At 59.4% G+C, this 55,641-nt stretch carries 56 protein-coding genes and 1 tRNA gene (1 of these 57 running past the window's edge); 26 read left to right on the top strand and 31 right to left on the bottom strand.

Translation table 11 applies throughout. The annotated features are described in order from the left end of the window. Positions 1 to 9: 9 nt before the first annotated feature. The 4 genes from AABB31_RS06715 to AABB31_RS06730 all read right to left on the bottom strand — a co-directional run bounded on the left by AABB31_RS06715 (position 10) and on the right by AABB31_RS06730 (position 2,202). On the bottom strand, positions 10 to 465 hold the full coding sequence (locus AABB31_RS06715; RefSeq protein ID WP_342075242.1) for a lysozyme inhibitor LprI family protein: 456 nt from the start codon (positions 463 to 465) through the stop codon (positions 10 to 12). Next, entirely contained in the window at positions 462 to 761 is a 300-nt protein-coding gene (locus AABB31_RS06720; protein WP_342075241.1) for a hypothetical protein, read from the bottom strand. Before AABB31_RS06720 ends, AABB31_RS06715 begins: the two co-directional genes overlap by 4 nt. After that, complete coding sequence (locus tag AABB31_RS06725; protein ID WP_342075240.1) at positions 758 to 1,921, bottom strand: isovaleryl-CoA dehydrogenase; 1,164 nt, start codon at positions 1,919 to 1,921, stop codon at positions 758 to 760. Before AABB31_RS06725 ends, AABB31_RS06720 begins: the two co-directional genes overlap by 4 nt. Positions 1,922 to 1,998: 77 nt before the next feature. After that, positions 1,999 to 2,202, bottom strand: coding sequence for a hypothetical protein (locus AABB31_RS06730; protein WP_342075239.1), 204 nt, complete (start codon positions 2,200 to 2,202; stop codon positions 1,999 to 2,001). Positions 2,203 to 2,441: 239 nt separating this feature from the next. On the opposite strand from AABB31_RS06730, the gene AABB31_RS06735 reads away from it, so the two are divergent. Next, positions 2,442 to 3,524, top strand: a complete 1,083-nt coding sequence (locus tag AABB31_RS06735; protein ID WP_342074941.1) for an IS481 family transposase — start codon at positions 2,442 to 2,444, stop codon at positions 3,522 to 3,524. A 521-nt stretch (positions 3,525 to 4,045) separates the two neighbouring features. Continuing rightward, positions 4,046 to 4,381, top strand: a complete 336-nt coding sequence (locus tag AABB31_RS06740) for a hypothetical protein (RefSeq protein WP_342075238.1) — start codon at positions 4,046 to 4,048, stop codon at positions 4,379 to 4,381. Between the two features lie 44 nt (positions 4,382 to 4,425). Here AABB31_RS06740 and moaA read toward each other — a convergent pair whose 3' ends face one another. Then, positions 4,426 to 5,430 (bottom strand): GTP 3',8-cyclase MoaA, encoded by a 1,005-nt coding sequence (gene moaA / locus AABB31_RS06745; RefSeq protein ID WP_342075237.1) that lies wholly within the window; start codon positions 5,428 to 5,430, stop codon positions 4,426 to 4,428. An 85-nt stretch (positions 5,431 to 5,515) separates the two neighbouring features. Here moaA and AABB31_RS06750 point away from each other — a divergent pair, with 85 nt between their 5' ends. Next, positions 5,516 to 5,998, top strand: a complete 483-nt coding sequence (locus AABB31_RS06750) for a D-galactarate dehydratase (RefSeq protein WP_342075236.1) — start codon at positions 5,516 to 5,518, stop codon at positions 5,996 to 5,998. Positions 5,999 to 6,016: 18 nt separating this feature from the next. Here the strand turns inward: AABB31_RS06750 and AABB31_RS06755 are convergent, their stop codons facing one another. Genes AABB31_RS06755 through glmU form a run of 4 tightly spaced genes read right to left on the bottom strand, consistent with a single transcriptional unit; the run spans position 6,017 to position 10,445 of the window. Then, complete coding sequence (locus AABB31_RS06755; RefSeq protein WP_342075235.1) at positions 6,017 to 6,700, bottom strand: DNA alkylation repair protein; 684 nt, start codon at positions 6,698 to 6,700, stop codon at positions 6,017 to 6,019. Next, positions 6,697 to 7,278, bottom strand: coding sequence for a GNAT family protein (locus AABB31_RS06760; RefSeq protein ID WP_342075234.1), 582 nt, complete (start codon positions 7,276 to 7,278; stop codon positions 6,697 to 6,699). The genes AABB31_RS06755 and AABB31_RS06760 overlap by 4 nt, the downstream gene beginning before the upstream one ends. After that, on the bottom strand, positions 7,275 to 9,098 hold the full coding sequence (gene glmS, locus AABB31_RS06765; protein WP_373635559.1) for a glutamine--fructose-6-phosphate transaminase (isomerizing): 1,824 nt from the start codon (positions 9,096 to 9,098) through the stop codon (positions 7,275 to 7,277). Before glmS ends, AABB31_RS06760 begins: the two co-directional genes overlap by 4 nt. After that, a complete protein-coding gene (gene glmU, locus AABB31_RS06770) occupies positions 9,099 to 10,445 on the bottom strand; it encodes a bifunctional UDP-N-acetylglucosamine diphosphorylase/glucosamine-1-phosphate N-acetyltransferase GlmU (protein ID WP_342075233.1) in 1,347 nt (448 codons plus the stop codon). It lies immediately after the preceding gene. A gap of 119 nt (positions 10,446 to 10,564) precedes the next feature. On the opposite strand from glmU, the gene AABB31_RS06775 reads away from it, so the two are divergent. Together AABB31_RS06775 and AABB31_RS06780 are read left to right on the top strand one after the other, a co-directional pair. Then, complete coding sequence (locus AABB31_RS06775; protein ID WP_342075232.1) at positions 10,565 to 11,227, top strand: HAD-IA family hydrolase; 663 nt, start codon at positions 10,565 to 10,567, stop codon at positions 11,225 to 11,227. Positions 11,228 to 11,302: 75 nt separating this feature from the next. Continuing rightward, positions 11,303 to 12,520 (top strand): aminotransferase class I/II-fold pyridoxal phosphate-dependent enzyme, encoded by a 1,218-nt coding sequence (locus AABB31_RS06780; RefSeq protein WP_342075231.1) that lies wholly within the window; start codon positions 11,303 to 11,305, stop codon positions 12,518 to 12,520. A gap of 350 nt (positions 12,521 to 12,870) precedes the next feature. On the opposite strand, the gene AABB31_RS06785 is transcribed toward AABB31_RS06780, so the two are convergent. The 3 genes from AABB31_RS06785 to argE form a co-directional block, all read right to left on the bottom strand. Further along, positions 12,871 to 14,034 carry a M20 aminoacylase family protein gene (locus AABB31_RS06785; protein WP_342075230.1) on the bottom strand — a complete coding sequence of 388 codons (1,164 nt, stop codon included), beginning with the start codon at positions 14,032 to 14,034 and terminating at the stop codon, positions 12,871 to 12,873. A gap of 208 nt (positions 14,035 to 14,242) precedes the next feature. After that, positions 14,243 to 14,731 (bottom strand): GNAT family N-acetyltransferase, encoded by a 489-nt coding sequence (locus AABB31_RS06790; protein WP_342075229.1) that lies wholly within the window; start codon positions 14,729 to 14,731, stop codon positions 14,243 to 14,245. 196 nt (positions 14,732 to 14,927) lie between these two features. Then, the gene (gene argE / locus AABB31_RS06795; protein ID WP_373635789.1) at positions 14,928 to 16,064 is read right to left on the bottom strand and encodes an acetylornithine deacetylase; all 1,137 of its coding nucleotides are present in this window, start codon (positions 16,062 to 16,064) and stop codon (positions 14,928 to 14,930) included. A gap of 256 nt (positions 16,065 to 16,320) precedes the next feature. Between argE and AABB31_RS06800 the strand changes: the two genes are divergently transcribed. The 5 genes from AABB31_RS06800 to AABB31_RS06820 all read left to right on the top strand — a co-directional run bounded on the left by AABB31_RS06800 (position 16,321) and on the right by AABB31_RS06820 (position 22,138). Beyond that, positions 16,321 to 17,328, top strand: a complete 1,008-nt coding sequence (locus AABB31_RS06800) for an ABC transporter ATP-binding protein (protein ID WP_342075228.1) — start codon at positions 16,321 to 16,323, stop codon at positions 17,326 to 17,328. Then, positions 17,318 to 18,316 carry a dipeptide ABC transporter ATP-binding protein gene (locus tag AABB31_RS06805; RefSeq protein WP_342075227.1) on the top strand — a complete coding sequence of 333 codons (999 nt, stop codon included), beginning with the start codon at positions 17,318 to 17,320 and terminating at the stop codon, positions 18,314 to 18,316. The genes AABB31_RS06800 and AABB31_RS06805 overlap by 11 nt, the downstream gene beginning before the upstream one ends. A gap of 48 nt (positions 18,317 to 18,364) precedes the next feature. Next, complete coding sequence (locus AABB31_RS06810) at positions 18,365 to 20,086, top strand: peptide ABC transporter substrate-binding protein (protein WP_342075226.1); 1,722 nt, start codon at positions 18,365 to 18,367, stop codon at positions 20,084 to 20,086. A gap of 101 nt (positions 20,087 to 20,187) precedes the next feature. Further along, on the top strand, positions 20,188 to 21,195 hold the full coding sequence (locus AABB31_RS06815) for an ABC transporter permease (protein ID WP_342075225.1): 1,008 nt from the start codon (positions 20,188 to 20,190) through the stop codon (positions 21,193 to 21,195). Further along, positions 21,188 to 22,138: an ABC transporter permease gene (locus AABB31_RS06820; protein WP_342075224.1), complete on the top strand. Its 951-nt coding sequence runs from the start codon at positions 21,188 to 21,190 to the stop codon at positions 22,136 to 22,138. Before AABB31_RS06815 ends, AABB31_RS06820 begins: the two co-directional genes overlap by 8 nt. A gap of 11 nt (positions 22,139 to 22,149) precedes the next feature. Here the strand turns inward: AABB31_RS06820 and AABB31_RS06825 are convergent, their stop codons facing one another. Next, complete coding sequence (locus tag AABB31_RS06825) at positions 22,150 to 23,427, bottom strand: DUF3422 domain-containing protein (RefSeq protein WP_342075223.1); 1,278 nt, start codon at positions 23,425 to 23,427, stop codon at positions 22,150 to 22,152. A 125-nt stretch (positions 23,428 to 23,552) separates the two neighbouring features. Then, positions 23,553 to 24,725: a type III PLP-dependent enzyme gene (locus tag AABB31_RS06830; RefSeq protein ID WP_342075222.1), complete on the bottom strand. Its 1,173-nt coding sequence runs from the start codon at positions 24,723 to 24,725 to the stop codon at positions 23,553 to 23,555. A gap of 308 nt (positions 24,726 to 25,033) precedes the next feature. Between AABB31_RS06830 and AABB31_RS06835 the strand changes: the two genes are divergently transcribed. Continuing rightward, positions 25,034 to 25,588: a pseudouridine synthase gene (locus tag AABB31_RS06835; protein WP_373635560.1), complete on the top strand. Its 555-nt coding sequence runs from the start codon at positions 25,034 to 25,036 to the stop codon at positions 25,586 to 25,588. Here the strand turns inward: AABB31_RS06835 and AABB31_RS06840 are convergent. From AABB31_RS06840 to AABB31_RS06860, 5 genes are all read right to left on the bottom strand, one after another. Further along, positions 25,583 to 26,083 (bottom strand): aggregation factor core, encoded by a 501-nt coding sequence (locus tag AABB31_RS06840; RefSeq protein ID WP_342075221.1) that lies wholly within the window; start codon positions 26,081 to 26,083, stop codon positions 25,583 to 25,585. The two genes, AABB31_RS06835 and AABB31_RS06840, sit on opposite strands and share 6 nt — an antisense overlap. A 137-nt stretch (positions 26,084 to 26,220) precedes the next feature. Further along, on the bottom strand, positions 26,221 to 26,685 hold the full coding sequence (locus tag AABB31_RS06845; RefSeq protein ID WP_342075220.1) for a GNAT family N-acetyltransferase: 465 nt from the start codon (positions 26,683 to 26,685) through the stop codon (positions 26,221 to 26,223). Positions 26,686 to 26,822: 137 nt separating this feature from the next. Then, positions 26,823 to 28,340, bottom strand: coding sequence for an NAD(P)(+) transhydrogenase (Re/Si-specific) subunit beta (locus tag AABB31_RS06850; RefSeq protein ID WP_373635561.1), 1,518 nt, complete (start codon positions 28,338 to 28,340; stop codon positions 26,823 to 26,825). 12 nt (positions 28,341 to 28,352) lie between these two features. Continuing rightward, positions 28,353 to 29,933 carry a Re/Si-specific NAD(P)(+) transhydrogenase subunit alpha gene (locus AABB31_RS06855; RefSeq protein WP_342075219.1) on the bottom strand — a complete coding sequence of 527 codons (1,581 nt, stop codon included), beginning with the start codon at positions 29,931 to 29,933 and terminating at the stop codon, positions 28,353 to 28,355. Between the two features lie 105 nt (positions 29,934 to 30,038). Continuing rightward, positions 30,039 to 30,488 carry an isoprenylcysteine carboxylmethyltransferase family protein gene (locus AABB31_RS06860; RefSeq protein ID WP_342075218.1) on the bottom strand — a complete coding sequence of 150 codons (450 nt, stop codon included), beginning with the start codon at positions 30,486 to 30,488 and terminating at the stop codon, positions 30,039 to 30,041. Positions 30,489 to 30,575: 87 nt separating this feature from the next. Between AABB31_RS06860 and AABB31_RS06865 the strand changes: the two genes are divergently transcribed. Next, positions 30,576 to 31,334, top strand: a complete 759-nt coding sequence (locus tag AABB31_RS06865; protein ID WP_373635790.1) for an SDR family NAD(P)-dependent oxidoreductase — start codon at positions 30,576 to 30,578, stop codon at positions 31,332 to 31,334. Here AABB31_RS06865 and AABB31_RS06870 read toward each other — a convergent pair. Continuing rightward, entirely contained in the window at positions 31,325 to 32,224 is a 900-nt protein-coding gene (locus tag AABB31_RS06870; RefSeq protein WP_342075217.1) for a YihY/virulence factor BrkB family protein, read from the bottom strand. The two genes, AABB31_RS06865 and AABB31_RS06870, sit on opposite strands and share 10 nt — an antisense overlap. Positions 32,225 to 32,394: 170 nt before the next feature. Between AABB31_RS06870 and AABB31_RS06875 the strand changes: the two genes are divergently transcribed. Next, positions 32,395 to 33,063, top strand: a complete 669-nt coding sequence (locus AABB31_RS06875) for a nucleoside/nucleotide kinase family protein (protein WP_342075216.1) — start codon at positions 32,395 to 32,397, stop codon at positions 33,061 to 33,063. A gap of 19 nt (positions 33,064 to 33,082) precedes the next feature. Beyond that, positions 33,083 to 34,708: an alpha-D-glucose phosphate-specific phosphoglucomutase gene (locus AABB31_RS06880; RefSeq protein WP_373635562.1), complete on the top strand. Its 1,626-nt coding sequence runs from the start codon at positions 33,083 to 33,085 to the stop codon at positions 34,706 to 34,708. Between the two features lie 10 nt (positions 34,709 to 34,718). Here AABB31_RS06880 and AABB31_RS06885 read toward each other — a convergent pair whose 3' ends face one another. The 4 genes from AABB31_RS06885 to AABB31_RS06900 all read right to left on the bottom strand — a co-directional run bounded on the left by AABB31_RS06885 (position 34,719) and on the right by AABB31_RS06900 (position 38,383). Further along, positions 34,719 to 36,029, bottom strand: coding sequence for a TRAP transporter large permease (locus AABB31_RS06885; protein WP_342078879.1), 1,311 nt, complete (start codon positions 36,027 to 36,029; stop codon positions 34,719 to 34,721). Continuing rightward, positions 36,029 to 36,583: a TRAP transporter small permease gene (locus AABB31_RS06890; protein WP_342075215.1), complete on the bottom strand. Its 555-nt coding sequence runs from the start codon at positions 36,581 to 36,583 to the stop codon at positions 36,029 to 36,031. Before AABB31_RS06890 ends, AABB31_RS06885 begins: the two co-directional genes overlap by 1 nt. Before the next feature lie 38 nt (positions 36,584 to 36,621). Further along, entirely contained in the window at positions 36,622 to 37,653 is a 1,032-nt protein-coding gene (locus AABB31_RS06895; RefSeq protein ID WP_373635563.1) for a TRAP transporter substrate-binding protein, read from the bottom strand. 73 nt (positions 37,654 to 37,726) lie between these two features. After that, positions 37,727 to 38,383 (bottom strand): fumarylacetoacetate hydrolase family protein, encoded by a 657-nt coding sequence (locus tag AABB31_RS06900; RefSeq protein WP_342075214.1) that lies wholly within the window; start codon positions 38,381 to 38,383, stop codon positions 37,727 to 37,729. A 144-nt stretch (positions 38,384 to 38,527) separates the two neighbouring features. On the opposite strand from AABB31_RS06900, the gene AABB31_RS06905 reads away from it, so the two are divergent. Genes AABB31_RS06905 through AABB31_RS06920 form a run of 4 tightly spaced genes read left to right on the top strand, consistent with a single transcriptional unit; the run spans position 38,528 to position 42,770 of the window. After that, positions 38,528 to 39,157 carry a paraquat-inducible protein A gene (locus tag AABB31_RS06905; protein WP_342075213.1) on the top strand — a complete coding sequence of 210 codons (630 nt, stop codon included), beginning with the start codon at positions 38,528 to 38,530 and terminating at the stop codon, positions 39,155 to 39,157. Further along, positions 39,112 to 39,762 carry a paraquat-inducible protein A gene (locus tag AABB31_RS06910; protein ID WP_342075212.1) on the top strand — a complete coding sequence of 217 codons (651 nt, stop codon included), beginning with the start codon at positions 39,112 to 39,114 and terminating at the stop codon, positions 39,760 to 39,762. The genes AABB31_RS06905 and AABB31_RS06910 overlap by 46 nt, the downstream gene beginning before the upstream one ends. Next, a complete protein-coding gene (locus AABB31_RS06915; RefSeq protein ID WP_342075211.1) occupies positions 39,755 to 42,211 on the top strand; it encodes an MlaD family protein in 2,457 nt (818 codons plus the stop codon). The genes AABB31_RS06910 and AABB31_RS06915 overlap by 8 nt, the downstream gene beginning before the upstream one ends. Position 42,212: 1 nt before the next feature. Then, entirely contained in the window at positions 42,213 to 42,770 is a 558-nt protein-coding gene (locus AABB31_RS06920) for a membrane integrity-associated transporter subunit PqiC (RefSeq protein WP_373635564.1), read from the top strand. A 2-nt stretch (positions 42,771 to 42,772) separates the two neighbouring features. On the opposite strand, the gene AABB31_RS06925 is transcribed toward AABB31_RS06920, so the two are convergent. After that, positions 42,773 to 43,912, bottom strand: a complete 1,140-nt coding sequence (locus AABB31_RS06925; protein WP_342075209.1) for a Gfo/Idh/MocA family oxidoreductase — start codon at positions 43,910 to 43,912, stop codon at positions 42,773 to 42,775. Then, a complete protein-coding gene (locus AABB31_RS06930; RefSeq protein WP_342075208.1) occupies positions 43,912 to 44,967 on the bottom strand; it encodes a sugar phosphate isomerase/epimerase in 1,056 nt (351 codons plus the stop codon). The genes AABB31_RS06925 and AABB31_RS06930 overlap by 1 nt, the downstream gene beginning before the upstream one ends. Positions 44,968 to 45,061: 94 nt before the next feature. Between AABB31_RS06930 and AABB31_RS06935 the strand changes: the two genes are divergently transcribed. Next, a complete protein-coding gene (locus AABB31_RS06935) occupies positions 45,062 to 46,039 on the top strand; it encodes a membrane dipeptidase (protein WP_342075207.1) in 978 nt (325 codons plus the stop codon). A gap of 10 nt (positions 46,040 to 46,049) precedes the next feature. Here AABB31_RS06935 and AABB31_RS06940 read toward each other — a convergent pair whose 3' ends face one another. The 5 genes from AABB31_RS06940 to AABB31_RS06960 form a co-directional block, all read right to left on the bottom strand. Beyond that, complete coding sequence (locus AABB31_RS06940; protein ID WP_342075206.1) at positions 46,050 to 46,610, bottom strand: hypothetical protein; 561 nt, start codon at positions 46,608 to 46,610, stop codon at positions 46,050 to 46,052. Positions 46,611 to 46,771: 161 nt separating this feature from the next. Continuing rightward, positions 46,772 to 47,563 (bottom strand): substrate-binding domain-containing protein, encoded by a 792-nt coding sequence (locus AABB31_RS06945; RefSeq protein ID WP_342075205.1) that lies wholly within the window; start codon positions 47,561 to 47,563, stop codon positions 46,772 to 46,774. Further along, positions 47,560 to 48,240, bottom strand: coding sequence for an ATP-binding cassette domain-containing protein (locus tag AABB31_RS06950; RefSeq protein WP_342078878.1), 681 nt, complete (start codon positions 48,238 to 48,240; stop codon positions 47,560 to 47,562). The genes AABB31_RS06945 and AABB31_RS06950 overlap by 4 nt, the downstream gene beginning before the upstream one ends. A 23-nt stretch (positions 48,241 to 48,263) precedes the next feature. Beyond that, positions 48,264 to 48,968, bottom strand: coding sequence for an ABC transporter permease (locus AABB31_RS06955; RefSeq protein ID WP_342075204.1), 705 nt, complete (start codon positions 48,966 to 48,968; stop codon positions 48,264 to 48,266). Between the two features lie 51 nt (positions 48,969 to 49,019). Continuing rightward, positions 49,020 to 49,109 (bottom strand) — tRNA-Ser (locus tag AABB31_RS06960). Positions 49,110 to 49,346: 237 nt separating this feature from the next. Here AABB31_RS06960 and AABB31_RS06965 point away from each other — a divergent pair. The 7 genes in view from AABB31_RS06965 to AABB31_RS06995 are tightly spaced (at most 22 nt apart) and all read left to right on the top strand, a layout consistent with a single transcriptional unit that may run on beyond the window. Further along, the gene (locus AABB31_RS06965; RefSeq protein ID WP_342075203.1) at positions 49,347 to 50,312 is read left to right on the top strand and encodes an SPOR domain-containing protein; all 966 of its coding nucleotides are present in this window, start codon (positions 49,347 to 49,349) and stop codon (positions 50,310 to 50,312) included. 21 nt (positions 50,313 to 50,333) lie between these two features. Then, positions 50,334 to 51,518 (top strand): D-alanyl-D-alanine carboxypeptidase family protein, encoded by a 1,185-nt coding sequence (locus AABB31_RS06970; RefSeq protein ID WP_373635565.1) that lies wholly within the window; start codon positions 50,334 to 50,336, stop codon positions 51,516 to 51,518. Next, the gene (tmk, locus tag AABB31_RS06975; RefSeq protein ID WP_342075202.1) at positions 51,515 to 52,123 is read left to right on the top strand and encodes a dTMP kinase; all 609 of its coding nucleotides are present in this window, start codon (positions 51,515 to 51,517) and stop codon (positions 52,121 to 52,123) included. The genes AABB31_RS06970 and tmk overlap by 4 nt, the downstream gene beginning before the upstream one ends. Further along, the gene (locus AABB31_RS06980; RefSeq protein ID WP_342075201.1) at positions 52,120 to 53,226 is read left to right on the top strand and encodes a DNA polymerase III subunit delta'; all 1,107 of its coding nucleotides are present in this window, start codon (positions 52,120 to 52,122) and stop codon (positions 53,224 to 53,226) included. The genes tmk and AABB31_RS06980 overlap by 4 nt, the downstream gene beginning before the upstream one ends. An 11-nt stretch (positions 53,227 to 53,237) precedes the next feature. Beyond that, entirely contained in the window at positions 53,238 to 54,026 is a 789-nt protein-coding gene (locus tag AABB31_RS06985) for a TatD family hydrolase (protein WP_342075200.1), read from the top strand. Then, the gene (locus tag AABB31_RS06990; RefSeq protein ID WP_342075199.1) at positions 54,023 to 54,826 is read left to right on the top strand and encodes an MBL fold metallo-hydrolase; all 804 of its coding nucleotides are present in this window, start codon (positions 54,023 to 54,025) and stop codon (positions 54,824 to 54,826) included. The genes AABB31_RS06985 and AABB31_RS06990 overlap by 4 nt, the downstream gene beginning before the upstream one ends. 22 nt (positions 54,827 to 54,848) lie before the next feature. Next, positions 54,849 to 55,641, top strand: partial view of an AEC family transporter gene (locus AABB31_RS06995; protein ID WP_342075198.1) — the 5' portion only. It continues 137 nt past the right edge of the window; the window shows 793 of its 930 coding nt (coding positions 1-793); it begins with the start codon at positions 54,849 to 54,851; its stop codon lies off the right edge, out of view.

Here is a 55,641-nt window from a genome sequence, read left to right on the forward strand (position 1 = left end):
CACGCAGGGTCACAGCCCGTCCTCCAAAAGCAATGCCTGCTCGGCCGTGGTCCGCATAATACATTCGGCCAAAGCCGGCGAGCGACCAGTCCCCTCGCCCCAGGCAGCAAAGACGGCGTCGCAGCGGGCGTCGCGATACACGATCCACGCGCGCTGAAAATTCAACAAGGCATCAGCCAAGGATTTGTCATCCCGCCGGGCCGCTGCCATCCGTTCCTGATAGACCGCGTTCAGGCGGTCATCCCAAAAAACGCCTTCCTCACTAAAACAAATAGATTCGGCGTAAGACCCGCCCCCGTCAGCCATGCAAACCCCGCTGGACGCCCCGATGCAGGCCACGCGTTCGGCCCGCAATCGGCTGTTTTCCAGGCAGCGTTCAGTCGCCTCCGGGCTGAAGACAGCCTCTTGCGCGGTCGCCGGTGCGGCAAGACACGCGAAAATCAGCCATGATCGCAGAATATTCATGCGGACGGCTCCTGCAACGACGACGGATCAATGGACTCGCCGCGCGGCCCCACAAAATAGGTGGTGGTCAGACCGCTTTGATGGGCGCAATGAATGACCATGCGCACGATGGGGTCTGGATGCGATGTCGCCGCACAATCGGTCAACGCAGCCCCGTCGCCTGCGGTCGCCACATATGTCGCAGCATAGCGATTGATGACCTCCGTCTCGGTTGGCACCGTGCCCGCCCGTAGCCCAAGATAGGCTGCAAATGCGACCAGGACGATCACAGGCAGGAAAATCATCCGGCGTTTCACGACATCGCGCCCATCAACTCGCGGCCGACCAGCATGCGCCGGATTTCGGATGTCCCTGCCCCGATCTCCATCAGCTTGGCATCGCGGAAAATCCGCGCAACGGGTGCGTCATTCAGGAACCCGGCCCCGCCCATCGCCTGAACGGCCTGATGGGCCTGCTTCATCGCCTCTTCCGAGGCATAAAGACAGCAGGCTGCCGCATCCTGCCGTGTGACAGTGCCCCGGTCACAGGCGCGGGCCACTTCATAGACATAGGCACGGGCGGAATTCATCGCCGTATACATATCCGCGATCTTGCCCTGCATCAGCTGGAAGTTCCCGATGGGTTCGCCGAATTGCTTGCGGCTGCTGATATAGGGCATGACCTCGTCCAGACAGGCGGCCATGATGCCCAACCCAATACCCGCCAGCACCACCCGTTCGTAATCCAGACCTGACATCAGGACACGCACGCCTTTGCCCTCTTCGCCGAGCACGTTTTCAAACGGAACCTGCACGTCGTCAAAGATCAACTCGGCGGTGTTGGACCCGCGCATGCCCAGCTTGTCAAAATGCGGCGATGTGCTGAACCCGGTCATTTCCTTTTCGATAAGAAAGGCCGTGATCCCCTTTGAGCCGGCATCCGGATCGGTCTTGGCATAGACCACCAGCGTGTCGGCATCCGGGCCATTGGTGATCCAGTATTTGTTGCCGTTCAGGCGATAATGGTCGTTGCGCTTTTCTGCGCGCAGCGACATCGACACCACGTCCGATCCTGCCCCCGCCTCGGACATGGCAAGCGCACCAACATGTTCGCCGGAAATCAGCCGGGGCAGATACTTTGCCTTTTGTTCATCATTTCCGTTCAGCTTGATCTGATTGACGCAAAGGTTGGAATGAGCCCCGTACGACAATGAGACAGAGGCGCTGGCGCGCGCGATTTCTTCAATGGCGACTGTGTGCGCGAGGTAGGACATTCCTGCCCCGCCATAATCCTCATCGACGGTTACACCCAAAAGGCCCAACGCCCCCATTTCCGGCCAAAGCTCTGGCGGAAAGGCGTTATTGGCATCAATCGCAGCGGCCATCGGCTTGACCCGCTCCTGCGCCCAGGCATGGACCATATCGCGCAAGGCATTCACATCCTCGCCAAGATCAAACGTCATTGAAGCGTGAAACATGGATGAGAATTCCATTTATTGAACAACTGTTCAATTTCTATCCGGTCTGTTTTGCCCCGTCAAGTTGTCACGTCAAGTTATCTCCGAAGGGCGGCTGACCCGCTGCCCCATGCCGGATCGCAAATATGCGCCCCGGTGATCGCGATCCATATCCACAGCGTCAAGAACTGCCCGACAATCGCGCATGCGAAAGGAATGAAGAAAGCCATCGTTGTCACGGCGCGAAAACCGGCTGTCATCATGACCCGGATCTGGCCTGATGGCGCGACTTCATGCGTCATACTCTGAAGTTTGGTCATAGCAAACCCATCCGCTTCGTCAGCGACAATGGGACAACGCGCACCAGTCGACCAAGGCTGAAACGGGCGACCGAGACTGGCGTGAATGGGCAAGACATCGCGGCGGGCAAGCCCCGGCGACAGCCCTCATCTGGGCATTCAACAGCAGCCTTCAGATGTAAAACACACGACTTGATCTGACATTTCTGCTCTTCTGGAGCGCAATCAAGGAGTGTCGATCAATGACAAGTATTCAAGAGAAGATCATCAAGCCGAAGCTGGGGCTGTTGGAACTGGCCAAACAGCTCGGAAGCGTGTCGCAGGCCTGCAAAGTGATGGGTTATTCGCGGGACAGCTTTTACCGGTTCAGAGAACTTTACGATCAGGGTGGCGAAGAAGCCCTGATGGATCTCAGCCGCCGCAAGCCGGTGATGAAAAACCGCGTGCCAGAACATGTCGAGAAGGCGGTCATCGAACTGGCCATCGACAACCCGGCTCTGGGTCAGAAACGGGCGTCGTGGGAGCTGCAGCAGAAAGGCATCATGGTGTCATCGTCGGGCGTCCGGTCGATCTGGCTGCGTAATGATCTGGAAACCATGAAAAAGCGCCTCAAGGCCCTGGAGGCCCGTGCCGCCCAAGAGGGTATCTTGCTCACCGAGGATCAGTTGGCCGCGCTGGAAAAAGCCAAGGCCAAGAAAGAAGCCCATGGCGAGATCGAGAGCCACCACCCTGGCTATCTGGGCAGCCAGGACACCTATTATGTGGGCACAATGAAGGGCGTCGGACGCATTTATCAACAGACCTTTGTCGATACCTATGCCCGCGTGGCGATCTGCAAGCTCTACACTGAAAAGACGGCAATCACCGCGGCCGACTTGCTGAACGACCGCGTGATCCCGTTCTTTGCAGAGCATGAGATCAGCCTGCTGCGCGTCCTGACAGACCGGGGCACGGAATACTGTGGCAAGGTCGAGAACCACGCCTACCAGCTTTATCTGGCCGTCGAGGACGTGGACCACACCCGAACCAAGGCCAATTCTCCGCAAACAAACGGCATCTGCGAGCGGTTCCATCGCACCATCAAGGATGAGTTCTACGACATCGCATTCCGCAAGAAACTGTATCGGTCAGTCGAAGAGTTGCAGGCCGATCTGGATGCGTGGCTGGCAAAGTACAACGAACAGCGGCCACATTCGGGACGTCACTGCTATGGCAAAACACCTATGCAGACCTTCCGCGAAACGCTACACATCGCTGTCGAGAAGACGATCAAAACGCACGACCAATCGGACAGTGCGCAACCCGTTCTCAGCGTCGCAAGCTGAGATGTCCGTCAGATCAAGTCTGAAGTTTTACACTTCAGGACAGCGAGGCACAGTCGAATATATTCCAAGATCTCTAGACGCTTGCGCCGCACTCGCGCCACGTTTTGTCACTGCTTCCGCGTTGAACCCGCAACTAAAAACCCTTCTCGCTATGTGGATTTTCCGATTTCATACACACATGTCCCGGCGCTCACGAAACCGGCAGCAGGCCAGTGATGGAATTGATCTCTTGGGCGCGTGATGATGGGTCTGCGATCAAGTTTCCTATGCTGTACCCATCGCGGGGTCTTGGCCAAAGCGGTTGTGCAACAATAGGTTTGAGTCTACGTGAGCGTCAACAATCTATGGTTGATACTGATGGCATCGTCAAAGATGTGTAGGCACGTGATTGTTACCGATGCAAAAAGGAATTTCCGGTGAAGTACTCATTCTCTCTAAAACCTCTATTTGTTTGTATTGCCATGGCGATGCCTCTCTCGGCGGAAGCCGTTGAAGTTCGGATCGATGGATCATTTGATGGCATGGCATTTCAATGGGATGGTCTTGGATCCATGCTGGCCCGGTTCCGGGCCGTGATGATCGACGGCGAGCTGAATATCTGCGGGGCCTACACCAATAGTGGCGGCCGGAAATACAGCGATCTGAACCGCGAGGTGATGCGGCAGGCAACGATCAAGATGAATGGGACCCGCCTGCTGAATGATTTGCGGTATTTCAACGTGATCTCGAACAGCCAGAAAGATGTCTATCTTGAAGGATCAAACGCAGCCTGCAGGACGACGGGGATTGCGGCGACGCCGGAAGAAATTGCAACGGTAGAGATTGACGTGCGCAGCGGGACCTATCGCCGCCGATAGACATTTTGCACAACGGCGTAGGATGGATCTTGATCCATCCTGCCCTAACCGCCGGTATGGGACATGTGCCGGCTGACCTGGCCGTCAATTTTCTGGCGTGAATAGTCGAAATCATGCCCTTTGGGTTTTAGCGCAATGGCGGCGCGGATCGCTTCCTCCAACTCGGCGTCGGCTTCCGAAGCCCGCAACGGGCCGCGCAAGTCCGAATGGCCTTCCTGTCCCAGACATGTATAGATTTCGCCGGTGCAGGTGATCCGCACCCTGTTGCAGCTTTCGCAGAAATTATGGGTGAGCGGTGTGATCAACCCGATTTTCTGACCGGTGCTTTCCATCCGCAGATAGCGAGCAGGGCCGCCTGTATTGTCCGGCAGATCTGTCAAGGCAGAGCGTGTCGCAAGTTCGGCACGCAAGTCCTTAAGCGACCAGTATTGGCCCAACCTGTCCTCATTGCCCAGATCGCCCATGGGCATGACCTCGATAAAGGTCAGGTCCATATCCCGCGCGGCACACCAGTCGGTCAGCGTGAAAAGCTCATCCTCGTTGAAACCCTGCAAGGCGACCGTGTTGATCTTGACCCGCAGCCCTGCTTTCTGGGCGGCATCAATGCCACGCAAGACCTGCGGCAGGCGGCCCCAGCGGGTGATGCGCGCAAATTTGTCGTCGTCAAGCGTGTCGAGCGAGACGTTGATCCGGCGGACACCGGCGGCAAAGAGGTCATCAGCGAATTTTTCAAGCTGGCTGCCATTGGTTGTCAGTGTCAACTCGCGCAGCGCCCCGCTATCCAGATGCCGCGACATCGCCCGAAAGAAGGTCATGATATCACGGCGCACCAGCGGCTCGCCCCCTGTGATCCGCAGTTTTTGCACCCCAAGCCGAATGAAAGCGCTGCACATCCGGTCCAGTTCCTCAAGCGTCAGAAGCTCTTTCTTGGGCAGGAAGGTCATGTTTTCCGACATGCAATACACGCAGCGAAAATCGCAGCGGTCGGTAACCGAAACACGCAAATATTCGATGGCGCGCGCGAAGGGATCAATAAGCGGTGCTGTCATTGCGCCAACCTAGGCGCGCGCGGGAGGCTGCGCAAGCGCCAAGCTGGTGCTTGCAACCGCGCTGACTGCCGCATACCGTCACAGCATGACCAGATTATACCTTATGCTTCCCGTTCTGGCCGTTGCAGGCTGTACCTCGCCCTCGTTGCAGGGTCTGTTCGAACCGCCGGGTCAGCCCGTTGTCGAGGTTGCCGTGCCCGCCCCCACGCTGGACCCGACCCCACCGCCGCCGCCGCCGCGCAATGCCACGACGGTCGAGCAATTTGACACAACCACGGATGAAGACAGGGCGGCTGCAATCACGGTTTCGGCAACGCCTGCTGACGCTGCATTGGGAACAACAATTGCCAGCCTCGGGTCGCCGGCCGAGCCCGGCATATGGTTGAAAACCGCGCTTGTGACCGAATTGACCCCGGGTCGGATCACCTATCAGGACAAATCCATCAATGTGGAACTGCGCCCGTCAGGTGGTGCCGCAGGATCAGGCAGTCAGATATCGCTGGCCGCCATGCGCCTGATCGAAGCCCCGTTGACCTCACTCCCCGAGATCACCGTCTTTGCCAGGTAGGATGGATCAAGATCCATCTTACGACGGCAGTTTTTTGGACGCTTCCCTGACGGCAAAAGGTTTCATCTGATTGCCATGCGCATCCAGAAAGGCGGCGACCCTGGCCGCATCGTGTTTGGATAGTTCCCGCAGCCACCATGCAACGGCTTTCTGGATAAACCAGTCATGGTCGTCGACATAAGTGGCGGCCCAGCCCAGAATACGCTCTCGCGCTGCAAGCTCGGCCGGTTTGGGGTGGTTCTGCTTGGTCCAGGGCAGCGTCATCACCAGCGCTGCCCGTTTGGTCCACAGGTGATCGGAGGTTGTCCAGGTTTCGACAATATCCAGGCGCGATGGGTCAGCCACGAGCCGTTTCTGCCCCGCAATGCTGGCGTGATCGGCCACAGCCCATGCGTCAAATGTGGGCACCCAGGATACGATCAGCGCCCAGGCTGCCCCGTCATCCGGCCTGATCCGCGCTTGCGTCAGTAGTTTGGCAGCCGCTATCCGCCCCTCATGGGTATTGCCCGCCCATAGCCCCTTGGCCAGCGCCAGCCTTGCGTCCAGATCGACGGCCGCCCGCCATGTCCTGACCCGTTCGTCAATCACGGGGTTGGCCACCCCCAGATAGGGTCGATCGACCTTGTGATAGCGGTGCATCTCGGACGCTTTTGTTGCGTCCCCGAGGGCGCGAAGTTCGGCGATGGCGGCTTTGGGGGTCATCGTGGTTTGCTCAACAGGTAATCAAGATGGGTGCGGATGGTGGGCCATTCGCTGTTCAGGATGGAATAGACCGCCGTGTCGCGCAGGGTCCCATCGCCAGTGTAGATGTGATTGCGCAGGATACCGTCCAGCTTTGCCCCCAACCGTTCGACCGCCCGCCGGCTTTGATGGTTCAGCGCGTGGGTGCGAAACTCGACCGCGACACAGCCGATGGTTTCAAATGCATGTCCCAGCAACAGCCGTTTGGCTTCGGTGTTCAACGGGGTGCGTTGCACGGATTTCGCGTACCAGGTTGATCCAATCTCAAGGCGGGGCGTATCGTGATCAATATCCATATAGGTGGTCATGCCCACCGCGCGCCCATCGGGGTCAAGCACCGCAAAAGGCACCATCTTACCGGCAGCGGCTTTGGCGTTGCGTGTGTCGACCTCTGTCGCGACTGCGTCAGGATGCGGGACCCAAGTGTACCAAAGTTCATGCAGGTCACCCGCCGCCTGTTGCAGATCCGCGCAATGGGCTTGCGTCAGCGGCACCAGTTGGACATGCGCCCCCGCAAGGCTGACAGGCCCAATCTTCATTCCACTGTGACCGACTTGGCCAGATTGCGGGGCTGGTCCACATCAGTGCCTTTCGCGATGGCCGTGTGATAGGCCAGCAATTGCGCAGGCACGGCATAGAGGATCGGGGCAAGAAACGGGTCAATTTCGGGCATCAGGATTGTGTTCCATACCCCGTCGCCAGCCTCTGCCGCGCCTTTTTGATCGGTGATCAACAACACTTTGCCGCCCCGTGCCATGACCTCTTGCATGTTCGAGACGGTCTTGTCGAACAAAGCATCACGCGGGGCCATGACAATGACCGGCACATGTTTGTCCACCAACGCGATGGGGCCATGTTTCAGTTCGCCTGATGCATAAGCTTCGGCATGTATATAGCTGATTTCTTTTAATTTAAGCGCGCCTTCAAGGGCGAGCGGATACATCGCGCCACGCCCGAGAAACAGGATGTCGCGGGCTTCGGCCAGTTTGCGCGATAGTTCGGACGCCTTGCTTTCAACGGCAAGTGCAAGGTTTAGGACGCCCGGCAGTGCGCGAAGATTGGCGAGCTTGTCGGCAAGCTCTGCATCGGTGATCCGCCCGCGCGCCTGCGCGGCCTGCAGGGCCAGTATCGCCAATGTCGTCAGCTGGCAGGTGAAGGCCTTGGTCGAGGCAACGCCAATTTCCGTACCGGCCAGGATCGGCAGCGGCAGGTCGCTTTCGCGCGCGATCGAACTTTCCGGAACATTCACGACCGACACAATCTTGGCGGCCTTGCCTTCCATGTAGCGCAGGGCGGCAAGCGTATCGGCTGTCTCGCCAGATTGGCTGACGAAGAGCGCGACGGTCCCCGGTGTGACGGGGGGTTCGCGATAGCGGAACTCGGATGCGACATCAACTTCAACCGGGATGCCGGCCAGTTGCTCGAACCAGTATTTCGCAACCAGACAGGCATAGAATGCCGTACCGCAGGCCACCATGCTGAACCGTTCGATCTTCGCAAAGTCAAGACCAGGTTCGGGGAGGGTAATCGCGGTGCCATCGTGATTGATGTAATGCGCCAATGCGCCTTGCAACACCGTTGGCTGCTCGGCGATTTCCTTGGCCATGAAGTGCTTGTAACCAGCCTTATCGACGCGCGCGGTGTCGATCCGGATGATTTTCATGGCCCGATTGGCGATATTCCCTTCTTTGTCGCGGATTTCGACATCATTGCGCGAGATAATCGCCCAATCGCCTTCTTCCAGATAGGTGATCTGATTGGTCATGGGCGCCAGGGCAATCGCATCTGACCCCACGAACATTTCGCCTTCGCCATGCCCGATGGCCAGCGGCGACCCCTTGCGCGCGGCAATCAACAGGTCGTCATGACCGTCAAACAGGAAACAGAGTGCATACGCCCCTTCAAGGCGGGCAATGGTCTGTTCGGCGGCATCACGCGGGCTGAGCCCCTGATCGCGGTAGTAATTGGCAAGCAGGGCAATGGTTTCGGTATCGGTGTCGGTTTCAAAACCCACATCTTTTGTTGCCAGAAATTCGCGCAATTCGCGGAAATTTTCGATGATCCCGTTATGGACAACAGCCACACCGCCAGCCCGGTGCGGGTGTGCATTCCCTGCATTGGGCGCCCCGTGTGTGGCCCAGCGTGTATGCCCGATGCCGGACTTGCCTGGCAGCGGGTCATGCACAAGCATATCGGACAGATTGACCAGCTTGCCCACCGCGCGACGCCTGTCCAGTCGCAGGTCATTGATCGTCGCAATACCTGCGCTGTCATAGCCGCGATATTCCAGCCGCTTAAGCGCCTCGACAAGGATCGGGGCAGCCTCGTGATTGCCCAATACGCCAACAATTCCGCACATTTATGACTTTCCCTTCGCCTTCAAGGCCCGCAATCTGTCGAACATGCGGATTGCAAAACCGCCTTTGTTTTCCTGTCGGGCGCGGCCCACGGCCAGATCGCCCTGCGGCACGTCACGGGTAATCACCGATCCGCTGGCCGTCATGGCCTGATCGCCGATGCTGACCGGGGCCACAAGCATCGTGTTGGACCCGATAAAGGCGTCCGCCCCGATCTGGGTCTTGTGCTTGAAGACCCCGTCGTAATTGCAGGTGATTGTGCCTGCACCAACATTTGATCGGGCGCCAATCGCCGCATCACCGATATAGGAGAGGTGATTGACCTTGGCCCCTTCGGCAATTGCGGCATTCTTGATCTCGACAAAGTTGCCGATTTTGACGCCTTCGGACAGTTCAGCGCCGGGGCGCAGCCGGGCATAGGGGCCGATAACCCCCCCGCGCGAGACGTGGCAGCCCTCAAGATGCGAGAATGCCTTGATATGCGCACCACTTTCGACCGTCACACCGGGGCCGAAAACCACATGCGGTTCGATGATGCTGTCGCGCCGGACGGCCGTATCATGAGCGAAATATACTGTATCCGGCGCAATCAGCGTGACCCCGTCATCCAGCGCGCTTGACCGGGCGCGGCGCTGAAACAGCGCCTCGGCGCGGGCAAGCTCGCTGCGCGAATTGACACCAAGCGTTTCGGCCTCGGCGCAGGTCACGACGGTTGCGGACAGGCCCTTGCTGCGTGCGATCCCGATGATGTCCGTCAGGTAATATTCACCCGCCGCATTGTCGTTGCCAACCGCGTCGATCAGATCGAACAGGGTGCGCGCATCTGCGGCCACAACGCCACTGTTGCACAGCGCCACCGCCCGTTCGGCTTCATCGGCATCCTTGAACTCGACAATCCGGTCCAGCTGGTCATCCTTGACGATCAGCCGGCCATAGCGGCCCGGATCATCAGCCACAAAGCCCAGAACCACGATATCGTGGGTCAGGCGTGCGGCAGTCATGGCCGCAAGTGTTTCGGCCTGAATAAATGGCGTGTCGCCATAAAGGACGATCACGTCCCCTTCAAAACCCTCCAGCGCGGATTGCGCCTGGGCGACCGCATGTGCGGTGCCAAGTTGCTGATCCTGGATGACGACATCCGTATCCGGATCATAGGCTTTGGCCGCTTTTTCCACGTCTGCCGCCCCATGACCGGCGACGATGACGGTTTTAGCGGGGTCAAGGGCGGCACCTGCTTTCATCGCATGTACCAGCATGGGGGCACCAGCGATCTGGTGCAGAACCTTGGGAAGGTCCGAGTTCATGCGCGTGCCCATGCCTGCGCCTAACACGACTAATGCGGTTGCCATTGCTGCCCCTTGTGGTTCTTCTTTGCGGTCTTCTACTTGTCCATGCGATTATCACAAGAGTGGGGGGTTCACATCAGTTTACGTATCGTTACAGAGTGCTGCTAACGAGAGGACCCCGAATGCGCACAGTGATCTTTGACCTCGACGGCACGCTTGCCGATACCAGCGGCGATTTGATTGCCGCGGCAAATACCTGCTTTCGGGCGCTTGACCTTGGCGATCTGCTTGACCCAGTCGCAGATGCGGCAACCGCCCTGCGCGGCGGACGTGCGATGCTGCGTCTTGGGTTTTCGCGGGTGGACGGGTTTGGCGAGGCGGATGTTGACGCGCAATATCCCGCGATACTGGCGGCCTATGCGGCGGATATCGACACGCATACGGTTCTTTATCCCGGTGCCATGGACGCGGTCGAGGCGCTGAAATCGGATGGCTACGCGGTTGGGATCGCAACCAACAAGCCCGAGGGGCTGGCCGAAACCCTGTTGCAAAGCCTCGGGGTCCGGTCGGCATTCGGCTCGCTTATCGGGGCGGATACATTGCCTGTCCGTAAACCGGACCCCGAACACCATTTCGAGGCCGTCCGCCGCGCCGGTGGTGATCCGCGCCGCTCGCTGCTGGTGGGCGATACCGCGACGGATCGGGATACCTCGCGCAATGCGGGCGTTCCGTCCGTTCTTGTCACTTTCGGCCCGGGCGGCGGGGACGTTGCCGCATTGGCGCCGGAGGCCACATTGCAGGACTATGCCGATTTGCCGCGCATCGTGGCAGAGCTGATCGGCTGAAGGGGGCTTTCGCAGTTTTCAAACAGGCGCGCACATCCCATTGACGAACGATCAAACCCGGCACACTCTGCCCCCATGACAGAGCGTTTCACCGGCAGTTTCACCCAGCAGGAACCGATTCCCCCCGCAGGCATCGCGGCGGCCAATGCCGTCATGCAGCACGGGCGGTTGCACCGCTATAATACTGTCGCAGGCGAGGTTGCTGAAACCGCCCTGTTAGAGGTGGAATTTGCCGCCAGCGTTGGTGCGCAATACTGCCTCGCCGTTGCCTCGGGCGGCTATGCGATGACAACCGCTTTGCGCGCCTGCGGGGTTGGCCATGGCGACAAGGTACTGACCAACGCGTTTACGCTCGCGCCGGTCCCCGGTGCGATTGCGGCGGTGGGCGCTTTTCCTGTGTTTGTCGGGGTGACCGAGGATCTGGTGATTGATCTCGATGATCTGGCCGCCAAGCTGGATCAGGCCCGGGTCTTGTTGTTAAGCCATATGCGCGGGCATATCTGCGACATGCGCAAGCTGATGCAGCTTTGCGATGCGGCGGGCGTGACAGTGATCGAGGATTGCGCGCATACAATGGGGGCCAGTTGGGACGGGGTGCCAAGCGGGCGTTGGGGCCGCTTTGGCTGCTATTCGACCCAGACCTACAAGCATATCAATTCCGGCGAGGGGGGCTTGCTGATCTCGGATGACGCCGAGGGGATGGCGCGCGCAATCATGCTATCGGGCAGCTACATGCTGTTCGAGCGGCACATGGCCGCCCCACCGCCCGAGACCTTTGCCCAGATCAAATATGAGACGCCCAATATCTCGGGCCGGATGGACAATCTGCGGGCCGCAATTCTGCGCCCCCAGTTACAGGATCTGAAAACGCAATGTGATCGGTGGAACGCTCTATACGACGTTGTCGCCGATGGTCTGCGGGATGTGCCGGGGCTACGCCTGCCGGTGCGCCCGGCGCAGGAAAGTTTTGTGGCTTCGTCCTTTCAGTTCCTGCTGCTGGACTGGTCATCGCGGGCGATCGCCGATGTGATCGCGCGTTGTGCGGCGCGTGGGGTAGAATTGAAATGGTTCGGTGGGGCGGAACCCACCGGTTTTACATCACGCTATGACAGTTGGCGCTATGCGCCCTCCGCGCCCATGCCGGCGGCTGACAGGATCCTTGCAGGCATCGTGGATATGCGGCTGCCGCTGACATTCTCGGTGGATGATTGTGCGCTGATCGCCCGGATCATCAAGGCCGAGGTCGGGGCCGTCTGGCAAAACCAGGCCGCCGGGCTGCATCAGGCCTCCTAGGCCGCACCCTCTGGTCGGCAATACAACCTACCTTGCAGCGCCGGCACGGCCGTAGCTGGGTCGGTTTGAACAGCTTCTGAGCCTTTCGTAAATAGAATTCCCGCTCGGTTGTGCCGCTGCCGGGATTGGGCGTGACGCGTTGACGTTCATGCGTCTATGTCCGTTGGTGATAGCTGTACGGACGCCCGCCAGATACGCATATGGCTCAACCTGCTTGGGTTTGCGGCTCTCCATCAGTCAGGCGAGTATGGCCCGGTTTGCGCGCCTGCGTCGTCGCCGACAGAGACCGTGTTTGGGGCTAGGTTCAGGAATCAAATGACCCTGCCGCCAGAGATCGCCAGCGCGCCGCGTCAGGCCACTGGCATCCGCTGTTCGACAATCTCGGCCCACCAGCTGCAGCCTGCCGGAATGGCATCATCGTTGAAGTTATATTCAGGATGATGGACTGACGCGCTGTCCCCGTTGCCGACAAGGATATAGGCCCCTGGACGTTCTTCGAGCATGAAGGCAAAGTCTTCGCCCCCCATGACCAAGGGCGCGTCATCGCAGGCCCCCGCCACAGATTTGGCAACATCAGCCGCAAAGGCCGTCTGGTCGTCGTGGTTTACCATGCATGGATAGCCACGATAATAAGTCACCTCCGCTGTTGCACCAAAGGTCGCGGCCGTTCCTTCGCAAATCGCCTTCAACCGGGTTTCGGCCATATCGCGCATCCCCGCTGACATGGTCCGCACCGTGCCTTTCAAATGCACGCGCTGTGCGATTACGTTGAACGCCTTGGACGAGGATTCAATCGACGTGACGGACACCACAATCTGATCCACAGGATCCGCGTTACGGCTGGCGATGGATTGCAGCGCAGTCACAACATGGGCAGCCACAAGCGTGGAATCGACGGTTTCCTGCGGTTTGGCCGCATGGCCGCCCTTCCCCTCAATCGTAATGTCAAACTGATCGGTGGCTGCAAAGAAAGCACCGGGCCGAATGGCGAAGCTGCCCACAGGCTTACCCGGCCAGTTATGCATGCCGTAGACCTCTTGGATGCCAAAGCGATCCATCATGCCGTCTTCGCACATCTCGCGCCCGCCGCCGCCGCCCTCTTCGGCGGGCTGGAAGATCACCGCCACGGTGCCGTCGAAATTCCGGGTCTCTGCCAGATACTGCGCCGCACCCAGCAGCATTGCGGTATGCCCGTCATGGCCGCACGCATGCATGGCGCCGTCAACCTTGGACTTGTAATCAAGCCCGGTCTGTTCATGGATCGGCAGCGCATCCATATCGGCGCGCAGCCCGATCACCTTGCCCGATGTATCCGTCTTGCCCTTGATGAGGCCAACAACACCGGTGCGGCCAATACCCGTCACGATCTCATCACAGCCAAAGGCCTTCAGCTTTTCCGCGACAATGGCTGATGTCCGATGCGTCTCGAAAAGAATTTCAGGGTTTTCGTGCAGATCACGCCGCCAGGCGGTGATTTCAGGCAGCAATTCGGCAAAGCGGTTCTTGACGGGCATGGGGGACCTCCTGTGGGTATGCACCGCGCTATGGTGTCTGAAATCACCGGGAGGTCAAGCAGACACAAAGACACGGTTGGGTGATGGCGAGAGCGTCAATCTTGCAAGCATCTGACGAGAGTATCGAGCGCTGGCAACGGCAGGTTGGAGCCCAAAATACAAAAGTTCTGCATTGCGGCGAAAGTCCGGTTCTACGGCTTAAGTGTTCTCAGGGATATACAAACGACCTCAACATCTGGTTGTCAGAGAAGGGCGTCTCGCTGACCCGCATCCCAATCTTCTCTGCGACTCGGATTGATTCCACGTTCGAATCTCGAATTGTGGAGATGATCGTTCCAAACTCTTCTGCGGCGATCTCGATTACCGCTTTGGCTGCCTCGGTGCCATACCCATTGCCTTGAAATTGCTTGCGCACAGCGTAGCAAATCATTGGGACAGGTTCCCACGGTATCAGCCCGCATAAACCAACGAAATCAGCTTGCCGTGTTTCAATTGCCCAGATGCTGTAACCGAGCTCAGTGTGTTCAGCCATTCGGTTGCATAACCAGCGCTCCGCCTCTGCGAGCGTTTTCTTTTCGAAGATGCGGCCGCCAGAGGTCTCTGGTCTGAGGGTATCGAAAACCGGCTTCAAGTCAGCCTTGAAGAGTTGGCGAATTACTAGTCTCGAAGTGAATATTGGTAAAAGTTGTCGTTGCATCTCTGTCTCAGTTCTCTGACGAGAGCACCATGCCACAAAGTATCATCACGGTTAAGCTAACGTCTGCGCCCCTCCTATGGATGGCAGCAAAGTCCGCAAAGTTGCCTTTACTCAGAAACATTGGGCCTGGAAACCAACATATTGTATGCCGCCATGCTCTGAGTTATTGCAACATCCAAACGACATCGCCTGCTCGCTATTCACACAAAGTATCAACCAATCGTCCGATAAAGGCCTCGCCCTGCCGGAACTGATCGACACTGACATATTCATTGGGCTGATGGGCCTGGGCGATGTCACCCGGCCCACAAATGACGGCTGAATAGCCGCGTTCCTGAAACTGGCCGGCCTCGGTGCCATAACTGACCACATTGCTGGCATTCTCGCCGGTGAGACGGCGCACCAGTGCTTCGGCCTTGCCAGCCTCTTCGGGGACCAGCCCCGGGACGTGGAAATATTGCTCCGCCGTGATGCCGGCATCCGGGTGGATCGCCTGCATCTCGGCCTCAAGCGTCGCAAGCTTATCGGCGAACCGGGCCCGCCAGTCGGCGATATCCTCGCCCGGGACGATCCTGAAATCGAACCCGAAATGGCAATCCTTGGCGGTAATGTTATGGGCGGTCCCACCCGAAATCTTGCCCACATGCAGCGTTGTGTAGGGCGGGTAGAATTCGGCGGCCAATGGCCCCGGGGTTGCAGCAGCGTTCAGCGCGTTCTGCTCATTGGCCCAGTTGATCAGCTTGGCCGCCATCATGATCGCACTGACCCCGTCAGGGGCAAGCGAGGAATGCACCTCGAATCCCTTGAAATGCATGTTGTAGCCGATGCCGCCTTTATGGCCGGTGACCACTTTCATCATCGAAGGCTCGCCCACCAGAACAGTATCGGCGCGCGGCATGCCCATGCTGACCATATGGTCGATCATCGGCGGCGCGCCGAGGCAGCCGACCTCTTCATCATAGCTGAGTGCGATTTGTAGGGGCCGCTTGATCCCCCGTTCCAGCGCAAGCGGCACCGCCGACAGGGCCAACGCGTCGAACCCCTTCATATCGCAGGTCCCGCGACCATAAAGCTTGCCATGACGTTCGGTCACTGTGAAAGGGTCGCTGTCCCAGGCCTGCCCATCAACCGGGACCACATCGGTATGGCCCGACAGAACAACACCCCCGTCAACCTGCGGCCCCACATGGGCATAGATTGCCGCCTTGGTGCCATCCTCATTGGGCACGCGGGTCGAGTCCACGCCAAGATCACGCAGATATTCTTCAACGAAATCAATCAAATCCAGATTGGAATTGCGGCTGACCGTCGGAAAACTGACCAGTTTGTCCATCAGTGTGCGGGCGGTGTGGGTCACGATTTTCCCTTTCGTGCTGCATTTGCCGCCAATCTCATACGCATCTGCGCAAACCGGTAGCACACCAAGTGTCGCCGCTAAACCTGCCAACCGCAAACAGGAATCAGGTTGCGGGACCGCAATTTGATGATACCGTCTACGCAATCGGGTGATACCGATTAGGCAATTGCCGAAAATCTGCGCAAAGCAGAGGCCAAGAAAAAAACGTCTGAACCACCTGGGAGGTTCCTATATGCCCGATGGGGCGCTGCCTGTTCTGGATGTCCGGGACCTGAAAACCGTGTTCAAGACACGCGGTGGTGAAGTACACGCCGTCAATGATGTCAGCTTTGATCTGCGCCCGGGCGAATTGCTGGGTGTTGTGGGGGAAAGCGGTTCGGGCAAATCGGTGACAATGATGTCCCTGCTTGGGTTGCTGCCGTCGCCGCCTGCTGATGTGCGCGGCGGGTCGGTTACCTTTGATGGGAAGAACCTGTTGCAGGTCAATGCCGAAACCTTGCGCGCGGTCCGCGGTGGCAAGATCGGTTTCGTGTTTCAGGATCCCATGACCTCGCTCAACCCGGTCTTTACGGTCGGCAATCAGATCATGGAGCCACTGCGCAAGCATATGGGCATGAACAAGCGCGCGGCGGCCAAGCGCGCGCAAGAGCTGCTGGAGCTTGTGGGCATTCCCGATGCCAAGCGTCGCTTGCTGGATTATCCACACCAGTTTTCGGGCGGGATGCGACAGCGTGTGATGATCGCCATCGCGCTGGCCTGCGACCCGCAGGTGTTGATCGCGGACGAGCCGACCACCGCGTTGGACGTCACCATTCAGGCGCAAATCCTTGAATTGATGAAAGAGCTGCGCACCAAACTGGGCATGGCGGTGATCTGGATCACCCATGACCTGGGTGTGATCGCCGGTATCGCGGATCGGGTCATGGTGATGTATGGCGGCCAGGTGGTCGAACATGCACCGGTCAAAGAGCTGTTTCGCGACCCGCAGCACCCCTATACCCGCGCCTTGCTGAAAACGATCCCGACCATTACCGGCGAACGGGCCGCCCGTCTGACCATCATCGAAGGCCAGCCCCCGATCATGATGCAGGCCCCATCAAGCTGCCCGTTTCGCGACCGCTGCGACGTGGCCTTTGATCGCTGCGCCCGGGAAAACCCGCCGCGTTATGATGTGGGCAACGGCCATGATGCCGCCTGCTTCTTTGACGCCCGCACCGGAGGGCCGCGTCATGCTGGATGATCCGACCAAGCCATTGGTCCGTGTGCGTGACCTCAAGATGCATTTTCCGATCTATGCCGGCCTGTTTCGGCGGCGCGTGGGCGAGGTCAAGGCCGTGGACGGTGTCAGCTTTGACGTGATGGAGGGCGAAACCCTTGGGCTTGTGGGCGAATCCGGTTGCGGCAAATCCACCTGCGGCCGCGCGGTGCTGCGCCTTTATGACATAACCTCGGGCGAGATCAGCATTGACGGGCGCGAGATCGGGCCGACCCCGCAGGCCAAGCTGCGCGAGATGCGCCCCACCATGCAGATGGTCTTTCAGGACCCGCAAGCGTCCTTGAACCCGCGCATGACGGTCGAGGCGATCATCAAGGAACCCTTGGACGAGCATACAAAGCTGTCAGAGGCTGAAAAGCGCGCCAAGGTGGCCGAATTGATGGATGCCGTTGGTCTGAACCGGAAATTCGCAAAACGCTATCCGCATGCGTTTTCCGGCGGGCAGCGCCAGAGGATCGGGATTGCGCGTGCCCTGGCCCTGAACCCCAAATTTATTGTCTGCGACGAGCCGATTGCCGCACTGGACGTGTCCATTCAGGCCCAGGTCGTCAACCTGCTGGAGGATCTGCAGGAACAGTTCGGCCTGACCTATCTGTTTATCAGTCACGATCTGTCCATGGTGCGCCATATCGCAACCCGTGTTGCGGTGATGTATCTGGGCAAGGTCGTGGAACTGGCCCCGCGCGAGGCGCTTTATGCCGATCCCTTGCATCCCTACACCCGTGCGCTGCTATCGGCGGTGCCCGAGCCGGACCCGAGTCTGGAAGGCAAGGTCGAACGGATCATCCTGCAAGGCGATGTGCCCTCGCCGTCAAACCCGCCGGAGGGATGTAATTTCTGTACCCGCTGCCCATCGGTGATGGATATCTGCAAACAGATCGAACCCGAATATCGCGAGGTGCGCCCGGGCCGTTTCACGGCCTGCCATCTCTATAATGACACTGCGGATTAACCGCAGGTTTCGAGGCAAATAAGAGCAAACCAACAAGGAGAAGATAACATGAAACTCACAACAGCCCTGATGGGCGCGGCGGCCAGTATCGCCCTTGTCCCAATGGCCTATGCCGATGGACATGTCGGCGAGCGTGGCCGTGACGGCCAGCTGAACATCATCTACTGGCAGGCCCCGTCCATCCTGAACCCCTATCTGTCAGGCGGGACCAAGGATCTTGAATCCGCCTCGATGATCATCGAACCCCTTGGCCGCTATGATGAAACCGGCGCGCTGGTCGCATATCTGGCCGAGGAAATTCCGACTGTCGCCAATGGCGGTGTGGCTGAGGATCTGACCTCGATCACATGGAAGCTTAAGAAAGATCTCGTATGGTCCGACGGCACCCCTGTCACCTCCGAAGATGTGCGCTTTACGGCTGAGTATTGCATGCATCCCGAGGGTGGCTGCGCCCAGTTGTCCAAATTCGAAGGCGTGCAAAGCGTTGAAGTCATTGACGATCTGACCGTCAAAGTGACCTTCGACAGTCCCAAGCCGAACCCGTATGGTCCGTTCATGGGCGGCCAGTCACCCATCATTCAGGCAGCGCAATTTGCCGATTGCCTGGGCGCAAAGGCCCCTGAATGTACCGATGCCAATTTTGGACCTATCGGAACCGGCCCATTTGTGGTCACGGACTTCCGTACAAATGACGTCATCCAAATGGAAGCCAACCCGAATTTCCGCGAAGAGGGCAAACCTGCCTTTGCAACCGTGACCTTCAAAGGGGGCGGTGATGCAACAGCTGCCGGCCGTGCGGTTCTGGAAACGGGCGAGTTTGACTATGCCTGGAACCTGCAGCTGGCACCGGATGTGATTTCGTCGATGGCCGAAGCTGGCGTCGGCACACCCGTCTCGGCATTCGGGACATTGGTCGAGCGGATTGAGATGAACATGACCAATCCGTCGCCAGACCTGCCCGAAGGTGAGCGTTCGACAGCCGCCCACCCGCACCCGTTCCTGAGTGACGAGGCCGTCCGCCGTGCGATGTCCATGGCCATCGACCGCGAATTGCTGGTTGAGGTCGGGTATGGTCAGGCCGGTCGTCCGACCTGTAATCTGGTTCCTGGTCCGGAAATCTATGCCTCTGACAATACCGAATGCCTGACACAGGATATTGATGGCGCCAAGGCGCTGCTGGATGGCGCAGGTTGGGTCGACAGCAATGGCGACGGCGTGCGCGAAAAGGACGGTGTGGAACTGCGTGTCCTTTATCAGACATCGACCAACGCCGTGCGCCAGGACTTTCAGGCGCTGATCAAGGAATGGTGGGGCGAGATCGGTATCGACACCGAATTGCGCAACATTGATGCGTCAGTCTTCTTTGGCGGTGACCCGGGGTCTCCTGACACGTTCCAGAAGTTCTATGCAGACGTGGAAATGTACGCCAACAACTTTGATGGCACCGATCCGCAGGCCTATCTGTCTGCCTATACCTGCGACAAGGCCCCGCGCCCTGAAACGCAGTGGCAGGGCGAAAACATCAACCGTTTCTGTGACCCTGAATATGATGCGCTGGTCGCTGAACTGGGTGCAACGGCTGATATCGAAGCCCGTGGCGAGATTGCCCGCAAGCTCAATGACATGCTGACCAAGGACAGCATGACCATCGTGCCACTGGTTGATCGTGGTCGCGTGTCGGCCCATGCCAACAGCCTGGGTGGCGTGATCCTGAACACCTGGGACAGCGAATTGTGGAACGTCGCTGACTGGTATCGCATCGGCGAATAACACTCCGGATGGATCAAGATCTATCCTACGCCATTCGTTCTGTGGGGCGGGCATGCCTGCCCCACAGATCCTTTTGACAAGTTCTGACCTGAGGCGTCGCAATGCTGACATACACTATTCGCAGATTGCTGTTGTCGATCCCGACGCTTTTGTTCATCGCTTTCGTCATCTTCATGCTGCTGGAGCTGGCCCCGGGTGATCCGATGGCCCAGATGCCCCTGACCATCCCCCCCGAGGTGAAGGAAAAGATGCGTCTGGCCCTTGGTCTGGGCGAGCCGTGGTATGTGCGGTTTCCCCTCTGGCTCAAGCAGTTTTTTATTGTTGAGCCGCAATACTGGATCGACAATACATTTGGCACCAATTTTGCGAATGGTGCCCAGCGCATCATCAGCTTTCAGTCCCGCAGCCCGGTGTTCGACACCATCGCCGAACGGATGCCCCAGACCCTGTGGGTGGTCGGCATGTCCTATATCGTGGGTGTCCTGATCGCCCTGCCAATCGGGATCATCTCGGCCTATCGTCAGTATTCGGTCTTTGACCAGGCCGGTACTTTTGTGTCGATGATCGGCTTTTCCGTGCCCCCCTTCTTTTCCGGCGTTCTGCTGATCGTGATCTTTTCGGTGCAGCTAAAGTGGCTGCCCTCCATTTACGACACCACCCATGTGGTCAATGACTGGGCCAGCTTCAAAGTGCAGCTGCAGCAGATGATCATGCCCGTCATGGTTTTGGCCCTGCAGACCACCGCACAGGTCAGCCGTTATATGCGCGCCTCGATGCTGGATAATCTGGGGCAGGACTATGTCCGCACTGCCCGGGCCAAGGGCATGTCGGAAAGCATCGTGGTCATGAAGCATGTGCTGCGCAATTCCATGATCCCGGTTGTGACGGTCATTGCACTGGGCATTCCATCCATCTTTGGCGGCGCCATCATCACCGAACAGATCTTTAAGGTGAACGGGCTGGGCCAGCTGTTGATCATTGCGCTGCAGGGTTCGGACATTCCCATGGTCATGACGATCACCTTTCTGCTGGCAGTGCTGATCGTGTTGATGAACCTGATCGCCGATGTGCTTTATGGTATTCTGGACCCGAGGATCCGCTATGACTGATGCAAGCCTCGCCACCGAAGTGGCCGAAAAGCCCCGCAATCAATGGTGGGATGTCTGGGCCCAATTCAGGACGCATAAGGGCGCGGTTGCGGGCCTGTTCTTTTTGATCTTCATTACCCTTTTCGTCACGGTCGGCCCGCTGATCTGGGGCATTGATCCGGGCAAGCTGGACATCCGCAACAAGGACGTTCGCCCGATCTACATGGCCATCTTTGACAGCGGGGCCAAGGTCAGCTGGGCCAACCCGATGGGCACAGACAATCTGGGTCGCGACATCATGGCCAATATCATGCAAGGCGGGCGGATCAGCCTTGCGGTGGGGTGGACGGCCATGATCCTTGCGGTCTTTCTTGGCACCCTGATTGGCGTTCTGGCCGGGTATTTCAAGCGGCTGGACGGGCTGCTGATGCGCTTTACCGATCTGGTTCTAGCGCTGCCGCTATTGCCCCTGCTGCTGGTCATGATGCTGCTGTTTCGCGACCCGCTGCGGGCAGCCTTTGGGCCAGAGAACGGGATTTTCATTCTGATCGTCACAGGCATCGGGATCACGTCATGGATGCAGACCGCGCGGATCGTGCGCGGTGACGTCATGGCGCTGAAAGAGCGCGAATTTGTTCTGGCCGCCCGGTCCATTGGCACCCCTGCCCGCCGCATGATCACGCGGCACCTGCTGCCGAATGTGCTGTCCCCCATCATGGTGTCGGCCACGCTGGGCTTGGCCACAGCGATCATCACGGAAAGTGCGTTGTCATTTCTGGGGCTGGGCTTTCCATCTGATTTCCCGACCTGGGGCAAGATCCTGTTTGACAGTGTGGACCGCATGACGGCGTTTCCCGAACGCGTGATCTGGCCGGGGTTGGCCATCTCGCTGACGGTCCTGTCGGTCAACTATATTGGTGACGGGCTGCGGGACGCGCTGGATCCGCGCATCCGCGGGCAATAGGGGTGCGGACCCTATTCCATGTGCTTGCGGATGCGGTTGACCATGAACCAGACCAGCAACAGTACAACCGGTGTCGAGACCGCCGCCAATAGCGGTTTGCTGACGCCCAACGCCTCGACCGGGCCCAGCATATACAGCACCAGATTGACCGCGTAGTAGCTGATCGCCACAACAGACAGCCCTTCGACCGTGCGTTGTAGACGCAGTTGCAGGTCGGCGCGCCTGTCCATGCTGGTCAGCAATTCCTGGTTCTGGGCCGACCGTTCCACATCGACCCGGGTGCGCAGCAGATCGCCCGCGCGCAACGCCCGGTCGGACATGGCCTGCAGGCGGCGTTCGGTCGATTTGACCGTGCGCATGGCCGGATCAAACCGGCGCATCATGAATTCCCCGAATGTCTGTCGGCCGGCAAAACGTTCCTCGCGCAGCACGTCGATGCGTTGATTGACAATGGTCTCGTAAGCCCCTGTCGCACCAAAGCGGAACTCTGACTGCGCGATGATGTCTTCCAACTCGGCCGAGACTTCCAGAAGTTCGTGCAGCACGGATGCCGCATCTACCCCGTCCCCACGCATATCGCCCAACAGCTTGGTCAGCGTCCGGTCAGCCTTGGCCATCGGCGCCCCGAGCGACCGGGCCCGGGTCAGGCCCAGCATGGCCATCGCCTTATAGGTCTCAACCTCGCACATCCGCTGCACCACGCGGCCAATCCTGCGGTCATCCACATCCGGGCGGGCAAAAGCGGCAAAGCGCATGTGACCTGCATGATCAATGCGAAAATCGGCGGCGATGACCAGATCATCCTCGACCACGCGACTGATCGCCACGCTTTCCGGGACGAACCAGTCATTCACCTTGTCGGCAATCCCGTCATCGTCTTCGGCAATTTCGATACGGATCAGGGCAGAGGTGATCCGGGTTCCGGGCGCGTTTTCCAGCCATTCCTCGGGAAAGACAGAAAAGGTAGCGGCATCAAAGGGGCGATCGGCGAGGCCTTCGCCGAACAATGTGTAGGTTACAAACTCGGTATGGCTTTCCCATTTCAGCTTGTGCTTGCCGATGGTCCCGAAATAGTGGGTCGCCCCCGGTGCGGGATGATCCGCGCCGAACCGGTCGAGCAGATCAATCAGATGCGCCCTGTCGATATCGCGATCCCGGCCTGCGGCATTTTCGGCAGGCTTGATGGCAAGATAGGCGGCCCGGCTGGGTGCGTCGACCGACGGGAACGGGCGCGCATGCAACTCGTTCGCCATCGTGTAGCGCAATGGATGATCGGCAATCGGTGGCATCGCCCCGCCTTGTTGCAACATTGTTCTGATTGCAACCTAGCGGGGTTTTGCCGTCTGTAAACAAGAAATCGTTATTTTAGAAAAGGTTAGAGGCACACGTTGGTATACAATGCGCCTCTGATGGATCAAATGACCACCACGTCCAGTGGCGGGAAGCCGTTGAAACACACGGTTGAATAGGTGGATGTATACGCCCCGGTATTCCGGATCAGCACCCGATCGCCGGATTTCAGGGAAACCGGCAACAGCACGGGCCGCTTTTCATACAAGACGTCAACACTGTCACAGCTTGGCCCCGCAAGGATGCATGGCCCCATCGGATCGCCATCGCGCGCCGTCTGGAACTGATAGCGGATCGCCTCACCTTCGGTTTCGGCCAGGCCCGAGAAGCGACCGATATCGAGATAAACCCAACGGTGCATGTCCCGGTCCGACTTGCGGCTGACCAGCATCACTTCGGCAACGATCACGCCAGCCTCTGCGACCATACCGCGGCCCGGCTCTGCCATGATGGTGGCCACGTTTGGAAAACGGGCCTCGACCATTGCAATCACCTGTGCGGCATAGGCTGTTGGCGCGTCGATCTCTTCCCCGTAGAAGGCAGGGAAACCACCACCGATATTCAGCAAGCTCAACGCATGGCCCGCGTCAATCGCGGCGGCCCAGATTGCTGCCATTTCATCCAGTGTCGGTGCCCACATCGCCGCCTGCCGGGTCTGGCTGCCCACATGGAAAGAAAAGCCCACAGGGTTCAGCCCCAGTGCCTTGGCGTAGTCCAAAAGGCGCAGTGCTGTGTCGCGGTCGCAGCCGAATTTGCGTGTCAGCGGCCAGTCACCCGGCGAGACCTCGACAATCAGCCGGATATAGACAGAGGCACCCGGCGCATTGTCGGCGATCTTTTCCAGCTCTTCCTCGGCATCGGCGGCAAACAGGGTAATGCCCTGATCCCATGCCCACGCGATGTCAGAGGCACGTTTGATCGTGTTGCCAAAGGACACTTCGGACGGGTCGGCCCCTTCTTCAAGGCACAGCGCTATTTCGGCCTTGGAGGCGGCATCAAAATGCGACCCCAGATCAACCAGCCGGGCAATGACCTGCCGGGCCGGGTTGGCTTTGACCGCATAGTGAATATCGGCCCGGCCCAGCCCGGCGCGCAAGGCGCGATACTGTGCTTCGACCAGATCAAGGTCCATCACCAAGGTGGGTTTGTCAAAGCTGCGATCAGCGACAAAGCCGTCCAGACGAGATGGGCGTACGACAGGGAAAGACGGCGCGTCAGCCGCGAAGTGTAAAGTCATGGTCATCTCCAGTAGACCCGGCCATGACGGATTTTCACCGCCCCAGACCGCTCAGTTCCAAAAGAGACGTTACCGTCGCTACGTAAACACGTGTGCGTTGACTATCACCGGCCAGAGGCGCGTGCGTTGGCGTCTATGCGGCGCCATTTAGGCTATTGGCGGATTCGTGCAACCCCAAAAATCATTCGCATTCGATTTTTTTCTGCGCGATGGCTACCGTGGTGCAAAACGGGATTCAAACACCGCATGGCGCCGTGATTGGCGCGGCACCACTGGACCGGCCCCTTGCGGCAGGATAGGACCCCGATATGGCCCGTGTTATCTTGTTCAACAAACCCTTTGGGGTCCTGTCGCAGTTTACCGATCAACGCAATCCAACCCCCCGGCCCACACTGTCGGCCTTTATCGACGTCCCGGATGTCTACCCGGCCGGGCGCCTTGATCGGGACAGCGAGGGGCTTCTGGTGCTGACCGATGACGGCAAGCTGCAGGCGCGGATTGCCGACCCCAAAAACAAGATGTCAAAGACCTATCTGGTTCAGGTCGAAGGCGCCCCGTCGGATACAGCGCTGGATCCTTTGCGAACGGGGGTCACGTTGAAGGACGGCCCCACGCGCCCTGCAAAGCTTCGGCTGATCGACCCGCCCCCCCTATGGGCGCGTGATCCGCCTGTCCGGTTCCGCAAATCGGTCCCGGACTGCTGGATCGAGATCACGATTGCGGAAGGCCGGAACCGGCAGGTGCGGCGCATGACAGCGCATATCGGCTTTCCAACCCTGCGCCTTGTGCGATGGCAGGTGGGGCCATGGTCGCTGAAAGATATTGAGACCGGCGCGTGGATCACGGCGCCGGTATCGTCATGACAGACAATCGCTCTGATCAATGATCGCTCTGGCGTCGGGGCCGAATTCTGCGGTTTGTGTCGCCGCCCCATTTGTAACGATGACGGATGCACCGGCGATTTCGGCCCCATCAACCGTGATCTCGCGCCCACCGCCTGTATCATCGAGATCAGTGGTAAAGCTCAGGACCTGCCCTGCTGGGAGCGCGCGCAAAGACAAGGTGAGGACCTGATCACCATCCCGCAAACTGGTGGCGCTCTGAAGCAGATCGGCGCCTGCTACCAGCTCAAACGGTTGGTAGACTTCGACGCCTTGCCCTGCTGCGGTGACATCAAAGATCAGACCGCCCTGCGCACCCGACAGATCAATCGTGACCTCCAGCGGCGCATCATTGCAGGCCGGGCCGGTCGCAATCAGGTCGAACCTGTCTTTGGGCGCCCCTTCGATGAAGCGCAATTCGATATCGGCCTGTGCCGATGACGCGCCGAGAATAAGGCCGATGATGAGGCTGCGCATGATGGTGTCCTTTCCGGTGTTATAGGACATGAATTAGCGTCGGAGCCGAAAAGAAAAGCCTTCGAGATGGGATGGATCAAGATCCATCCTGCGAGGTTGGGATTGCCTGGCCCCCACTGTCGGCTTTTGCCACCGTGTCAGTCACTGCGCGCAGGCATGCGCCGCTTCTGAAAGCCGGTCCGCGATTGCTCAAAACCTGCGCTTTCATAAAAGCCCAGCACAGATGGTCGGGTCGATCCGGTGCTCAACATGATTTTATAGCACCCGCAGCCCCATGCCCGATCCGATGCCGCGTCAAGGATATGTTTGCCATAGCCCCGCAGTCGGTGTTCAGCATGGGTCACAACGTTTTCCACAAGAGCATAGGGCGCCCCGCCCCGTGTGAGATTGGGAACAATTATCAGGGTGCAGCTGGCGACACATGTCCCGCCAATCTGGCCCAAAAGAACGCCGCTGCCTTTGTAGGCTGCGATCTCTTCCAGATTGCGCCGGGCAAGCGCAGGGGGACATACAGCCATATCCGAAGATAGATGTTGATACAGCGCAAGCAGCGCCTCTGCGTCATCCGGCACGGCCCAACGGATCGTCAAGACATTATCCATGCCCCACCATCCGCCGGAAATTCCGGCTTGGCAACATCGCGTGCGCGACGCCGTTGAATGACAAAGCCCCGCCAGTTGCAGGCGGGGCTTTGCGACGTCGTAGGATGGATCTTGATCCATCTTCACCTAAGACGGGGTCAGTCTATCTTGGGCAGCAACATGTCCAAAGAGGCCTTTGCGTCCCCATAGAACATCCGTGTGTTGTCCTTGAAGAACAACGGATTTTCGATACCGGAATACCCCGTCCCCTGCCCGCGCTTGGACACAAACACCTGTTTCGCCTTCCAGCATTCCAGAACCGGCATCCCCGCGATTGGACTGTTGGGATCATCCTGCGCAGCCGGGTTCACGATGTCGTTTGAGCCGATAACGATCGCCACATCCGTGTCAGGGAAATCATCATTGATCTCGTCCATCTCCATCACGATATCATAGGGCACCTTCGCTTCGGCCAGCAGCACGTTCATGTGCCCCGGCAAACGGCCGGCAACGGGGTGGATCGCAAAACGCACATTCTTGCCCTGCGCGCGCAGCTTCTTGACCAACTCGCTGACAGCATTTTGCGCCTGTGCCACGGCCATCCCGTAACCGGGAATGATGATGACGCTGTCCGCATCATTCAAAGCCGCTGCAACGCCGTCCGCATCAATGGCAACCTGTTCACCTTCAACAGCCATCTGTTCGCCCGCAGGGCCACCAAAGCCGCCAAGGATCACACTGACAAAGGACCGGTTCATTGCCTTGCACATGATGTAGGACAGGATCGCACCGGAAGAGCCCACCAGCGCACCAACAACAATCAGCAGATCATTGCCCAGCGAGAAACCAATCGCCGCCGCCGCCCAGCCGGAATAGCTGTTCAGCATGGAGACAACGACCGGCATGTCAGCGCCACCGATGCCCATGATCAGGTGATAACCGATGAAGAGGCCCGCAAGGGTCAACAGAACCAGCGCCCAGGACCCCCCACCGCTGAGATAGACGAAGAGCAACAGCACCGACAGCGCGGCCGCAGCAGCATTCAGAAGATGCCCCCCCGGGAGCTTGTTGGCGCTTGTGTCGACCTTGAAAGGCAACAGGCTGGAATTTCCCGCAAGCTTGGCATAGGCGATGACCGACCCGGTAAAGGTCACAGCACCGATCCAGATGCCCAGCACAAGTTCGACCCGCAGGATGCCGATCTCGACGTTCGACTTTTTGGCGATCAACTGGCCAAAGGTGCTGAGGCCCTCATAGATCTCCTTGGGCAGCCCAACCGCTGTAATGCCATCCGACCCGACAGCGCCCAGAACCTGACCATTCTCGGCGTAGATATTGCCGATATAGTTGATCATGATGTCGGCGTTGAACCCGACGAAGACAGCCGCTAGCCCCACAAGCGAGTGCATGATCGCAACAAGTTCGGGCATCTGGGTCATCTCGACCTTGGTGGCCAGTTGATAGCCAACAGCCGCACCAAGGGCGATCAGGATCACGGATGCAACGCCCAGACCGGCCCCCGGCCCGATCAGTGTGGCAAGGACCGCGATAGCCATGCCGACAATACCGTACCAGACCGCGCGCTTTGCGCTTTCCTGTCCCGAAAGTCCGCCCAGCGACAGAATGAAAAGAATACCTGCGACGACATAGGCCGCGATCGTGAATGCATTTTCCATTGCCCTGCCCCTTTAGGATTTCTGGAACATGGCGAGCATGCGCCGTGTCACAAGGAAGCCACCGAAGATATTGACGGCAGCCATAAAGATACCAAGTGCCGCCAGCAGCGTGATCAGCACGCTGGACGATCCGATCTGGATCAACGCACCCAGAATGATGATCGACGAAATCGCGTTGGTGACCGCCATCAGTGGTGTGTGCAGTGAATGGGCCACATTCCAGATCACCTGGAAGCCGATAAAGACCGCCAGCACGAAGACGATGAAATGCTGCATGAAACTGGCCGGCATGCCGGGGATCATCCCGATGCCCAGAATAAGTGCGGCACCAATCGCCAGCAAGGTGACCTGATTGCGGGTCTCTTTCTTGAACGCGGCCACTTCCTGCGCGCGCTTTTCTTCGGCCGTCAGTTCCTTGGGTGGAGCTTTCTTGGGCTGGGCTGCAATGGCTGCGACTTTGGGGGGCGGCGGCGGGAAGGTCACTTCGCCCTTATGCGTCGCCGTCGCACCACGGATCACGTCATCATCCATGTTATGATCTGGCGACCCGTCTTTTTCGGGGGTCAGATCCGTCATCATATGCCGAATATTTGTCGCATAGAGGGTGGATGATTGTGCCGCCATCCGGCTTGGGAAATCCGTATAGCCAATAATTGTCACGCCGTTTTCGGTAACGATCTTCTCGTCCTTGACGGTCAATTTGCAATTGCCACCACGCTCGGCCGCCAAATCGACAATCACCGAACCGGGCTTCATGCTTTCGACCATGTCCTTGGTCCAAAGCTCGGGCGCGTCGCGCCCGGGGATCAGCGCGGTGGTGATCACGATATCCATGTCAGGCGCGATCTCGCGGAATTTCGCAAGCTGGGCGGCGGCGAATTCCGGGCTGGACACGGATGCATAGCCACCAGTTGCGGACCCGTCCTGCTGTTCTTCCTCGAAATCAAGAAAGACGAATTCTGCGCCCATGCTTTCAACCTGTTCGGCCACTTCGGGGCGCACATCAAACGCATAGGTGATCGCCCCAAGCGACGTGGCTGTCCCGATGGCGGCCAGACCGGCAACGCCGGCCCCTACAACAAGAACCTTTGCGGGCGGCACTTTGCCTGCAGCAGTGACCTGCCCGGTGAAAAAGCGACCAAAATTGTTGCCCGCTTCGATGACAGCCCGATAACCGGCGATATTGGCCATCGAGGACAACGCATCCATCTTTTGCGCACGGCTGATCCGGGGGACCATATCCATGGCAATCACGGTGGATCCCTTGGCGTTGGCAGATTCCATCAGCGCGGTATTCTGGGCGGGGTAGAAAAACGAAATCAGCGTCTGATCAGCGCGAAGCATCTCGATCTCGGATGGTTCGGGCGGGCGGACCTTGGCGACAATATCGGCCCCCGCCCATAACGCGGCCGCGGTTTCCACAACCTCGACCCCGGCATCGCGATAGGCTGCGTCGGAAAAGCCCGCAGACAACCCTGCGCCGCTTTCAATCGCGCAATCATAACCCAGTTTTTGCAAGTCCTTGGCAGAGGCGGGTGTCATCGCAACCCGGTCTTCGCCTGGAAATATCTCGTTTGGTGTACCGATTTTCACGCACCATCCCCCATATTTTCGTGTGCAGCTATTCTGCAGTTATAGCGCGAAAGAATATTTCACAAGGGAATGGCCGCTATGCAAGTGCATGTTGCACGCTAACAATCACAGCCAGCGTCTTGTTTTCTGACAATAGCTTGCAAACGCGGCCCGAAACTTGCGCCGCAGCCTGTCTTCTTCGGGCAAAATGAAGCGCTGGGTGATCGTCCCGGCAAACAAAGGCACAAGAAACAAGGCAATCGGTGCCGCCCAATACAGCGTCAGCCCAGCAAGGATGCACGCATCGCCCAGATAAATCGGGTTGCGCGTCCGACTGAAGATGCCCGTTGTGACCAGATTGGCGGCCTCCATATGGGGGATCACGGTCGTGCGACGCTTGCGCATCTCGGCGACAGCCAAAAGCATCAAAAGTGCGCCTGCGCCCACCAGGCATCCGCCCAGAAGATCAGTGATCGGGCTTTCAAAGTGCAGCCAATCGGGCTGCAACTCGCTAATCCACCATGCGCAGACCAACGCGATGCCAAGCCAGACCGGCGGTATGTCGATCCATTTCATGCATGCGTTTTGCCGACAAAGATGCGGCTTGTCACCCTCTTGTCCATTGGCGCCACCCCTGTAGCATGGGCGAAAATGGAGGTGTCGATGGAACATGCAGGCAAACACGCGGTCATCACCGGGGGCGGATCGGGCATCGGCAAGGATATCGCGATCGCACTGGCCGCCGCCGGTGCGGAGGTTACCATCACCGGACGACGCAGCGCGACGCTGGAAGAGGTTGCAGCAAACAGCCCCCGCCTGCACCCGCTTGTGATGGATGTGGATGATGAGGGGTCCGTGCGCGACGGGATCGCAAGCGCGGCTGCCGCACGGGGCCCGATCAACATTTGCGTTGCAAATGCCGGCATTGCCGAGGGCGGACCTTTTGCCGGGATCACGCTGGCCGAGTGGCGGCGCACCATGACGACCAATCTTGACGGTGTGTTTCTGACGCTGCAGGCAGCCCTTGCCACGCTGGGGCCCGATGATCAGGGCCGGATGATTGCGGTCAGTTCGATTGCAGGCGTGCGCGGGCTGAAAAACGCGGTCCCCTATACGGCCACGAAACATGGGGTCATCGGCCTGATCCGGGGCCTGTCAGAGGAATATCTGCGCCGGCCCATTACGTTTAACGCGCTCTGCCCCGGCTATGTCGATACGGCCATCGTCCGCAACCAGATCCCCGGCCTGATGCGCCGCTTTGACGTGGACGAAGAAGGGGCCATCGCCCTGATTGCAAAGGGCAATCGCAGCGCGCAATTGCTCGCCGTGGATGAAGTGACCGCCGCGGCCATGTGGCTATGTTCGGACGGGGCGCGCAATGTGAACGGCCAGACGGTCGAAATCTCGGGCGGTCAGGTCTGATCTTCCTGCAGGAATGATGTGTCGCCACGCTCGGGCGGCACTTCATAGCCGTGGATTTCGACATTCAGCGCCGCACCAAGCAATATCAGATAGGCGCTGACATACAGCCACAAGAGCAAGCCAATGACCGCACCGATTGACCCGTAGACCTCGTTATAGCTGGCGAAATTCGTCAGGTAATATGACAGGCCCGCAGAGGCTGCGACCCACAAAACCACAACCACAAATGCCCCGACGGTAAACCAGCGACCCCGCCCGCCATTGCGGGCCGGGCCAAATCTGTAAAGCAGGCTGAGCCCAAGGATCAGCACACCCAGCGCGATCAGCCAGCGCGCCCCTTCCAGCAGCCACGCCGTCTGCCCCTGGACCAGCCAGTCAGCCGATGTCAGCGTCGCAATCAGCGTTAATGCGATGGGCAACACGATAACAACCAGAACCGCGACCACGCCCAGAAAGACCAGTGCGACGGTCAGCATCAGCGCCACAAAAAGCTGCACGATCCCGTTGCGCTGCCGCTGTCCTGCAATCGCGTTCAACCCGCCAATCAAGGCGGCCACCCCTGCCCGACTGGACCACAATGCCAGCGTAATCGACACAACCGTTGCCCAGCCCAGCGCCTCGGATGGGGCGTTGACAAGGCCGTTGACCTGCGTCGACAGCAATTGATAGGCGCTTGGCGGGATGATCCCCGCCATCAGTGTCAGCTGTTCGGCAATCACGACCGGATCGGCGACCAGACCAAAGATCGCGATCACCGCAGCGATCCCCGGGAAAATGCCAAACATCCCGAAAAACGCGACGCCAGCCGCAATCAGCCCGATATGTTTTTCGCTCGCGGTTGTCCAAACCGCCAGCAAAACGCGCCAGATTTTGATCGCAATGGATATCACGCAGCCTCCCGACCGGTTTTGGTCTTGCGCCTTTAACTAGGGCAACCATGGCAGAGTTGCCACGTTTCTTCGCAGATTCCAGCCCGGAATGGCATGTATCGCCAAAAAGGGGTTCGCAGAGCGGACGCGATAAGGTTACCCTAGGGGTAATACGGGCAAAAGCCCGAGAAATGGCAGGCAATACATTGAATTCGCTGACACTTCACGTCAATGCGTTGACGGAACACTTGCTGGAGCGGCCCGTTGGCCGGACCCTTGTTGCAATCGCGGGCGCGCCGGGCAGCGGCAAATCCACCCTTGCGACAGAGCTCGCGCGGCGCCTGGCGCTGGCCAAGCGCAGCTCGATCGTGGTTCCGATGGACGGGTTTCACCTCGACAATGGCATTTTGGAGGAACGCGGGCTGTTTCATCGCAAGGGCGCGCCCGAAACCTTTGATGTGCCGGGCTTCATCCGACTGGTCCGCGCCCTGAAAACCGGCGATGAAGTATTCGCCCCCGTATTTGACCGGACCCGCGATCTGGCGATTGCAGGCGCTGTGGCCGTCCCGCCCGAGGTGGACATCGTCATTGTCGAGGGCAATTACCTGATGTTTGACGAGGCCCCATGGTCAACTCTCGCGGCACTTTGGGATGTCACCGCCCGGCTGGACGTGCCGATGCCCGAACTGCGCGCGCGGCTTATTCACCGCTGGCTGGCGCTGAACCATTCCCGCGCTGTGGCCACAAGACGGGCCGAAGGCAACGACATTCCAAATGCGCAGCGGGTAGTTGAACGGGCCCTGCCATGTGATTTCACATTTGACGGGCAACCCCATCCTGGGCCAAACCTGCCTGCATAGCAATGCGAGGCATCTGACCATGATCACGATTGAGACCGCACCGATAGCAGGCCAAAAGGCCGGCACATCCGGCCTGCGCCGCAAAACACGCGACTTCATGGAACCCCGGTTTCTTGAAAATTACATCCAGTCGATCCTGAATGCGATCGGGGGTGCAAAGGGCAAGACATTTGTGATCGGCGGTGATGGCCGCTACTTTAATGCCGACGCAATCCAGACGATCCTGCGCATGGCTGCGGCCCAGGGGGCGGACGCCGCGATTGTCGGTCAAAACGGGCTTTTGTCGACGCCCGCCGCCTCGCATCTGATCCGTCTGAACAAGACCGATGGCGGCTTTATTCTATCCGCAAGCCATAACCCGGGCGGGATTGACGAGGATTTCGGCCTGAAATTCAACATGCCGAATGGCGGCCCCGCAACCGAAGCGGTCACCAACGAAATTTTCGCCCAGACCCAGAACCTGACCAGCTATCAGACCATGGAAAGCCCTGCCGTTGATCTGGCCACACGCGGGCAAACCAGTCTTGGCGACATGGCGATCACCATCGTTGATCCGGTTGCCGACTATGCCGCGCTGATGCAGGACCTTTTTGATTTTGACGCGATCAGATCCCTCTTTGAAGGCGGGTTTCGGATGGCCTTTGATGCAATGCATGCCATCACCGGCCCTTATGCGACCACCATTCTGGAAGATACCCTTGCCGCGCCGAAAGGAACCGTGCGCAACGGCATCCCGCTGCCGGATTTTGGGGGCGGCCACCCGGACCCGAACCCGATCTGGGCCAAGGAGCTGATGCAAACCATGATGGCGGATGATGCCCCCGATTTTGGCGCGGCCAGCGATGGTGACGGGGATCGCAACATGATCGTGGGCCGGGGCGCCTATGTCACACCGTCAGACAGCCTTGCCGTCATTGCCGCCCATGCGCATCGCGCGCCGGGTTATGCGAAAGGTCTTGCGGGCGTGGCCCGCTCGATGCCCACATCCGCAGCCGTCGACAGGGTGGCAGCGGCCAAGGGCATGGGCTGTTTCGAAACCCCCACGGGCTGGAAATTCTTTGGCACCTTGCTGGATGCGGGCAAGGTCAACCTCTGTGGCGAGGAAAGTGCCGGCACAGGCTCGGATCACGTGCGCGAAAAGGACGGGCTATGGGCGGTGCTGATGTGGCTGAATATCATTGCCAGCACCGGCCAATCGGTCGCTGATCTGATGACCGATCATTGGCAGACCTATGGCCGGAACTACTATTCCCGGCACGATTACGAGGCGGTCGATAGCGCCATTGCCAACACGCTGATGGACGACTTGCGGGCCAAGCTGCCCACCCTGCCCGGCCAGACCGTGGCGGGCCTGACCGTGTCAGGTGCGGACGAGTTTGCCTATGACGATCCGGTTGATGGCAGCCATACAAGCGGTCAGGGCATTCGGGTGATGTTTGATGCTGGCGCGCGGGTTGTGCTGCGCCTGTCCGGCACGGGCACCCAGGGTGCGACCATCCGTGTCTATCTGGAACGGCTGGAAGAAGATCCCGGCAAACTGCACCAAGACGCCGAAACCGCCCTGGCCGATGTCATTAATGCCGCAAACCAGATCGCGGAAATTGCAGACCGGACCGGGCGCGCTGCACCGGATGTCAAAACCTGACGCCCCGACCCTAGATCAGGATCAGGGTAATCACCGGGAACAAGAGCAGGATCACAACCCGCACAATGTCGGAACCGACAAAGAAAAGAACCGCCTTGTAGGTGGCCGTCATTGGCGTGTCCTTGTCCATATTGTTGATAATGAACAGGTTCATCCCCACCGGCGGGGTGATCAACCCGACCTCAACCACAATCAGAACGAGGATCCCAAACCAGATGGCGACCTCTTCGGTCGTCATGCCAAAATCAAGCCCCTGAATGACCGGCCAGAAAATCGGGATGGTCAGCAGGATCATCGACAAGCTGTCCATCAGGCAGCCCAGGATCAGGTAGAATAGCAGGATCACCACCATCACGGTCCATGGGCTGAACCCCTGCCCTGTGACCCAGCCTGACAATTCCTGCGGCACCTGCGTCAGTGCCAGAAACCCGTTATAGAACCCCGCCCCCAACACGATGAAAAAGATCATGCCGGTCCCCGTCGCGGTTTCCAGAATACTGTCCCGAAAAACGGCCCAGTTCAGGGAACGCGAAAAGAACGCAATCAGGCCGGTGCCCATCGCCCCGATGGCGGCCCCTTCGGTCGGTGTGAACCAGCCATTGTAGATCCCCCCAACAACAAGCCCAAAGACAATCAGAACCGGCCAGACCGCAAGCAGCGCCTTGGCCCTGTCGGCATATGGCAGGCGCGGATGGGTGCCGGCCTGATCGGGGTATAGCCGGACATATATCGCAATTGTCAGCATATAGCCCAGCGCCGCAAGAATACCGGGAATGAAGGCCGCTGCGAAAAGCTTGGCAATATTCTGTTCCGTCAGGATCGCATAGATCACAAGGATCACCGACGGCGGGATCAGGATCCCCAGCGTGCCACCGGCCGCCAATGTGGCGGTCGAAAACCCACCCGAATAGCCGTATTTGCGCAGTTCCGGCAGCGCCACGCGGCTCATCGTGGCAGCCGTCGCAAGGGACGATCCGCAAATGGCACCGAACCCAGCGCATGCCCCGACCGCCGCCATTGCCATGCCGCCCTTGCGATGGCCCAGCCAGGCCTCTGCCGCCTTGAACAACGCCCGCGACATGCCGGACAACGTTGCGAATTGTCCCATAAGCAAAAACATCGGAATGATCGACAGGCTGTAGCTGGAAAACGTGGAATAGACCTCTGACTTCAGCTTGGCCATGAACACGACGGTTGTATCCGTCGCCAACCATATGCCGCCGATACCACAAATCAGCATGGCCAGCCCAATGGGCGCCCGCAGGAAAATCAACAAAAGCAGGACCGGGAAAGACAGGTAGCCCAGCGCCAGATCACTGATCATTGCCGGGCTCCGGTCAGGCGTTGGAAGGCGCAGTAAATGCTGACGATACTGGCGCAGATCGCCGCCGCAAAGCTGGCGGCATAAGCCCACCAGACCGGAAACTGGATCAGATAGGACGTCTCGCCATAGCGGATCTTGTCCTGCATGCCGACAAACAAGCGCCATGTGATCAAGACGATCATGACAGCCATAACGAGGCTCCAGAATGTGGCGAGGAACCGGTTTGTACGGAGGCTCATATTATTAGTGAAGATATCAACGGTCGCATGCGCGCCGGACAGTTGGGTCAGGGGCAAAAATGCGAATATGGCAAAGGCGATGCCCGCCTCGACCAGCTCAAAATCGCCATTGACCGGACCGACGCCAATGCTGATCAGCCAATTGCCGACAGCACCCAGATAGCCCGCATGCGCGGCCCCGTTCAGCTCGCGCCCCAGAACGCTTGCACAGACGGTCAGGACCAGCAGACACAGGATGATGCCGCCCAACAGTGCCATGAACCGGGCAAGTCGTTCGATCAGGTTGTGAAGCAACGGCAGGCCTCCGGACACAAGACGACCCCTGACTGGCGGTCAGGGGTCGCTGTTGTTTAGTTGCCTGCGCTGTGCTTGGCAATCAGCGCTGTCGCCGCCTCATAGAGGCCCGCGCCATCAATACCGGCGGCATCAGCTTCGGCGATCCAGGCGTCAATTGTGGGCTGCGCGGCGTCTTTCCAGCCCTGCACCTGTTCGGGTGTCAGCATGATGATGTTGTTGCCCGCATCCTCGGCCAGCTTGCGGCCCGGCGCGTCATATTCCTCCATCGTACGCCCGGCAAAGGCCGAGAATTCGATACCGGAATTGGCGTCGATCACGGCCTTAAGATCATCCGGCAAGCCATTATATGCATTGGAATTCATCGCAAAAATGAATGCGGTAGTATAAAGTGTTTCGCCGCCGAATTCGGTGTGATTGGTCACAAGTTCCTGCACTTTGAGGGCTGGCACGACCTCCCACGGGATAACGGCCCCGTCGATAACGCCTTTCGACAACGCCTCTGGCACTGCGGGAACCGGCATGCCGACGGATGTCGCGCCAAGAGCCGTGAACAACGTGGTTGTTGTCCGGGTTGGTGCGCGCAGCTTCAGCCCGTTCAGGTCGGCCACGTCTGTGATCGGCCGACTGGAATGGATCAGGCCCGGCCCATGCACCCACAGCCCAAGCGGCTTGAAGGCGGCGAAATCAGTATCCATCATCCGCTCTTCGGCCAGTTCCCAATAGGCCCGCGATGTCGCCTCGGCACTGCTGGAGATGAACGGCAACTCGAACACTTCCAACTGGGGGAAGCGTCCGGGGGTGTAGCCTGCCACGGTCCAGATGATATCAGCCACCCCGTCGATGGCCTGATCTATCAATTGCGGTGGCGTGCCACCCAGTTGCATGGCCGGAAAGCGGTCAATCTTGATCCGGCCATCGCTGTCAGCTTCAACCTTGTCGGCCCAGACATCCAGAATATGCGCAGGTACATTGGCCTGTGCGGGCAGGAACTGGTGCAGTCGCAATGTTACCTCTTGCGCGGCAGCACTGGTGCCCAGCAAGGCGGCGGCCATCAGGCCAAATACCGTACGGCGGGTCGTGGTCATGGTGATCCTCCCTCAGACATGATCTGGCCGAAGTGTGGGAAAACCTGCCAGCGCGCGCAAGCCCGATTCGGGTCTAGACGATCTTGGTCATCACCGGATCAAGCGCGCCAATGCTTCCCACAAGCTGGTCACCCGGGTTGACCGACCCAACCCCGGCCGGGGTGCCCATCATGATCAGATCACCCGCTTGAAGGGTGTAGAGCGTTGACAAATCTGCGATAATTTCACGCACGGACCACACCATGTCTGACAACCGGGCGTCTTGCACGACCATATCATTGACCCGAAGCTGGATCGGCAGACCGCCCCAGATGCCGGCATCTGCAATCGGGGTGATCGGCCCGATGATGGCCGCATTGTCGAAATCCTTGGCCGTATCCCACGGCCTGCCTTGTTCCTTGGCCGCCGCTTGCAGGTCGCGTCGGGTCATATCCAGCCCGCAGGCCAGCCCGAACACGGCGTCAATGGCCTCTTCCTTCGCCACATTTTCCGTTTGCGTCCCGATGGCGACGACAAGCTCTATCTCGTGATGCAGGTCGGTAGTGCGTGGGGCATAGGGCATGTCCTGCCCGGATTGCAGCAACGCATGGGCGGATTTAGTGAAATAGAACGGCACTTCGCGGTCAACCTCATCCCCCATTTCGGCGGCATGCGCCGCATAATTGCGACCGACGCAATAGATGCGCCTGACTGGAAAGGTGCCTTGCCCTTTCACCGGAAGAACCGGCACCGGCGCGGGGGGAAAACATGGTCTGACATACGCAATCTCCGCGTGTTGAATTGTGTTTGGGGAGTTCTTACAGTATTTCTGATGGCTGCGGTATCCTGCCATCACGATCCACGGGGAAGGTCCCCATTTTGCAAGGATATAGCGGTGCTGGACGCATTTGCATCACTCGATGATCTGGTTGCCTGCCCGCAATGTGACACGCTGCACGCGGCACAGGATCTGCCCGATGGTGCGCGGGCATATTGCCAGCGCTGCGGGATCGTCCTGATGACATCCCAACCTGCCGCGATGGCGCGCATCCTGAGCCTTGCGCTGACCGCGTTTGTGATGATGATCGCCGCGGTCAGTTTTCCGTTTCTGACGCTGGATGCGGGCGGGTTGCAAAACGCCACGTCGGTGATTGATGCGGTGCTTGCGTTCAACGACGGGCTGGCGATACCGCTGGCGGTGGCCGTTGCATTTTTTATTATGGTGATCCCGCTGATCCGGCTTGTGGCGCTGATTTACGCCCTGGGCCCGTTGGTCCGTGACCAGGCGCCAAGGGCCGGTGCGCGCAAGGCTTTTGGACTGGCCGAACGGCTGCGCCCATGGAGCATGGCAGAAATTTTCATCGTCGGGGTGACCGTGGCCCTGATCAAGGTCGCAGGCCTTGCGGCGGTCACGGTTGGCCCCGCATTCTGGGCGTTTGCCGGCGTGGTCATCATCACGGTTCTGAAAGATCAACTCATATGCAGGTACTCGATTTGGGAAGCGCTGGAACATCCGAACAGCTGATCACGGCGCGCGAAGCGGGGCTGGTGGCGTGTCGGCGCTGCGGGCAGGTGCATGCGTTTGATGCGACGTCTTGCAAGCGGTGCGAGGGGCCGCTGCGCAGCCGGGATACGGAAAGCCTGCAAAAGGTCTGGGCCTGGCTGATTGCGGGCATGATCGCGTATATTCCGGCCAACACCTACCCGATGTTGCTGACATCCACCCTGGTGGAACGCAGCGAAAGTACGATTGTGGGCGGGGTCGTGGAGTTGATCCATCACGGATCCATTGGCATCGCGATCATCGTTTTTGTGGCGTCGGTCATGATCCCTGTGGGCAAATTCCTGGCCATCATCTATCTGGCGATCAGCGTTCAGCGGCAATCGGGCAACCATCAGCACGAACGGCATGTTGCCTATGAGATCGTCGAATTCATCGGGCGCTGGTCCATGATCGACGTCTTTGTCGTTGCAATCCTGTCGGCGCTTGTGCAACTCAACACTATCGCGACGATCAATCCCGGGATTGCAGCCGTCAGTTTTGCCCTGTCAGTCATTTTCACAATGCTTTCGGCACAAAGCTTTGATGCAAGGCTGATCTGGGACGCAGATAGGAAAGCGCATGACTGAACCGCAGGATACGGCCGCCGCGCCCAAAGGCCCCGCAAAGCTGGATGTGCGCCCGGTGAAACGCCCGCTTTGGCAGCGGCTGTCGCTGGTCTGGCTGGTGCCGGTATTTGCGCTTGGTATCTCGCTATGGGCAGCGTGGCAGAACTATCTGGATCAGGGCGTGCTGATCACGATCAGTTTTGAGAACGCATCAGGCATCACCGCCGATGAGACCGAGATCAAGTATCGCGATGTGACCGTAGGCAAGGTCGAAGACGTCGAGTTTGCCGAAGGCCTGTCTGTGGTACTGGTCCATGCCCGTGTTCAGCAGACAGTCGCCCCCTATCTTGATGATGATGCGCAATTCTGGGTCGTTCGGCCCGATGTCAGCGTCCGCGGCATCACCGGCCTCGATACCGTGTTGTCGGGCGTTTATATCGAGGGCAATTGGGATACAGAACCCGATGTCGCCCAACTTGAGTTTTCCGGACTGGAACGCCCGGTTCTGACCCGTGCCGGACAGCAAGGCCGGTCCATCGTCCTGCGCGCCACTGATGGCGGGTCTGTCACCGCTGGCGCCCCTGTGCTGCATAAAGGTCTGCAGGTGGGTTATCTGGAATCCCCCGAACTGTCCCCGGACGGCACACAGGTTCTGGTCAACGCTTTCGTCGAAAGCCCTTATGACCAGCGCATCACATCCAGCACCCGTTTTTGGGACACATCCGGTTTCAGCGTGTCATTTGGCACGGGCGGCGTCTCGCTTGACGTGAACTCACTTGCCTCGCTGATCGAGGGCGGCGTTGCTTTTGACACGATTGTCTCGGGCGGTGATCCGATACAGGACGGGCAGCTGTTCGACATTTTCTCAAGCCAGCAGGCCGCACGCGACAGCCTGTTTTCCGATCCCAATGCAGAGCTGTTGAAAGTTGCCGTTCTTTTTGAGCAATCGGTCAGTGGCCTGACCCAAGGGTCCGAGGTGCGGTTTCAGGGTATCCGGATCGGCGAAGTGTCCGAACTGAACGCGATTGTCGTCGGCGAAGGGGACACCGCAGAGGTCCGCTTGCAGGCCGTGCTGGAAATCGCACCGGGCAGGCTGGGGATGCGCGCGGACGCAACCGTTGATGACGCCCTGACACTGCTATCCGACTTTGTGGCGCGTGGATTGCGGGCCCGGATGGTGACCGGCAATATTCTTTCAGGCTCGCTGGTGGTTGAACTGGTCCAAGTTGATGATGCCCTGCCTGCGATTGTCACCAGTGCCACAGGCCTTTACCCGGTGATCCCCACCACCGACTCCCAGATTTCGGACGTTGCGGCCACCGCCGAAGGTGTGCTCGCGCGGATCAACGCGCTGCCGGTCGAAGAGCTGATGGATGGCGCCATTGACCTGATGGACAGTCTGGAAAGGCTTGCCAATGATGACAGCCTGGTCGAGGCCCCGGCCTCACTTGTGGCGCTGCTGGATGAGGCGCGCGGATTTGTCGCCTCTGACGATATGCAGGCTGTCCCCCGCGATTTGCGGCAGGTGATCAACGATCTTGATGCGATCCTCGCCAGTGCAACCGCCGCAGGCCTGGTTGATAGCCTCGACACGGCCCTCGAAGCGGCAAGCGCTGCCGCCGCCAATATCGAGACCGGCACCGAAGGGTTGCCCGAACTTGTTGCCCAGATTGAGGCGTTGACGGCCAAGGCCAACGCCTTGGCGGTTGAGGGGCTGCTGGACGCAGCCAATGACACCCTGCGCAGCATTGACACCATTGTAAGCGATGATGCGACAGCGCAATTGCCCGCAACGCTCGCCGCATTGCTGGAGGAGGCGCGCGCACTGGTCGCGTCAGAGGATCTGCAAGCCGTGCCGGGCGATCTACGCGATGTCATCAACGATCTCGATGCCATCGTGACCAGCGCAGCCGAGGCAGAGTTGATCGCGGATCTGGACAACACCATCAGCGCGGCCAATCAGGCTGTCGCAAATATCGAAGCGGCGACAGCCAATCTGCCCGAAATCACCGCGCAGATCGAGGCCCTGACAACCAAGGCAAATGGGCTGGCCATTGAGGGGCTTGTCGAGACGGCCAATGACACGCTGGCCAGCATTGATACCTTCATTCAGGACGAAAATACCGCCGCCCTGCCCGCGTCGCTGAATGGTGCGCTGGACGAAATGCGCGTCGTGCTGGAAGAAATCCGCGAAGGCGGGGCCATCGAAAACGTCAACGCAGCGCTGGCCGCCGCCAATGATGCCGCGCAGGCCATTGAAGATTCCGTCAGCACCTTGCCCGCCCTCTCGGCCCGGGCCAGCCAGCTGGTCGCCCAGACATCCGCTGTCATCGACAGCTATAGCGAGCGCTCGCGCTTTAGCGCCGAGACGCTGGCCACCTTGCGCGAAATTCAGGCCGCGGCAGATGCCGTATCGGCCCTTGCCCGCGCGATCCAGCGTAACCCCAATTCATTGCTGACAGGACGGTAGAATGCTGCGACCTTTTTTGATCATGACCGTACTGGGGCTTGCCGCATGTAGCCCACCGCCCGAGCGACTGGCGATGCGTCCGGTCCAATCCGCGCTGGAACTGCGGCCGCTGGTAGGCTCTGCCATGGTGCGTACGGTGACCCTGCCCACCTATGCAGCGGTCGAGGAAATCGCGTTCGAGACCCCCAACGGGCTGATCGCAAGCAACGAGGATATCCTGTGGGCGGACGATCCGCAGCGGGCCGTCACCATTGCGATCACCCGCAACCTTTCGGACATCCTGAACACGAATGTGGGGCCTGACCCATGGCCCTTTATCGGCCTGCCCGATGTGGCGATTGATATTCAGGTTGAACGGATGCTGGCCGGCGCGAATGGAACATTCTCGCTGACCGGCCAATTCTACGTGGGGGGCGATGGGATCGACTACCGCAATATCTCGCAGCCGTTCAGCATCAGCAAACCGATGGCCGATAGCAGCCTGGGCGGCGTTGCCGACGCCCAGGCGGCAGCCTTGCTGGATCTGTCCGAGCGGATTGCCCGCACCCTGGGACGTTAAGTTCAGGATCCTAGCTTGACCCACGCCCCGTCGCGTTTGGATGATCTGACGCAGGCCTCCACAAAGCGCATGCCTGCCATCCCGTCCGCGATGGTTGGATAGGTCACATCAGCGGGCACATCATGACCGTCGCGATGGGCCTCAATGGCGTCCGCCGCTTCGCGATAGATCGTGGCAAATCCTTCCAGATACCCCTCTGGATGACCGGCGGGAATGCGCGTGACGCGCTCGGCCACATCCATTGCCCCTTTGCCACCCCGGGTCAGCAACTGCTTTGGGGCGCCGTACGGGGTGAACCAAAGCCGATTTGGGTTCTCCTGCCGCCACTCAATCCCGCCCTTGTCACCGTAGACGCGCAGTCCAAGGCCATTTTCATTGCCGGGGGCCACCTGACTGCACCACAACATGCCGCGCGCACCACCCTCGTAGCGCAGCATTACATGCGCGTTATCATCCAGTTGCCGGCCCGGCACAAATGCCTGCAGATCTGCGCAAAGGCTGTCGACAGTCAACCCGGTCACAAACCCTGCCAGATTGAACGCATGTGTCCCGATATCGCCCGTGGACCCGCCCAAGCCCGACCGGGCCGGATCAGTCCGCCATTCGGCCTGTTTGAAATCTTCGGCCTGCGTCAGCCAGTCTTGCGCATATTCCACCTGCACCACGCGCAGATTGCCCAGCGCGCCGTCGGCCACCATCTGCCGGGCCTGACGCATCATCGGATAACCGGTGTAATTATGGGTCAGCACAAAGAGCGCATCACTTTGCGCCACGGCCTTTTCCAGCTTTTTGGCATCAGCCATCGTGGATGTCAGCGGCTTGTCGCAGATCACGTGAATCCCCCGCTTGAGGAACTCGCGGGCCGCGGCGTAGTGAACGTGATTGGGCGTGACAATCGCGACCGCCTCGATCCCATCTTTCAACCGCGCCTCACGGATCGCCATGGCCTTGAAATCATCATAGGTCCGGTCCGGGTTAAGACCAATTGCAGCGCCTGAGGCCTGCGCCTTTTCGGCTGTTGAGGACAATGCGCCCGCAACCAGCTGAAAGCGACCGTCAATGCGTGCGGCAATCCGGTGAACCGCGCCGATAAACGCATCATTCCCGCCGCCTACCATGCCCAATCTGATTGGTCGTCCCATTACGATATCCCCAGCATTTTGCGATTTGTCGCGTCATCCACATCACCGCCCGCAAAATCATCAAAGGCGCGCTCTGTGACCCGGATGATGTGATCCTTTACAAATTGAGCGCCCTCGCGTGCCCCATCTTCGGGGTGTTTTAGGCAGCATTCCCACTCAACCACGGCCCAACCTGCAAAATCATTCGCTGCCATTTTGGCAAAGATTGCGGCAAAATCGACCTGCCCGTCACCCAGCGACCGGAACCTGCCGGCCCGGTCAACCCAAGACTGATAACCGCCATAAACCCCCTGCCGACCCGTGGGATTAAATTCTGCATCCTTGACATGAAACATCTTGATCCGGTCTTTGTAGATGTCAATATTATCAAGGTAATCAAGGCACTGCAGCACATAGTGCGACGGATCATACAGCATGTTGCAGCGGCTGTGATTATCCACGCGGGCCAAAAACATTTCAAATGTCACCCCGTCATGCAGGTCTTCGCCGGGGTGGATTTCGTAACAGATATCAACGCCGCAATCTTCGGCATGATCCAGAATGGGCCGCCAGCGCGCGGCCAGTTCGTCAAACGCCGCTTCAACCAGACCAGCAGGGCGTTGCGGCCAGGGGTAGATATAGGGCCAGGCCAGCGCGCCTGAAAAGCTGGCCATCTCGGTCAGCCCCATATGCCGGGACGCAGATAGCGCCATCTTGACCTGATCAACCGCCCAGGCCTGACGGGCCTTGGGGTCGCCCTGGACTTGCGGAGCTGCAAATGCATCAAACGCGGTATCATAGGCGGGGTTCACCGCCACCAATTGCCCTTGCAGATGGGTAGACAGTTCCGTCACCGTCACCCCGTTTGCAGCTGCCTGCCCTTTGAACGTGTCACAATAGTCTTTTGATCCGGCCGCCTTTTCCAGATCAATAAAGCGCGCATCCCAGCTTGGGACCTGCACCCCTGTATAGCCGCAATCAGCCGCCCATTTCGTGATACCGTCCCAGCTATCGAACGGCGCGTCATCGCCTGCAAACTGCGCCAGAAAAAGCGCGGGTCCCTTGATCGTTTTCATCCGGTATCCTCCCGTTTCCGGCAAAACTATAACGATTTAGATTTTGATGCCAGTCCCGTTTGACCCCGATCATAAAATCTGCGCATCGTGCGGGATGCGTATCGACAATCTGCAATATGCCAACTGGTCCGAGAAGGTGTTTCGCCAAATGCGCGCAGGCGGGCTGGACGCGGTTCATGTGACCATCGCCTATCACGAGACCTTCCGCGAAACGGTGCTGCAGATCGAGCGCTGGAACCGTTATTTTGAAGAATATTCTGATCTGATTTGCCATGCAAAGACGGCGGCTGATGTCGAGGCTGCCCGGGCCGCTGGCCGGACGGCAATCATTTTCGGGGCCCAGAACCCCAGCCCGATCGAGGATGATATCGGCCTTGTCGAGATCCTGCACACGCTGGGCCTGCGCTTTATGCAGTTAAGCTACAACAACCAATCATTGCTTGCGACCGGCTGCTATGAGGCCGAAGACCCCGGCCTGACCCGCATGGGCCGCGCCGTCATCGCCGAGATGAACCGCGTCGGAATGGTCATTGACATGAGCCACAGCGCGGACCGGTCGACCATCGAGGCAGCAGAGGTGTCCAACCGCCCCATCGCCATCACCCATGCCAACCCGCATGAATGGCACCCCGCCCGGCGCAACAAAAGTGATCCGGTGATCCGTGCCGTTGTTGCGGGCGGCGGGATGCTGGGGTTTTCGCTATATCCGCATCACCTTGCAGGTGGGTCTGCATGTACCCTCACGGATTTTTGCGAGATGATCGCGCGAGCCGCTGATCGCTATGGGATCGCGCATTTGGGTCTGGGCAGCGACCTGTGCCAGGATCAGCCGGACAGCGTTGTGGAATGGATGCGCGTCGGGCGCTGGACGAAGGCGATGGATTATGGCGAAGGCTCAGCCGCCGCGCCCGGTTTTCCCCCGATGCCCGATTGGTTCCAGGACAATCGCGACTTTGACAATATCGCCACAGGGCTGACCGCAACCGGCATGGAGACGGCGGAGGTTGATGCCATCATGGGCGGCAACTGGCACCGGTTCTATGCGGAAAGTTTCGGCCCGGCCTCGGGTTAGGCCTCGCGTCTTACGCCGCTGCAAGAAGCTGCGTAGAATTGCGTTTCACGCTGGCCAGACAGTCGTGAAACAGCGCCAATGTGCGGTCAGCATCCTCGCCCAGCTTTTGCAAATCGCGGATCGGGTCGGCAAGGTCCTCGATCTCGGCCAGGCAGCGTTTCCAACCGGCGGCCACAGCCTCATCATGCAGATAATTGTCCGCGCCGGGCGGCAGATCGGTCTTGGTCAAAGGTGCCCAATGGCGACGCTGCAACGCCTTGGAAAACTGGCTGCCGCATATGGCATAGGCCACCCCCAGCGGGCGCAACGGATGCAACAGGCCCACCATCGGGCGCGGTGCAGGTGCCACCCGCAGCCGCAGCAAATCCGCGTCCAGACGCATCAGACCCGACCCCAGCATCCCGCTGACCCAATGGCCCGACGGTAGCGCCGACAGCAGCGCCCGATGCGCCAGTTGATGGGTTCGGAGGAAAATCAGATAGGCGTCGTGAATTTCATGTGGCGAGTTTGTTTGGACTGTTGGAAAAGGTCTGCCCGGGTCAAAAGCCCCACTAACATGCCAACCAAGCATCGCATTCACCCTCTGCGCAAAAAACCAAACCGACACATCGCAAGAACCCCACGTTCTTATCGCTGCATACCCGCGCCGCAACAGTCCAAACAAATCGTTAACAAATTATTTACGTTTGTTAACTTCTTCATGACAGCCGGCGGGAAAATGTGATCGCGGGTTCATTCGGTTGCGTTGAAGGTAAAGACCTGCTGACCGTCAATCTGATAGGTATCAATCAGCTGCCCTGCGCGGGCGGATGTCAGCCATGCCTCTAGCCTCAGGGCTGCATCGTTCTTGACATGCGGGTGCCGCACCGGACTGACCGGCAGGAAGGCGTATTGATTGAACAAGGCCGGATCACCCGCATAGAGCAAGGCCAGATCGGCCTTGTTGCCAAAATTCAACCAGCTTGCCCGGTCCGCCAGAATATAGGCATTCAGGCCAGCCGCAGTGTTCAAAGCAGCCCCCATCCCGGCCCCGACCTCACGATACCAGGGTGCTGTGGGCACACCATCGGACTGCGCCCACAGGTCCAGTTCTTTCTTGTGGGTGCCGCTGTCATCGCCCCGGCTGACGAAGGCCGCGCCGATATCGGCAATCGCGCCGAGCGCCATTTGCGCGGACTGCGCTGCCGCGATACCTGCCGGATCATCCGATGGGCCGATGATGACAAAATCATTATACATGATCTCGCGCCGATGCGTGCCGTAACCCATTGCAACGAAAGCCTCCTCTGCGGATCGGGCGTGGACCAGTATCGCGTCAACATCCCCTGCCTCGCCAAGGCGGATGGCCTGCCCGGTCCCCACCACAAGCAATTGGACATTCACCCCGGTATCGGCAGCGATGGCGGGCAACAGAATATCGGACAGCCCTGAATTCTGAAACGACGTGGTAACCGCAAGCTTCACGTCTTCGGCCTGCGCTGCTGCGCCTGTCAGCCACACCATCAGTGCGATGATCCATCTCATTCCACGATATCTCCGTTGATGAGCGCCTTGGCTTGTGGCGTTTGGGGGTTGGCAAAGAATGCGGTTGCCGGACCCTGTTCGATGATCTGCCCGCCCATCATGAACAAAATGTCGGTTGCAAGCCTGCGCGCCTGCCCGATGTCATGCGTGGCCATCAGAATGCGGGTCCCATCCGCGAGCGCCTGCGACAAAATAGTCTCGATTTCGCGCGTGGCCGGGCCATCAAGCGCGGCGCAGGGTTCATCCAGAAACAGCATTTCGGGTTGGCGCATCAAGGCGCGGGCGAGGGCCAGTTTCTGCCGCTCGCCACCCGACAGTTGCGGTGCGGGTATATCCAGCACATGCCCCAGACCGACGCGCGCGGCCCACTCTGCCGCCATCTTGCGGGCGGCTTTGCGCGGCATGCCCGCCAAGGTCAGCGGGTAGGCCAGATTATCCTGCACAGAACGGCGCATCATCACGGGCCGCTGGAACACAAATGCCTGTCGTGTCTGGCAGTCCGGCGCAGGCATTTGCCAGCTTACGGTGCCTGCCGACAGGCGTTCCAACCCGTGCAACGCCCGCAACAGGGTCGTCTTACCCGACCCGTTTGGCCCCAGCACAATGGTCAATCCCGCAGGACCAAGCGTCAGGTCAACCGGACCCACAAGCAGCTTGCCCCGGCGCCTGACCGTCATCTGCTGAGCGTGCAGTGGCAGGATCACCAGCGCCCCTCGCTTTCTGTGCGCCCGGCGGCGTGAATGGCAAAGTTCACGGCCACCGCCAGCCCGATCAGCACAAAGCCAAGCCCAAGCGCCAGCGCAAAATCGCCCTTGCCCGTTTCCAGCGCAATTGCCGTAGTCAGCACTCTTGTGGCGTGATCAATATTGCCACCAACGATCATGATCGCCCCCACCTCGCCGATAGCGCGCCCGAACCCGGCCAGCGCGGCGGTGATCAACGCCCGCCGCCCGTCCCAGAGCAGGGTCGCGATCCGTTGCCTGCGTGATGTGGACAGCGAGATCAGCAGATCATGGTATTCGGCCCAAAGCTCCCTGATCGCCTGATGCGCAATCGAGGCAATCAGCGGTGTGATAATGATCACTTGTGCAATGATCATCGCCGTAGGGGTGAATAGCAGGCCAAACACGCCAAACGGCCCCGACCGCGACAGCAACAGATAAACGATCAGCCCCACCACAACCGGCGGCAGCCCCATCAACGCGTTGAGCAACGCAATCGCAGCGCGGCGGTGCCGGAACCGGCGCACGGCCAGCCATGCCCCAAATGGCAGCCCAATGACCGATGCGATCACGACCGCAGTCAGGGTCACCTGAAGCGACCGCAATGTGATTTCGACCAGATCGGCATCAAGCGTGGCAACAAGCCAAAAACCTGCTGCCAGTCCCTGCCAAATCTCGCCCATGCGTCACCGCCCTTGCGGGTATTGTCACCCGCTTGAAATCAAATGGGGAAGTGGCGGAGGCTCAGGGATTCGAACCCTGGGAGGACTTTCACCCTCGTCGGTTTTCAAGACCGGTGCATTCGACCACTCTGCCAAGCCTCCGTCCGCGCCCTGTTATCGCCCTTGATCTGATTCGAAAAGGACCTTCACAGTTTGGGGAAATCCGCCGACAAATCGGCAATCAGCCTTTCAAAACAGTCATGTGGGCGCTATCTTGCCGCCAACGCCATCATAACAAGCCATTGCAAGACGGCGCGCAATGATGGCGGCGCGTGTAAAAAGGCCGGAAAACGGTTGTATTTCTTGATGAAATCAGGACGCAGAATGAAGGGGCGAGGCATGGCAGGATATCATCGGTTCCAATATGGGACGTTGCGGTATTTCTTTACTATTTGCGCAGGAATGGGTTTGGCGGCCTGCGACGAGGATGGGAATTTTGCATTTCCCACCGGGGACGAGGCCGCAGAAGAAGCGCCCTCCAGCACCCCTGCCCCATTGCGCACCCGCACAACCGACGAAGATGTGGAACGACCCGATGTGTTTTCGGTCTCGGATCGCGGCCTTTGGGATGGCCGGCCATCGCTGGGCGGTGTCTGGGTCGCCCACCCCGATGTCACTGATCCGGAACGCGTGATCATTCGCAACCCTGACAATGGCCAGTCGGTTATTGGCGCATTGTTCCGCCGCGAACGCGAAAATCCTGGCCCGCTGCTGCAGGTTTCTTCTGATGCGGCCGAAGCTCTTGGCGTTCTGGCCGGCGCGCCAACAGAGTTGAGCGTGGTTGCATTGCGCCGCGAAGAGGTTGTGACCCCCGTCGCGCCCGGGACAGAGGAAAACCCGGTTGTCGCAGACCTCGATACCGCCGTTGCAGCAACGCCCGCGATTGCCGTTGCCGCGGCTGACGCGGTTGCCGACACCGATCCGATTGCAAACGCGGCTGCGGCCATCGACGCCGCTGACGCCGCCGTGGCACCGGTTGTCGCGACGGCATTGCCTGCTGTTACGGCTGATGTATCAGCGGATGCCGAAACACCCCCGCCGCCGCCCGCGCAAGCACCCGCTGTCGAAACCGTGGCCGCCGTTGATCCCGGATCCGTGCAAATCGGCGTCTTCAGCGTCGAGGTGAATGCCAACAGCACCGCACAGGATCTGACCAATGCTGGCATTCCGACATCGGTGATCCCCCAGCAATCTGGCGGGCGCACAGTCTGGCGCGTGATTTCACCACCGGGTGATGACGCGGCACGGACCCTCGACAAAATCAAGGCATTGGGTTTTGTCGACGCATTTGCAATTGATAGCTGAGCCGACGGAAAGGAAATGCAGATGATCTTTCGCGCCCTTGGATGTGCAGTTCTTGGTCTTTGCCTCAGCAGCGCGGCCGCCTTCGCGCAGTCGTTCGAGACCCGGGCCGAGGCAGCCTATGTGTTCGATCAGACGACCGGCACCGTTCTTCTGGCCAAGAACGAAGAGACGCCGTTGCCCCCGGCATCCATGTCAAAGCTGATGACGATCTACATGGCGTTTGAGGCGATTGCAGATGGTCGCATGACAGTCGATGACGTCCTGCCTGTGTCGGTGCATGCCGCAGGCTATGGCGGGTCATCCATGTTTCTGGACACCACCGACCGGGTCCGGGTTGAGGATCTGTTGCGCGGTGTGATCGTGCTGTCGGGAAATGATTCCAGCGCGGTCCTGGCCGAAGCCCTGTCACCGGACGGTACCGAAGCAGGCTTTGCCCGCATGATGACCGAACGCGCCCGGCAGATGGGCATGATGAATTCGACATTCACCAATTCAAACGGATGGCCCGCAGCGGGTCATCGGATGTCGATGGAAGATCTGGGCATTCTTGCAAACCGGCTGATCACCGATTTCCCAACCTTCTATCCGCTTTTTGCCGAGACCGAGTTTGCGTTTGACGGCCGCGTACCATCCAACAGCCGGAACCGCAATCCGTTGCTGCGTCTAGGCATTGGTGCTGACGGGCTGAAAACCGGCCATACGCAAGAGGCAGGTTACGGTCTTGTCGGATCGGCCAAACAGGGTGACCGGCGGGTGATTTTTGTCATCACGGGACTGGATTCGCAGGCAGCGCGGGCCGAAGAGTCGGAAAAGCTGGTGAACTGGGCCTTCCGCCAGTTCGCGCAAAAGGATGTCGCCCGTGCAGGCACGCGGCTTGCCGAGGCGGATGTATGGATGGGCGATGCCCCCATCGTGGGCCTGACCGTGGCAGAGGATCTTTCCATGCTGGTGCCGATCCTGAACCAGGGCACCGTTGATGCGCAGGTGGTCTATGATGGCCCCATCGAGGCGCCGATCAATGCGGGCGACGAGATTGCCGAATTGGTTGTGACCCTTGACGGGCTGCCCGAGAAACGCTTGCCACTGGTCGCAGAGGCGGATGTGGCCCGCGGCGGGTTCACCACGCGTCTGCGCACCGCGGCCCTTGTCTTGTGGAATAAATTCGGCCCCGACGCGGCAGATGACGAACTGCCCGAGGAGGCATGAGCAAACCGCGCTTCATTACCTTTGAAGGGATCGACGGATCGGGGAAATCAACCCAGGCTCGTTTGTTTGCAGACTACCTTTCATCCGCAGGGCAGGATGTCGTGCTGACCCGTGAACCCGGCGGCAGCCCGGGCGGCGAGGAAATCAGACAACTGGTCTTGACCGGCGATCCGCAGCGCTGGTCGGCGGAAACGGAAATCCTGTTATTCACCGCCGCCCGCCGCGATCATCTGGAAAAGACAATCAACCCTGCGCTTGAGGCCGGAAAAACCGTCGTATCAGACCGGTTTGCAGACAGTACCCGGATTTATCAGGGTGCCACGCGCGGTGATCTGCGTAATATGGTCGATCAGTTGCACAGCCTGATGATCGGCCGCGAGCCGGACCTAACATTCATTATCGACATGGATCCCGCCGCCGCCCTCGCACGCGGATTGGCCCGCCAATCGGGCGAAGACCGGTTTGAGGATTTCGGCCTGTCCTTTCAGGAAACCTTGCGCCACGGTTTTCTGGGGCTGGCCCATGCCAACCCGGAACGCTGCGTTCTGATCGACGGCAACCGCAGCCCCGAGCAGATCGCCTCCGAGATTGCAGCCCACGCATGAGCGACCCGGAGATCCCAGAACCGGATCGCATTGACGGCGCCCCGCACCCGCGCGAGACGGCCCGGCTGTTCGGGCAAGGGGCGGCAGAGGCTGCATTTCTGGACGCGTTCAGCGCGGGCCGCATGCATTCCGGCTGGCTGATCACAGGTCCCCGCGGTGTGGGCAAGGCAACGCTGGCTTGGAAAATGGCGACCTTCCTGCTGGCAGACATCCATGCCGGGCTTTTCGGGGAACCGACACTGGATGTGCCCGCTGACCATCCCGACGCGCGGTTGATACAATCCGGCGCGCATCCGCGTCTGGCCCTGATCCGACGCCCCTGGGACGACAAGACCAAGAAACTTCGCGCCGAAATCACGGTTGATGCGGTGCGCAGCCTCAAGAAGTTCTTTCATATGTCAGCGGCCGATGGCGGGCGCCGGGTGGTTATTCTGGATGCCGCCGACGAGCTCAACCGCAATGCCGCCAATGCGATCCTCAAGGAACTTGAAGAACCACCCGCAAATGCCGTGATCATCTTGATCGCACATCAGCCCTCGCGGCTTTTGCCGACGATCCGGTCGCGCTGTCGCGCATTACGCTGCGGGCCGCTTTCACCCGATGATCTGCAAAAGGCCCTGGATCAGGCCGGATTTACAACCGAAAACGCCGAAAGCCTTGCCACATTGGCAGGCGGATCAGCGGGCGATGCGATCCGCCTGCTTAGCCATGACGGGCTGCCGCTTTATGCCGAACTGGTCAAGACACTTGACGGGTTGCCGCATATCAATCGGCCCGCCGCCCTGAAACTGGCAGATAGCTGTACCGGGCGCGGTGCCGAGGTGCGTTTTGGTCTGGTGCTGGACCTGATGGATCTGTTCCTATCGCGTGCAGCCAATGCCGGCCTGATGGGCGAGCCGCAGCGTCAGGGTGCCCCGGGCGAGGCGCGATTGCTGGCCCGACTGGCCCCGGATGATCGGGCCGCACGCGCCTGGGCGCAGCTGCAGCAGGATTTAAGCAATCGGTCCCGGCATGGGCGCGCGGTGAACCTTGACCCTGCCGCGTTGATCCTTGATATGATCTTCAAGATCGAAGAGACGGCGCAAGGTGTCGCCGCAGCGTGAAGGCGGCCCCCGTGACAGACCCCAAAATCGTCGACAGCCACTGCCATCTCGATTTTCCCGATTTTGATGACGAACGCCCCGCGATCATTCAGCGGGCGCTTGATGCGGGCGTGGAACGCATGGTGACGATTTGCACTAGATTGCGGCTTGAACCGCAGGTCCGCGCCATCGCGGAGGCCTATCAGCCCGTGTTCTATGCGGCTGGCACCCACCCGATGAGCGCGGCTGAGGAACCACTTGCCACAGTTGATGACCTGATTGCACTTGCCGATCATCCGAAGTTTGTGGGTATCGGCGAAACCGGGCTGGATTATCACTACACCGCCGAAAGCGCGGACATCCAGAAGACATCATTGCGGGTGCATATCGCGGCCGCCCGCCAGACCCGTCTGCCGCTGATCATTCACGCGCGCGCCGCAGATGACGACATGACCCGCATCTTGCGCGAAGAGCATGCAAAAGGCGCGTTCAGTTGCGTGATGCATTGTTTTTCCAGCAGCGCGGGTCTTGCCCAAGCCGCGCTTGATATGGGGTTCTATCTGTCCATGTCCGGCATCGCGGCCTTTCCCAAAAGTCAGGACCTGCGCGATATCTTTGCGGCAGCACCGGTGGACCGCATCCTTGTGGAAACCGACAGCCCCTATCTGGCCCCCCCACCCTTTCGCGGCAAACGTAATGAACCCGCCTACACCGCCCACACCGCCAAGGTTGGCGCCGAGGTATTCGGGCTTGGCTATGAGGATTTCGCGGCCCAAACCACAGCCAATTTCGACCGCCTGTTCTGGAAGGCTGCGGGATGAGCGATACGCTGACATTCAGGATTTTGGGCTGCGGGTCTTCGGGCGGCGTGCCACGGCTTGGCGGGCATTGGGGCAATTGCGATCCGGACAATCCCAAAAACAGGCGGCAACGCTGCTCGCTTCTGGTCAGCCGGCACCGGGGCGATGACGTCACCCGCGTCCTGATCGACACGTCGCCCGATATGCGCAACCAGTTGCTTGATGCTAAGGTGGGCGCGCTGAACGCGGTCGTGTATACGCATGCCCATGCAGATCACGTGCACGGGCTGGACGATCTGCGCATGATTGTCATCAACATGCGCGAAAGGCTGCAGGTCTGGGCCGATGGGGACACCAGCAATGATCTGTTATCCCGCTTTGGCTATGCGTTTGTCCAACCCAAGGGCTCTGCCTACCCGCCGATTTGCGAGTTGAACGCGATTGAGGGGGACATCACCGTGGACGGCCCGGCAGGTCCGATCACCCTGTCCCCGTTTAAGGTGGCCCATGGGCGGATTGATGCGCTGGGGTTCCGGATCGGGAATGTTGCCTACCTGCCTGATGTCTCTGCGATGCCTGATCCGGTGTGGGACAAGCTGAAAGGGCTGGACTACTGGATTGTTGATGCCTTGCGGCGCGAACCGCATCCGACCCATTCGCATTTGGACAACACGCTTGCATGGATCGACCGGGTCCAGCCGAAACAGGCGATCCTGACCAACATGCATAATGATCTGGACTATGACACCGTTGATCGCGAGACACCCGATCACATCCGTCCCGCCTATGACGGGATGGAAATCACCCTGCCCGCCTCGTGAACACTGCATCGAAAGCCGCATCATGGGCGCGTTGATCGTCGTCATCCTGCCGGTCTTTATCGTGATTGCCTTTGGTTATCTGGCCGTCTGGAAGGGGTATTTCAGCAGTTCCGGGGTCGATGGGTTGATGAAATTCACCCAGGGTTTCGCCATTCCATGCCTGCTGTTCCGGGCCATCTCGACCCTGGATCTGGGGCAGAACTTTGACCTGGCGCTGCTGGCCAGTTTCTATGCCGGCGCGCTGGTGGGGTTTGCGGCCGGGTTGCTTGGTGCGCGCTACATCTTTGGGCGCGATTGGGAGGACAGCGTTGCCATCGGGTTTTGCTGCCTGTTTTCAAACTCTTTGCTGCTGGGACTGCCCATCACGGAACGGGCATATGGGGCCACCGCGCTCGAGGCCAATTACGCGATCATCGCGATCCATTCGCCGTTTTGCTACGCGATTGGCATCACCGCGATGGAGATCGCGCGCAACCGGGGCGGCAATATTGCGGCCTTGCCGGGCAAGGTGCTGCGGGCGATGTTTCACAACGCGCTGATTGTGGGAATTACCCTTGGCTTTGCCGTCAACCTGAGCGGTGTGGCGCTGCCATCGGTGCTGACTGACGCGCTTGATCTGATGATCCGCGCCGCCTTGCCTGCCGCACTTTTCGGGCTGGGGGGCGTGCTTTATCAATACCGTCCCGAAGGTGACATGCGCACAATCATGTATGTGGTTGCCGTGTCCCTTGTCCTGCACCCGCTGATCGTCTGGGGGCTGGGACACCTGAGCAGGCTGGATGTCGCCGCGATGCGGTCGGCCCTGCTGACCGCTG

Source organism: Yoonia sp. SS1-5, assembly GCF_038443705.2.
GTDB lineage: Bacteria > Pseudomonadota > Alphaproteobacteria > Rhodobacterales > Rhodobacteraceae > Yoonia > Yoonia rhodophyticola.

What these genes read in the sequence shown, in the direction of transcription:
- AABB31_RS06895 (WP_373635563.1), bottom strand. Translation starts at nt 37,653, where the DNA reads ATGACCACGACCCGCCGTACGGTATTTGGCCTGATGGCCGCCGCCTTG.
- AABB31_RS06740 (WP_342075238.1), top strand. Translation starts at nt 4,046, where the DNA reads ATGGCATTTCAATGGGATGGTCTTGGATCCATGCTGGCCCGGTTCCGG.
- AABB31_RS06815 (WP_342075225.1), top strand. Translation starts at nt 20,188, where the DNA reads ATGCTGACATACACTATTCGCAGATTGCTGTTGTCGATCCCGACGCTT.
- AABB31_RS06860 (WP_342075218.1), bottom strand. Translation starts at nt 30,488, where the DNA reads ATGAAATGGATCGACATACCGCCGGTCTGGCTTGGCATCGCGTTGGTC.
- AABB31_RS06920 (WP_373635564.1), top strand. Translation starts at nt 42,213, where the DNA reads ATGCTGCGACCTTTTTTGATCATGACCGTACTGGGGCTTGCCGCATGT.
- AABB31_RS06915 (WP_342075211.1), top strand. Translation starts at nt 39,755, where the DNA reads ATGACTGAACCGCAGGATACGGCCGCCGCGCCCAAAGGCCCCGCAAAG.
- moaA (WP_342075237.1), bottom strand. Translation starts at nt 5,430, where the DNA reads ATGACAGCACCGCTTATTGATCCCTTCGCGCGCGCCATCGAATATTTG.
- AABB31_RS06825 (WP_342075223.1), bottom strand. Translation starts at nt 23,427, where the DNA reads ATGCCACCGATTGCCGATCATCCATTGCGCTACACGATGGCGAACGAG.
- AABB31_RS06835 (WP_373635560.1), top strand. Translation starts at nt 25,034, where the DNA reads ATGGCCCGTGTTATCTTGTTCAACAAACCCTTTGGGGTCCTGTCGCAG.
- AABB31_RS06780 (WP_342075231.1), top strand. Translation starts at nt 11,303, where the DNA reads ATGACAGAGCGTTTCACCGGCAGTTTCACCCAGCAGGAACCGATTCCC.
- AABB31_RS06805 (WP_342075227.1), top strand. Translation starts at nt 17,318, where the DNA reads ATGCTGGATGATCCGACCAAGCCATTGGTCCGTGTGCGTGACCTCAAG.
- AABB31_RS06840 (WP_342075221.1), bottom strand. Translation starts at nt 26,083, where the DNA reads ATGCGCAGCCTCATCATCGGCCTTATTCTCGGCGCGTCATCGGCACAG.
- tmk (WP_342075202.1), top strand. Translation starts at nt 51,515, where the DNA reads ATGAGCAAACCGCGCTTCATTACCTTTGAAGGGATCGACGGATCGGGG.
- AABB31_RS06970 (WP_373635565.1), top strand. Translation starts at nt 50,334, where the DNA reads ATGATCTTTCGCGCCCTTGGATGTGCAGTTCTTGGTCTTTGCCTCAGC.
- glmS (WP_373635559.1), bottom strand. Translation starts at nt 9,098, where the DNA reads ATGTGCGGAATTGTTGGCGTATTGGGCAATCACGAGGCTGCCCCGATC.
- glmU (WP_342075233.1), bottom strand. Translation starts at nt 10,445, where the DNA reads ATGGCAACCGCATTAGTCGTGTTAGGCGCAGGCATGGGCACGCGCATG.
- AABB31_RS06735 (WP_342074941.1), top strand. Translation starts at nt 2,442, where the DNA reads ATGACAAGTATTCAAGAGAAGATCATCAAGCCGAAGCTGGGGCTGTTG.
- AABB31_RS06880 (WP_373635562.1), top strand. Translation starts at nt 33,083, where the DNA reads ATGATCACGATTGAGACCGCACCGATAGCAGGCCAAAAGGCCGGCACA.
- AABB31_RS06725 (WP_342075240.1), bottom strand. Translation starts at nt 1,921, where the DNA reads ATGTTTCACGCTTCAATGACGTTTGATCTTGGCGAGGATGTGAATGCC.
- AABB31_RS06865 (WP_373635790.1), top strand. Translation starts at nt 30,576, where the DNA reads ATGGAACATGCAGGCAAACACGCGGTCATCACCGGGGGCGGATCGGGC.
- AABB31_RS06785 (WP_342075230.1), bottom strand. Translation starts at nt 14,034, where the DNA reads ATGCCCGTCAAGAACCGCTTTGCCGAATTGCTGCCTGAAATCACCGCC.
- AABB31_RS06935 (WP_342075207.1), top strand. Translation starts at nt 45,062, where the DNA reads ATGCGTATCGACAATCTGCAATATGCCAACTGGTCCGAGAAGGTGTTT.
- AABB31_RS06730 (WP_342075239.1), bottom strand. Translation starts at nt 2,202, where the DNA reads ATGACGCATGAAGTCGCGCCATCAGGCCAGATCCGGGTCATGATGACA.
- AABB31_RS06910 (WP_342075212.1), top strand. Translation starts at nt 39,112, where the DNA reads ATGCAGGTACTCGATTTGGGAAGCGCTGGAACATCCGAACAGCTGATC.
- AABB31_RS06775 (WP_342075232.1), top strand. Translation starts at nt 10,565, where the DNA reads ATGCGCACAGTGATCTTTGACCTCGACGGCACGCTTGCCGATACCAGC.
- AABB31_RS06925 (WP_342075209.1), bottom strand. Translation starts at nt 43,912, where the DNA reads ATGGGACGACCAATCAGATTGGGCATGGTAGGCGGCGGGAATGATGCG.
- AABB31_RS06950 (WP_342078878.1), bottom strand. Translation starts at nt 48,240, where the DNA reads ATGACGGTCAGGCGCCGGGGCAAGCTGCTTGTGGGTCCGGTTGACCTG.
- AABB31_RS06755 (WP_342075235.1), bottom strand. Translation starts at nt 6,700, where the DNA reads ATGACCCCCAAAGCCGCCATCGCCGAACTTCGCGCCCTCGGGGACGCA.
- AABB31_RS06990 (WP_342075199.1), top strand. Translation starts at nt 54,023, where the DNA reads ATGAGCGATACGCTGACATTCAGGATTTTGGGCTGCGGGTCTTCGGGC.
- AABB31_RS06850 (WP_373635561.1), bottom strand. Translation starts at nt 28,340, where the DNA reads ATGGAAAATGCATTCACGATCGCGGCCTATGTCGTCGCAGGTATTCTT.
- AABB31_RS06845 (WP_342075220.1), bottom strand. Translation starts at nt 26,685, where the DNA reads ATGGATAATGTCTTGACGATCCGTTGGGCCGTGCCGGATGACGCAGAG.
- AABB31_RS06945 (WP_342075205.1), bottom strand. Translation starts at nt 47,563, where the DNA reads ATGAGATGGATCATCGCACTGATGGTGTGGCTGACAGGCGCAGCAGCG.
- AABB31_RS06955 (WP_342075204.1), bottom strand. Translation starts at nt 48,968, where the DNA reads ATGGGCGAGATTTGGCAGGGACTGGCAGCAGGTTTTTGGCTTGTTGCC.
- AABB31_RS06980 (WP_342075201.1), top strand. Translation starts at nt 52,120, where the DNA reads ATGAGCGACCCGGAGATCCCAGAACCGGATCGCATTGACGGCGCCCCG.
- AABB31_RS06715 (WP_342075242.1), bottom strand. Translation starts at nt 465, where the DNA reads ATGAATATTCTGCGATCATGGCTGATTTTCGCGTGTCTTGCCGCACCG.
- argE (WP_373635789.1), bottom strand. Translation starts at nt 16,064, where the DNA reads ATGGACAAACTGGTCAGTTTTCCGACGGTCAGCCGCAATTCCAATCTG.
- AABB31_RS06790 (WP_342075229.1), bottom strand. Translation starts at nt 14,731, where the DNA reads ATGCAACGACAACTTTTACCAATATTCACTTCGAGACTAGTAATTCGC.
- AABB31_RS06800 (WP_342075228.1), top strand. Translation starts at nt 16,321, where the DNA reads ATGCCCGATGGGGCGCTGCCTGTTCTGGATGTCCGGGACCTGAAAACC.
- AABB31_RS06875 (WP_342075216.1), top strand. Translation starts at nt 32,395, where the DNA reads ATGGCAGGCAATACATTGAATTCGCTGACACTTCACGTCAATGCGTTG.
- AABB31_RS06760 (WP_342075234.1), bottom strand. Translation starts at nt 7,278, where the DNA reads ATGAAGATTGGGCCTGTCAGCCTTGCGGGGGCGCATGTCCAACTGGTG.
- AABB31_RS06810 (WP_342075226.1), top strand. Translation starts at nt 18,365, where the DNA reads ATGAAACTCACAACAGCCCTGATGGGCGCGGCGGCCAGTATCGCCCTT.
- AABB31_RS06820 (WP_342075224.1), top strand. Translation starts at nt 21,188, where the DNA reads ATGACTGATGCAAGCCTCGCCACCGAAGTGGCCGAAAAGCCCCGCAAT.
- AABB31_RS06930 (WP_342075208.1), bottom strand. Translation starts at nt 44,967, where the DNA reads ATGAAAACGATCAAGGGACCCGCGCTTTTTCTGGCGCAGTTTGCAGGC.
- AABB31_RS06940 (WP_342075206.1), bottom strand. Translation starts at nt 46,610, where the DNA reads ATGCTTGGTTGGCATGTTAGTGGGGCTTTTGACCCGGGCAGACCTTTT.
- AABB31_RS06750 (WP_342075236.1), top strand. Translation starts at nt 5,516, where the DNA reads ATGACCAGATTATACCTTATGCTTCCCGTTCTGGCCGTTGCAGGCTGT.
- AABB31_RS06830 (WP_342075222.1), bottom strand. Translation starts at nt 24,725, where the DNA reads ATGACTTTACACTTCGCGGCTGACGCGCCGTCTTTCCCTGTCGTACGC.
- AABB31_RS06965 (WP_342075203.1), top strand. Translation starts at nt 49,347, where the DNA reads ATGGCAGGATATCATCGGTTCCAATATGGGACGTTGCGGTATTTCTTT.